The sequence below is a fragment of the Streptomyces azureus genome, assembly GCF_001270025.1.
GTDB classification, from domain to species: domain Bacteria; phylum Actinomycetota; class Actinomycetes; order Streptomycetales; family Streptomycetaceae; genus Streptomyces; species Streptomyces azureus.
The window spans coordinates 1-48,431 of record NZ_DF968401.1; the positions used below are offsets into that span (position 1 = coordinate 1).

A 48,431-nucleotide genomic window follows, 5' to 3' on the forward strand; every position below is an offset into this window, starting at 1 on the left:
GGCCTGGGCCGGTACCGGTGCCTCGGCGGTCGTGTCGGGGGTCGCCTGGGCGGGTTCGGGGGCCTCTGCTGCGGAGTCGACGGACGCCTGGGCAGGCACGGGAACCTCTACTGCCGAGTCGGGTGCGGCCGTCTCGGTGGGCCGAGGAGGCGCCGTCGCGGCAGGGGGCTGGGTCGGTGCGGTTGTCTCCGGTGCTTCGGCGGGCGCCTCGGGGGCGGGTGCTTCGGCGGGCGCTGCGGCCTCGGCGGCCGGAGCGTCGGCTTCCGGGGCGACCGCCTCGGCAACCGGGGCGGGCTTTGCAGGGCCGGGCGCTTCGGGGGCGGCAGCAGCGGTCTGCGGTGCCGTCGTCTCGGGTTCCGGCGCGGCTGCCTCGGCGTCAGTTGCCTCGGGGGCCTGGGCGATCGGCTCGTCAGCTTGTGCTGGCGCGGCGGCCTCGTCGCCACTGGCCTCCGGCTCCTGCGCGACGGACTCGGTCGCGGGCGCGCCCGGTGCGGGAGCCTCGGGGCCAGCCTCCGCTGCCGGAGCCTGTGCAGCGGCGTCGGAGCCCACCGGGGCCGGCGGTTGGGCAACGGCAGGTTCCGCTGTGTCAGCTTCGGGCGGAACTAGGGCAGCATGCTCGGGCGCGGTGGCACCCTCCGGGAACGGGACCGCCTCCGGCGCCGGTGCGGCCTCCGGGACAGGAGCGGATGTCACGCCCTGCTCCGCAGCGGCCGCCGGGGTCTGCTCACCACCGTCGGCGGATCCGTCAGCGGCATCCGGCCCGGGTACCTCGGGAGAACCATCGGCAAGTGCCGGCTCACCGTCCTGACCAGAGCCGTCGACGACCGGCCCCGGCATCTCCCCCGGAACCGATCCCGCAGCGGACACGGCCGCGGCCGCGGCGGGAGTCACCTGACCGGCGTCCGGATCAACGGCCACGTCAGCGGGGTCACCCCCAACGCCCGGGTCCTGCGCGGAAGCGCCCTGCTCCGGCTCGGCGGCCGCCGCATGGTCAGCGGCGGGGTCAACACCCACGGCAGCCGGGTCGCCCTCAACCTCCGCGCCCAGCGCGGAAGCGCCCTGCTCCGGCTCGGCGGCGGCCACCGGCTCACCCTCCGGGCCGACGCCCGCACCAGCCGGTTCGACCGCGACTGCCGCGCCCTGCACGGACTCGGCCGCGGCCACCGGCTCACCCTCCGGACCGACGCCCGCACCAACCGGCTCACCAACAGCCCCGGGCTCGGCGGCGGCCACCTGCTCCCCCGCAGGGCCGACGCCCGCCCCAGCGGGGTCACCCGCGGTCACCGCACCCTGCGCTGGGGCGGTCTGCTCCGGCTCGCCGGTAGCCACCTGGTCACCGGCGGGCTCGCCCGGCGCCGCCGCACTCTGCGCGGGCTGCCCGTCGTGCGCCCGCTGCGCGGCCCCGGCCGGGGCCGTCGCTGCCGCGTGGGCCGGCTCCGGGGCGACGTGAGTTGCGACGGCCTGGGCCGTGCCCGTCGGTGCTGTTGACGGAACAACCGTTTCCGCAGGCGCCGCCCCGGCGCTCACCTGGGCCTGGTGCCCAACCTGCGCGCCCCAGGGCGCGGCGGCCGGCGCGGGCGCCTCCGGGGCGCGCGGGGCGTCGAGGTACTCGGGGCCCGGTGCCGACGCTGCGGCCTGTCGGGCCGGCGCTTCCGCGGGGCCGCGGTCGGCGAGCGAGCGGACCGGGCTGGCGGAGCTGTCGGGAAGGGGCGGGCCGAGGTGCAGCGGTCGGCGCGGGGTGATGGGCGGGATCGGCGGAGGGTCGGGCAGGCGGACGCCGCCGAGGTCGACCGAGCCGCTGTCGCGGCCGGAGAGCTCGTGCGGGCCCGGCTGGTGCACGGCCTCGACGACCGGCTCCGGCGCGGGCGGGGCGACCTCGTTGCCCCAGGCGCCATGGGAGCCCGGCAACAGCAGGTCTTCGTCCTCGGCGGTGTTCTCGGAGAGGTAGGCGTACGCACCGTGCGCGGGGGCGCCCGGCTGTTCCACCATGCCTGCGTTCTCCGGCAGTCCCTCGCCCGGGACCTGGCCGGTGTCGGTCATGCGTACCCCTCGCCCATCGGTTAGTGCTCCTACGACCAGCTCACCCGGAACGGCGCACCGACCGCCCCACAGTGAAGAACGAGCGTGCGTCCCCAGCGGCACGAACGGCCCGCCCGTAAAAGGCGACAAAGCCACTCACTGGCATTGTTGCGGCCGAACCACCGTCACGGCACGTTGATCCGCGACGGTTCCGCTGTGGACTGCGCCACGTTGCGCGTCCTCCGGTTCTGCCGTACCACACTCACCCCAAAACGGGCGGGCTTTCCGGACATTGACCGACGATCTGCCGGACGTCCGCGTGCGGTGCAGCGATCGGCCAGCCTACCGCGCGCGGTACGACAACCCGATCACGGGGACGGCGGCGGGATCAGGCGCTGCGCCGAGGGAGCACCCCGCTGAGCAGGAACGCGACGCTCCGTTCCGTCTCCGTCCAGGCCCGGGTGTCGAGTTCGACGGACTGGAGCAGGGCGCATTCGACGCCGTATCCGTGCTCCGTCAGGTCCCGGCCGACGAGTTCGGCTGCGTCCCGGGTGGCGGCGTGCGTGACGATGCGCTGCGGGCGGCGGTCTGCGACGGCCGAGACGACGGCCGCTCCCCCGCCGGCGACGCGGACGACATCGGGTTCGGGGAGGTTCTCCAGGACGTGCGGGGCGGTGCCGTGCACGATCTGGAGCTGGACGCCCAGGCGGCGGGCGGCCGCGTCGGTGCGGGCGCAGGCCGCCCGGTCGCTGTCGACGGCGATGACGGCGGCGCCGGCGCGCGCGGCCTCGATGGCGAAGGCACCGCTGCCGCAGCCGATGTCCCACACGAGGTCGCCGAGACGGGGTCCGAGGCGGGCGAGTTGGGAGGCGCGCAGCAGTTGGGACTCGCCCTCACCGAGATCACCGCCGTACGCCTCGGCGGGCAGGGACCAGCCGCGTGGTCCGGCGGACGGGTCGCGGCCGGCGATCCAGCCGCCGGTCTCCCCCGCGGTGCCGGCCGGGCCGCCGAGGACGATGACGACGTTGGGGTCGCGCCAGGTGTGGTCGGCGGCCTTTTCGGAGGTGACGACGCTGACCCGCTCGTGTGCGGTGCCGAGTTCCTCGCAGATGACGAAGGAGCGGTGGACTCCTTCGAGGAGCAGGCCGAGTTCGGCGGGGCCGGCGCCGGGTGAGGTGAGGACTGCCACCTTGGTATGGGCGCGGCATACATTCACCGCGCGGCGCAGGGTGCGGCGGTGTGCGACGACCACCTGTGCGTCGTCCCAGGGCATGCCGGCGCGGGCGAAGGCGGCGGCGACGGAGGAGACGGCGGGGACGACCTCCACTTCGAGGCCGAACTCGGGAGCGCGCAGGGTGCGGACGACGCCGAAGAAGCCGGGGTCGCCGTCGGCGAACACGACGGCCGTGCCGCGGTGGGCGGCGATGCGGCGGGCGGCGAGGGCGACGCTGCCGAGGCGGATGCGCTCGGCGCCGGCGGGTACCTCGGGGAGCGCCAGGTGGTGGGCTGCACCCGCCACGAGCGTGGCTGCACCCAGGGCGGCGCGTGCCGCGGCGGTCAGCGGCGAACCGTCCCAGCCGATCACCGTGACCCGGTCGGCCATCGTCGTCAGTCTCCAGGGTTTTCGCAGGTCGTCTGTGTGTCGTGTGATGAGGGGCCCGCAGGCGGGCTCCGTGAGACTACCCGGTGAAGCCGGCGGAGGGGGCGGCGGTGCCGTCGCGCACGGTGTCCGTTCCGGTCGGTTCCGGTCGCCGGAGTCAGTTCCAGTCGCCGAAGGACGTGAAGCCGCCGGGCAGCTGGTCGCCCACGCCTTCGAGGTCCTCGGGGAGCAGGCTCCAGACGATCAGGTCGGTGCGGACCTCGGTCCATTCGCCGTCGTCCGTCCGTGCCCGGGCTATCCAGGCGCCGCGCAGCACTCCCTCGCTGATGCAGCCGATCTTCTGGGCCACCTGCTGGGAGGCGGTGTTGTCGGCCGGGGTGCGCAGTTCCAGGCGCTCGAACTTCTGGTCGTTGAAGAGCCACTGCGCGGTGATGAGCGCCGCCTCGGAGGCGTAGCCCTCGCCGCGGGCCCAGGGGGCGATGACGTAGGAGATCTCGCTGGAGCGGAGCCGCCAGTCGGTGTTGCGGAGGTGGACGATGCCGACGAGGCGCTGGGTGAGGAACTCGGTGACGGCGAAGACGATGCCGCGGCCCTCGGCCCGTTCGGCGGGGGCCAGTTCGGTGATCCAGGAGCGGGCGTCGGCCTCGGTGTAGGGCTGCGGGACGGAGGTCCACGCGGTGACGAGCTCGTCGTTCATCATGTCGGCGAACGACTGGATGTCCGGCTCCTCGAAGGGACGCAGGACCAACCGCTCCGTGCTGATGGAGACGTTGGGAAAGGTGCTCGTCATGCGCCGCTCCGTTACCTTCGGTGAACCTTCAGGGCCTGCTGAACTGCCCAGCATGCAGCATGAAAGCACTGATCCGCACCACGGGGCCCTCCCCCACCGGGTGGGGGCGGGCCCCGTGCGTGACGGGTGCCGGACGTGGGCTCAGAACGAGGCGAGCACGGAGCCGGCGTACTTGTCCTGGATGAACTTCTTCACCTCGGGCGAGGTGAGGAGCTTCGCGAGCTTCTTCACGCGCGGGTCGTCCTCCTGGCCCTTCTTCACGGCGAGGAAGTTGCCGTACGGGTTGTTCTTCGGGGACTCCAGGACGAGGGCGTCCTTCGACGGCTTGAGGTCGGACTCGATGGCGTAGTTGCCGTTGACGACGGCGGCGTCCACGTCGTCGAGGGAGCGCGGCGTCTGGGCCGCCTCCAGCTCCTTGAACTTGAGGTTCTTGGGGTTCTTGGCGATGTCGGACGGGGTCGCCTCATTGCCGACGCCCGCCTTGAGGGTGATGAGCCCGTTGGCGGCGAGGAGCTTGAGGGCGCGGGCCTCGTTGACCGTGTCGTTGGGGACGGCGACGGTCGCACCGCTCTTCAGGTCGTCGGCCTTCTCGACCTTGTGGGAGTACAGGCCGAGCGGCTCCAGATGGACCGTGACGACGGGCACGATGTCGGTGCCGTTCTTCTTGTTGTAGTCGTCGAGATACGGCTTGTTCTGGAAGTAGTTGGCACCGACGGAACCGTCCTGCGTCGCGGGGTTCTGCGAGGTGTAGTCGGTGAACTCCTTGACCTCCAGGTCGAGGCCCTCCTTCTTCGCCAGGTTGTCCTTGACGTAGTTGAGGATCTCGGCGTGCGGGACGGGGCTCGCGGCGACGATCAGCGGTCCGGAGGTGTCGGAGGCGTCCTTGCCCGCTCCGCAGGCGCTGAGCCCGAGGGTGAGGGCTCCGGCGGCGAGGACGGCGGTGGTGATCTTGGCGGTGTTACGCACGAAAAGTGCCTTTCCTTATGGCCTTGCGGGTGGTGCGACCCCTGGAATCAAGGGGTGTCGGCGCGGAGCGCCGTCGTTGAGGGGTGGTGGTCGGGCGACGGGAGGGCGAACGGGGAGTTCAGGAGGCGGCCTTGAGCAGCCGCAGTTTCGGGGCCGGGCCCGAGTGGGCGCCGCGGCGGTGCAGGGAGCGGGCCGCGTAGTCGCCGGCGAACTGGATGACCGAGATGACGACGGCGAGGATCGCGACGGTGATCCACATCATCTGGGTCTCGAAGCGCTGGTAGCCGTAGCGGATGGCGATGTCGCCGAGGCCGCCGGCGCCGACGGTGCCCGCCATCGCGGAGTAGCCGATGAGGGCGACGACCGTGGTCGTGGTGCTGGAGATCAGCGACGGCATGGACTCGGGGACGAGGACCTTGCGGACGACGGTCCAGGTGTTGCCGCCCATGGCCTGCACGGCCTCGACGAGTCCGTGGTCCACTTCGCGGACGGCCGTCTCGACCAGGCGCGCGAAGAACGGGATGGCGCCGACGGCGAGCGGCACGATGGCGGCCTCGCGGCCGATGGTCGTGCCGGTGATCCAACGGGTGAAGGTCATCAGCGCGACCATCAGGATGATGAATGGCAGCGAGCGGGCGATGTTCACGATCTGCCCGATGACCTTGTTGGCGACGACGTTCTGGAGCAGCCCGCCACGGTCGGTCAGGACCAGCAGGATCCCGAGCGGCAGTCCGCCGACGACGGCGATGAGCGTGGACCAGCCGACCATGTAGAGCGTGTCCCAACACGCCTGCTCCAGCAGGGGCTGCATTTCGGACCAGGTCACTTGACACCCTCCTTCACCAGTACGGACTCGTGGCCCGGGATGTCGATCTGGAGGCCCTGTTCGCGCAGGAAGCCGATCGGCACGACGTTGTCCTCGTAACGGCCGGGCAGTTCAATGCGCATCCGGCCGACCTGGAGGCCGCCGACGGTGTCGATGGCCGCGCCGAGGATCGATATGTCGATGTTGTAGGTGCGGGCGAGCTGCGAGATGACGGGCTGGGTCGCGCTCTCGCCCTGGAAGGTGACGTCGACGACGGTGCGGTCCTCGCCGGAGGCCTCGCCGTCGAGCGGGAACAGCGCGGCGGCCAGTTCGGAGCCGGGGGTGGCGAGGAGTTCGCTGACGGTGCCCGACTCGACGATGCGCCCGTTCTCCATGAGCGCGGCCGAGTCGCAGACCGACTTCACGACGTCCATCTCGTGCGTGATGAGCAGGACGGTCAGGCCGAGCTGCCGGTTCAGGTCGCGCAGCAGCGCCAGGATCGAGCGGGTGGTCTCCGGGTCGAGGGCGCTGGTGGCCTCGTCGGACAGCAGGACCTTCGGGTCGCCGGCCAGGGCGCGGGCGATGCCGACGCGCTGCTTCTGGCCACCGGAGAGCTGTGCCGGGTAGGCGCCCGCCTTGTCGGCGAGGCCGACCAGGTCGAGCAACTCCAGCGCCTTGCGGGAGCGTTCCCCGCCGGACTTGCCGAGGATCTCCAGCGGCAGTTCGACGTTGTCCTGGACGGTCCGGGAGGACAGCAGGTTGAAGTGCTGGAAGACCATGCCGATACGGCTGCGCGCCTGCCGCAGTTCCCTTCCGGCGCGCGAGCCGCGGCCGGCCAGGGCGGTGAGGTCCTGTCCGGCGACCGTCACGGTGCCGGAGGTGGGGCGTTCCAGGAGGTTGACGCAGCGGATCAGCGAGGACTTGCCGGCACCGGACTGGCCGATGACGCCGTACACCTCGCCTTCGCGGACGTGCAGGTCGACGCCGTCCAGGGCGGTGACCTCGCGGCCGCGCGAACGGTAGACCTTGGTCAGGTCCGTTGTGGTGATCACGTGGGTTTCCGTCACTGTCGAGTGCGCGGGCGTGGGTGTGCCCGGGCACAGGTGCATTCGTTCAGGGACGCGACACGGTTCTCGCTGGGGCGGGGAACCGGAGAGAACATGTGCGCGGGCGGCTCGGTGTCACGCACGGCTCAGGGCGTGCGGACATGCCGCGGTCTCGCTTCGGGGCGCGAGCTCAGGGGGTGGTGCGGGGGCCCTCTAGAAGGCGCACATTCGACACATACAACGAGCACCGGGCGTCATGGTCGCCTCGGTCGCGGGGATGCGGTCGCTCGTCGTGGTCATGCCGTCAGTAAAACACGCGTACGGTCCTGACCGGCCGCCGCTGTCCGGATGCTGGACAGCGGTGGACAGGGTCCGGACACGACCGGCTCCCGTCAGCCTCGGAGGGAGATCTCCACACCCTGCCCGGTGACCAGTGCGGACAAGGCCGACAGGTTCTCGACCACCAGATCGGCCTGGAGCTCGTCGGCCTGGTGGGTTGTGGCCAACGCCACGGTGGTCATGCCGGCGGCCCGGCCGGCCGCCAGACCTGCGAGTGCGTCCTCGAAGACGACGCACCGGGCGGGGTCGACGCCGAGGGTGCGGGCGGCGAGCAGATAGGGCTCGGGGTCCGGCTTGCCGCGGGTGACGTCGTCGGCGGCGACGAGCGTTTTGGGCAGGATGCCGACGGCGTCGAGCCGGGCCTCGGCCAGCCGCCTGGTGGCGGAGGTGACGACGGCCCAGCGCTCGGCGGGCAGGGCGTCGAGGAAGGCGCGGGTCCCCGGCAGCAGGTGCACACCGCCGTTGGGCACGTCCTCCACCTCAAGGTCCTCGATCCGCGCGACGGCCTCCGGCACCACGTCCGCGGGCAGCAGGTCGGCGGCTATCTCGGCGGCCGGCCGGCCGTGCAGCTCGACCCGGGCGAACGCCTCGGCCGTGAGCCCGTACTCCGTGGCCCACCGCGTCCAACAGCGGTCCACCGAGGCGAGGGAGGAGACCAGGGTTCCGTCGTTGTCGAACAGCAGGGCGTGCGCGTGGATCTTCATGCCCTCGACCCTACGGTGCGGGCCAGGGCCGCAGGCATCGGGCCTTGTCGGCCGTAATAAGGTCGCAGCATGCTTGATGCCCTGACGCTGGTGACCGGCGTCGCCGCGCTGCTGCTCGCCGCCTGGTGCGGCTGGGCCGCCTACCGTGACCAGCCGACGAAGGACTGGCACTTCATCGGGATGGCCGTGGTCACGCTGCTGACGCTGATCCAGCTGGTGGCCGGGATCGTGCTGCTGGCGCGGGGCGAGAAGCCGGAGCAGGGCACGACGATCTTCGTGGCGTATCTGCTGGGGGCGTTCGCGTGCGTCCCGGCGGCGGGGTTCATGTCACTGGCGGAGCGCACCCGGTGGGGTTCGGTGACGGTCGCCGCAGGCGGTGTGGTGCTGGCTGTGCTGGAGGTGCGGCTCTATGACATCTGGGGAGGCTGAGGTGAGCCGGCGGCGGCTGATCAGCGGGCCGGGCACGCTGCTGGTGTGGCTGTACGGCGTGATGGTCGTGGGCGCGGTGTCGCGGTCCGCGTATCAGATCGCGACAGAGTTCGACCGGGCGCCGCTCGCGTACTCGCTGTCGGCCGTCGCGGGTGTGGTCTACGGCTTCATCACGTACTCGTTGGTGCGGGGTGGGGAGACGGCGCGTAAGGCTGCGCTGGCGTGCTGTGTCGCCGAGTTGGTGGGCGTGCTGACGGTGGGGACGTGGACGTTGATCGAGCCGTCGGCGTTTCCTGACGCGACCGTGTGGTCGGACTTCGGGATGGGGTATCTGTTCATCCCGATTCTGTTGCCGGTGTCGGCGATCTACTGGCTGCGGCGGTCGCGTGCGCGACAGGGGGCTGCCGGCTGAGGGGCGTGGGCGTGCGCGGGCCGCGTGTGGCTGGTCTCGCCCACGCGGCGGAGCCGCACATCGATACAGCCCCGCGCCCCTGAGGATCAAGCCGTCGCTGCGTACGTACCGGCCGGCTTCTCCAGGACGATCATCGGGATGCCGTCCGCGCCCTGGGAGGTGCCCACCGTTTCGTAGCCCACCTTGCGGTACAGGCGGAGGTGGCCCTCGCTGCGGTGGCCGGTGTGGAGGCGGAAGCGGGTCGCGCCGTGCTGGTCGGCGAGGGCCGATTCGGCGGCCCGGAGGAGGCGGGCGCCGATGCCGTGGCCCTGGAGGCGGGGGTGGACGCAGAGCTTGCCGATCGCGGCGGCGCCGTCCTCGGTGACCGAGCCGCGGACCGAGCCGACGACCTCCTCGCCGAGCCGGGCCACGAAGACGCAGTCGCGGGCGACCTCCTCGCGGACCGAGTCGAGGGTTTGGACGAGCGGGTCGATGCGGTAGTTGCCGTACAGCGCCGCCTCCGGCTGGAAGCACAGGTATTGCAGCCTGAAGATCTGCTCCGCGTCCTGCTCGGCCGCCGCAGAGATGGTCACGCTCATGCCCATGTGCGCACGCCTCCCGCTCATCTGATCACCTGTCGTTCCTCACTCCTATCCCCGCCCTCAGCGGGCCGCAACCTCCGGTGCGAGCAATCTGCGCAGACATCCCAGACATCTGGAACGTTCCGGGCCAAGACTCCCCTGTGAGATACCCAACTCCCCTGCGATTTCCCGGTATGTCAGGTCCTCAGGAGAGAGCAGGGCCTCCATCAGCCGGGGGCAGCGGCCCGGGAGGCGGCGTACGGCCGCGCGCAGGGCACGGCCGCGGGCTGCGGCGAGGGCGAGCTGTTCGGGGCCGCGGTCGCCGTCGTCGGCAGGTTCGACGCCGTACGGCCGTTCGAGGCGGCTCGTACGGCGGGTCCGGCGCGCTTCCGAGCGGACGGCCCGGCGGAGCCATTCCTGCGGGTCATGCGGCGGACCCTCGGCGTCGAGGCGCTCCAGCAGGCGGAGCCAGACCGCCTGCTCCAGGTCGCCCGGCTCGGCCCCGGCGGCATGTGCCTCCGCGGAGGCCTCGGCGGTGAGCAGCGGGCGCAGGGCGGCGACCAGGTCGTGCGTCATATGCGGAGCGACGCGGCCGCCCGGGCGGCGGGTTGCCCGGGCGGCCGAAGCTCACTCGACCGGGGGGTGTGAGCTCACATGTTGACGCTCAGTTGTCGACGAAGTCCTCCCGGGCCAGCACGCCCGTGTCGGGCTGGTCCGTGAAGACGCCGTCGATACCGGTCGCGAAGTAGGCCTTGTACGCGCCGAACACGTCACCGTAGGCGTCCGCGTCCGCGCCCTTGCGGAAGTTCGCGGGCAGGAAGGGGTTCTCGTTGCGCAGCGTCCACGGGTGCAGGATCAGGCCCACCTTGTGCGCGTCCGCGACGAGCGTCGTGGGCTGCGTGAGGTTGCCCTTGGCGTCACGCGGGACGATCAGGTCGAGGGTCGGGCCGATACCCTGCGCGTAAGAGGCGATCTCCCGCAGGCCGGCCGGCTTGACCAGGTCGGCGACCGTGCGGGGGTCACCCGACTCGACGAAGTCCCAGGGGCGGGTGTCCGCCGAGGACAGCAGGACGACCAAGGGGTTGTCGACGAGCTTGTTGAGGCGCTCGATGCTGGTCGGCTCGAAGGACTGGAGGATGACCGGGGAGGTCCGCCGGTCCTTGCGGTACTTGCGCAGCAGCTTGGCGACCCGCTCCTCCAGGGGGAGGCCCTGCTTGCGGAAGTAGGTGGGGTGCTTGAGCTCGGGATAGATCCACACCTGCTTGCCGCGCTTGCGGGTCTGCTCGTCCTGCCACTTCAGGACCTCTTCGAAGGTGGGGATCTCCCAGCGGCCGTTGTAGAGGGTGTTGTGCGGGCGGTTGGCCGGGATGCGCTCGATCGCCCGCAGGGTCTTCAGCTCCGCGAGCGTGAAGTCCTCGGTGAACCAGCCGGTGGTGGAGACGCCGTCGAGGAGCTTGGTCTTCTTGCGGTCGGCGAACTCGGGGTGGTCGGCGACGTCCGTGGTGCCGCCGATCTCCGGCTCGTGACGGCAGACGAGGTGACCGTCCTTCGTCGGCACCAGGTCGCCCGCCTCGACGATGTCGGCACCCATGTCGAGGGCCAGCTGGTACGAGCCGAACGTGTGCTCCGGGCGGTAGCCGCTGGCCCCGCGGTGGCCGACGATCGTCGGTTTGGGCAGACTCTTCAGCCCGCCCTGCCCGCCGCCATGCCGGGCACTGTCGGCTCTCGCCGTGCCGGTCACGCCGAGGACCGCTCCCCCGGCGCCGAGCACCGCCGCGCCGAGCAGGGCCCGCCGTCCGGTTCCGCTCGTTTCCTCGTTCGGCCTCTGCGTTCCCATGAGTGCCCTCCCTGCCGTCGGCTCGTCAGTGCGGGGCGATCGTACGGGCGCGCACATGACGCGTGGGAGACGCCGGGCGGAACACGCGGGTGACGACGGATGGCGTAGTGGCTGGTGGGCGCAGCGAACTGACGGCTCGTCGACGACTCGCCGAGTTCGTCGCGTCGTGGCGATTCGTTGCGGCGGTACTGGGAACGCGTCCGTTACGCCCGGGGAGCGACGTCCGTCACATATGGCGGCCGGATTACGCATCGTCCACAGCGGGTCACCGCAGGTAAACACGCGTCAACGACGCGTAAGACCTCGGTTAAGTCGCCGTGCCCGATGTGCATGACCCCCGGGACCCCGAGTATCGTCCTCACCTGCACAGACTCATACCGCATCCCCTGACACGGAGGGCCCGTTGTCCCGCTTCGCGCTCATCAAGGCAGTGCTCGGCCCGATCATGCGCCTGATGTTCCGCCCTCAGGTGGAAGGTGCGGAGCACATTCCCGGCGACGGTCCGGTCATCCTGGCCGGCAACCACCTGACGTTCATCGACTCGATGATCCTGCCGCTGGTCTGCGACCGCCAGGTCTTCTTCATCGGCAAGGACGAGTACGTGACCGGGAAGGGCTTCAAGGGCCGGCTGATGGCCTGGTTCTTCACCGGCGTCGGCATGATCCCCGTCGACCGTGACGGTGGCCGGGGCGGGGTCGCCGCGCTGATGACCGGGCGCCGGGTGCTGGAGGAGGGCCGCGTGTTCGGGATCTACCCGGAGGGGACGCGGTCGCCCGACGGGCGTCTGTACCGGGGGCGCACCGGGATCGCCCGGCTCACGCTGATGACGGGGGCGCCGGTGGTGCCGTTCGCGATGATCGGTACGGACAGGCTTCAGCCGGGTGGGGCGGGTCTTCCCCGGCCGGGGAAGGTCACCGTGCGGTTCGGTGAGGCGATGGAGTTCTCCCGGTACGAGGGCATGGACCGGGACCGGTACGTGCTGCGGGCTGTGACCGACTCGGTGATGAGTGAGGTCATGCGGTTGTCCGGGCAGGAGTATGTGGACATGTACGCGAGCAAGGCGAAGGAAGCCGCGTAGTTTTCTGGCTGCGAGTGTGTGAGGGCTCGGCGCTCACTCGGCGGAGCCGTATATGGGCAGAGCCCCGCGCCCCTCGAAAGAAGGCCGCTTCCCTGGAGGGGCGCTTCATTCGGCGGCCCCCGTTGTCCTGCCCGACGCCCGGAGCCGGGAAGGCGACGGCGTGGTGCGCGAACACCTCGTCGGTGGTCCGTTGGAGCGCGATCAGCCGCTCGGGGTGAGGACCCGGCCGGGCGGGGCGGGTCGACGCTCATCCGGTAGAGGATGGCGGGCTCCTCGGACTCGCTGGGCGCGGCGACCTCCACCCTGAGCAGGAAGCGGTCGCGCTGGGCCGCGGGGAGGTGGTAGACGCCCTCGGACTCGATCGGGTTCTGGGTGGCGAGGGCGAAGAAGGGTTCGGGGACGGGGAGCGTGGTGCGGCACCGCCCCGAGCGGCGGCGACCCCAGGCCACAGAACACACTCAAGACCTAGGGGTGTTCCGCCCCGCTCTCCAGCCGCTGCCCCCGCAGCAGGAACCACGCGGCCACCGCCGCCGCCAGCAGGACGGCCGCTCCGGCGCCCGCCGCGAGGGCCAGTCCGTCGACGAAGGACGTACGGGCCGCGTCCAGCATCACGGCGGAGGTGTGCGCGGGCATGCCCGCGGCCGCCTCCACGGCGCCGCCCAGCGACTCGCGCGCCGCGGCCGGAGTGCCCGCCGGGCCGGTGAAGTCGCGGTAGACGCCGGTCACGATGGAGCCGAGCACGGCGATGCCGAGGGCCGCGCCGAGTTCGTACGCCGTCTCGGACACGGCGGACGCGGAACCCGCCTGTTCCTGGGGCACGCTGGAGAGGATCACGTCGGCGGTCACCGTGAACGAGAAACCGGCTCCGACGCCGACCACCAGCAGCGCGGCACCGAGCAGCGGGTAGCCGGTGGACTGGCCGATCACCGTGAGCGCGGCCAGGGCGAGGCCGATCGCCGCGAGTCCCCCGGAGACGACGGCCCGCACCGAGAAACGCCGGGCCGCGCGCCCCGCGACCAGACCGGCCATCACCGCGCCGATCGCAGCGGGCAGTTCCGCCAGACCCGCCTCGAACGGGCGCCTGCCCTGGACGAGTTGCAGGTACTGGGAGAGGAAGAACACCAGCCCGGACAGACCGAGGATGGTCAGCAGGTCGGCCAGCACCGCGCCGCTGAAGCCGCGATTGCGGAACAGCCGCATGTCCAGCAGCGGGGCCGGAAGCGTGAGCTGGCGGCGTACGAATCGGTAGAGGGCGGCCACGCCCAGCAGGCCCGCGGCCAGAGTGCTCCACGCGAAGCCGTGCGTGGCGGCCTCCTTGATCGCGTACACGACACCGACCATGCCGACCAGCGACAACACGACGCTGACCATGTCCCAGGGGCCGGGGTTCGCGGTGCGCGACTCGGGCAGCAGCTTGACGCCGACGAGGACCAGGACAGCCATCACGGGCAGGTTGATCAGGAAGACCGAACCCCACCAGAAGTGCTCCAGCAGGAATCCGCCGACGATCGGGCCGAGGGCCGTGCCCGCGGAGGCGGTGGCGCCCCAGATGCCGACGGCGAGACTGCGTTCGCGCGGGTCGTGGAAGAGGTTGCGGATCAGGGCGAGCGTGGCCGGCATCAGGGTCGCGCCGGCGACGCCGAGCAGCGCCCGCGCCGCGATCAGCATCTCCGGTGTCGTGGCGTAGGCGTTGAACACGGATATCGCGCCGAACGCCGTGGCACCGACCAGCAGGATCCGCTTGCGGCCGATGCGGTCGCCGAGGCTGCCCATGGAGACGAGCAGACCGGCGATGACGAACGAGTAGACGTCGCCGATCCACAACAGCTGCGTGCCGGAGGGCTTCAGGTCCTCGCTGATGTAGGGGGTCGCGAGACCGAGGACGGTCGCGTCGACCGCCACCAGCAGCACGGCGAGGACGAGGACGCCGAGCGCGAGCCAGCGGCCCGGGCGCTTCACCGCCTCGGCCGTCTCAGCCGACTGCAAGGTGCTGGTCATGATTCCTCTCTCCGTAGCGCGCCGCCGAGCAGCAGCTCGACGATCATGTGCTGGAAGTCCTTGGGGGCGCCCTTGCCGCTCTGCACCATCCAGGCGCCGGAGGCCAGCAGGCCGTAGAGCGCCTCGGTGAGCCAGGCCGGCGTGAGGTCGATGCGGAACTCGCCGCTGAGCTGGCCGCGGCGGAACAGGGCGGAGATCCGGTCGTCGATCAGGGTCCAGCCGGGGTTCTGCTCCTCGCCCTCGAACAGCTGGTTCTCGGTGTAGAGGAATCCGAGCAGTCCGGCGGCGGGCTCGATGGCCCCGACCAGCCGGCGTACGGCCTCGCTCGCCGTGTCCTCGTCGAGCCGGGCGGCGTCCAGCGCGGCCTCGCACTCCGCGATGCCCAGCGACTCCAGCGCGCGGACGAGGGCCTCCCGCCCGGCGAAGTGGCGGTGCAGCGTGGCGCGGCTGATCCCGGCGGCCTTGGCGACCTCGTCCATGGTCGCGGTGGATTTGCGGGTCAGCAGGGCCGCGGCGGTGCGCAGCACATGGTCAGGATCGACAGCCATGAGACGACCATACTCCATATGAGACATGAACGTCTCACGCTGGGCATGCGTGACTCACGGCTGCCGGTTCACGGAGAGGAGGTGATCAGTGCCAGGGCAACTGTCCGCGCCGCTCCCAGTACGCCTGCGGTTCCTCGACCAGGGTGGCGAGACGGGTCAGCTGCTCGTCGTCGAGGTCGACGACCGCCGCGTGCAGATTGGAGGCGAGCTGGTTGGCGGTGACCGCGCCGGAGAGGACGACGCCGGCCCAGGGCTGCCGCAGGATCACCGCCAGGGCGACGGCGTCGCAGTCCAGCCCGGTCTCTTCGGCGATCTCCTTCAGGAGGTCCGGCGCGTGCGGCCCGGCGAGCCGGCCGTTGGCCATGCCCTCCTTGACGATCACGGTGAGCCCGGCGTCGTGCGCCTCGGCGAGGGCGGGCGCGGCGGACGTCTCCAGCGCGTTGTACGTCGACTGGACGGTGCGGAAGAGGGGTTCGCCGTCGATCGTCACGGCGAGGGCGGCGCGGATCGCGTCCGCCTGGGCGGGACCGCTGGTGGAGAAACCGATGGTGAGTCCCCGGGCGGCGGCTTCCGCCAGCTTCGCGTGCAGTTCCTTGTCGGTGAGGGCCGGGCTGTCCGGGGTCACCGAGTGGATCTGGTAGAGGTCGAGCCGGTCGCCGAGCAGGGCGTCGGTCTCGGCGCGCTGCCGTTCGTAGGTGGCGAGGGTGTGGTCCTTGACCTCGTGCGTCTCGGCGTCGGTGGACCAGTCGGCGGTGTAGGTGTAGCCCCACTTGCTGCCGACGACGATGTCCGCCAGGCCGGGCCTTGCCTCGAGCCAGTCGGCGAGGAACTCCTCCGAGCGGCCGTAGGAGCGGGCGGCGTCGAAGTAGCGGACGCCTTGGGCGTAGGCGGCGTCGAGGAGTTCGTGGGTGCGGTTGCGCAGCGTCTCGACGCTGCGGTCGTCTCCGAGGTCTTCGTCTCGGCCGAGGTTGATGTAGCCGGGGCGTCCGACGGCGGCGAGGCCGAGGCCGATGTGGCACGTGGGGGTTGTTGCTGTGGCCAGGCGGGCGAAGGGCATCGGGGCTCCGTTCGGTCGGCTGTTGACGACCAACGTAACTCGCGATGACCTTCGCCTCACGGCTCTGTCCTCGGGATGTTCTGGCGGGTGCGGGTTGCATGTGGCTTGTCGCGCCCACGCGGCGGAGCCGCAGAAAGATACAGCCCCGCGCCCCTGAGGCGTTCCCCTCAGCCCTGCTTCTTGGCCAGAGCCCACTCGTGCTGGACCGCCACGTCCGCCTTCACCTCGGCCAGCTGCACTGCGACCGCGCTCGGGGCCGTGCCGCCCCGGCCGTTGCGGGAGGCCAAGGCTCCGGGGACGTTGAGGACCGAGCGGACCTCCGGGGTGAGGTGGGACGAGATCTTCGCGAACTGCTCGTCCGTCAGCTCGTCCAGTTCCTTGCCCTCGGCCTCGGCGACCTTCACGCACTCACCGGCCACCTCGTGGGCCACGCGGAACGGTACGCCCTGCTTGACCAGCCACTCGGCGATGTCCGTGGCGAGGGAGAAGCCGGCGGGGGCCAGTTCCTCCATGCGCTCGCGGTGGACGGTGAGCGTGGCCATCATGCCGGTGAAGGCGGGGAGCAGGATCTCCAGCTGGTCGATGGAGTCGAAGACCGGCTCCTTGTCCTCCTGGAGGTCGCGGTTGTACGCGAGCGGGAGGGCCTTGAGCGTGGCCAGCAGGCCCGTCAGGTTGCCGATCAGGCGGCCGGACTTGCCGCGCGCCAGCTCGGCGATGTCCGGGTTCTTCTTCTGCGGCATGATCGACGAGCCGGTCGAGAACGCGTCGTGCAGGGTCACGAAGGAGAACTCCTTCGTGTTCCAGAGGATGACCTCCTCGGCGATCCGGGAGAGGTTGACGCCGATCATCGCCGTGATGAACGCGAACTCGGCGACGAAGTCGCGGGACGCCGTGCCGTCGATGGAGTTGCCGACGGAGCCGTGCTCGAACCCGAGGTCCTTCGCCACCGCCTCCGGGTCCAGGCCCAGGGAGGAGCCCGCCAGCGCGCCCGAGCCGTAGGGCGACACCGCCGTGCGCGCGTCCCACTGGCGCAGCCGCTCCGCGTCCCGGGACAGGGACTGGACGTGGGCGAGGACGTGGTGGGCGAAGAGGACCGGCTGGGCGTGTTGGAGGTGGGTGCGGCCGGGCATCGCCACGTCCGGGTGGGCCTCGGCCAGGCCGATCAGCGCGTCCTGGAGCTCGGCGATCAGGCCGCCGAGGACCCGGGCGTGGTCGCGCAGGTACATGCGGAACAGGGTCGCGACCTGGTCGTTGCGGGAGCGGCCCGCGCGCAGCTTGCCGCCGAGGTCGGGGCCGAGCCGCTCCAGCAGGCCGCGCTCCAGGGCGGTGTGCACGTCCTCGTCGGCGATGGTGCCCACGAAGGAGCCGTCGGCGACGTCCGCCTCCAGCTGGTCGAGACCGGCGATCATCCGGGTCAGCTCGTCCTCGGTGAGCAGGCCCGCCTTGTGCAGCACGCGCGCGTGCGCACGCGAACCGGCGATGTCGTACGGCGCGAGCCGCCAGTCGAAGTGGACGGACGCGGACAGCTTGGCCAGGGCCTCGGCGGGACCGTCGGCGAAACGGCCGCCCCAGAGCCGTACGTCACCGCTGTTGCTGCTCACTTGCGTTGCTCCTAGAGAGGTATGGATGTGACGCGGACCTTTATATGCCCACGCCGGGTTCCCGTCGGGTATGCGCCTCGCCGTTCCCGTCGGGCTACGCCCGCAGGTGACGCTGCGCCGCGATCTTCGACGACAGGCTGTAGATGTCGATGAAGCCCTTGGCGGCGGACTGGTCGAAGGTGTCGCCCGTGTCGTACGTCGCCAGGTTGAAGTCGTACAGCGACTGCTCGGAGCGCCGGCCGGTGACGACCGCGCGGCCGCCGTGCAGGGTCATGCGGATGTCGCCGGTGACATGCCGGTTGGCCTCGTCGACGAAGCCGTCCAGGGCGCGCTTGAGCGGGGAGAACCACAGGCCGTCGTAGACCAGCTCGCTCCAGCGCTGCTCGACGCCCCGCTTGTAGCGGGCGAGTTCGCGCTCGACGGTGACGTTCTCCAGCTCCTGGTGTGCGGTGATCAGGGCGATGGCGCCGGGGGCCTCGTAGACCTCGCGGGACTTGATGCCGACGAGGCGGTCCTCGACCATGTCGATCCGGCCGATGCCCTGGGCGCCGGCACGCTCGTTGAGCTGCTGGACGGCCTGCAGGACGGTGACGGGCTTGCCGTCGACGGCGACCGGGGCGCCCTCCTTGAAGGAGATGACCACCTCGTCGGGCTCGCGCGGGGTGGCCGGGTTCTGCGTGTACTCGTAGATGTCCTCGATCGGCGCGTTCCAGATGTCCTCGAGGAAGCCGGTCTCGATGGCGCGGCCGAAGACGTTCTGGTCGATGGAGTACGGGGACTTCTTGGTGGTCGCGATCGGCAGGCCCTTGTCCTCGCAGAAGGCGATGGCCTTGTCGCGGGTCATGGCGTAGTCGCGGACCGGGGCGATGCACCTCAGGTCGGGGGCGAGGGCGGCGATGCCGGCCTCGAAGCGGACCTGGTCGTTGCCCTTGCCGGTGCAGCCGTGGGCGACGGTCGTGGCGCCGTGCTTCCGGGCGGCGGCGACGAGGTGCTTGACGATCACCGGCCGGGACAGCGCGGAGACCAGCGGGTAGCGGTCCATGTAGAGGGCGTTGGCCTTGATCGCCGGGAGGCAGTACTCCTCGGCGAACTCTTCCCTGGCGTCGGCCACTTCGGCCTCCACCGCGCCGCACGCGAGGGCGCGCTTGCGGATGACGTCCAGATCCTCGCCGCCCTGGCCGACGTCCACCGCGACCGCGATGACCTCGGCGCCCGTCTCCTCGGCGATCCAGCCGATGGCGACGGAGGTGTCAAGACCGCCGGAGTAGGCGAGTACGACGCGCTCGGTCACGGGTTCTTCCCCTCATACTGCAATCACTGACATGCATGATTATGCAGACCTTCGCATGAATCGTCAATGCGCCTCGGATCGAGGGCCCGATTCTGGCCATGCCGAAACGACTTTGAAGATCCTTTGAACGCGTGAAACCGCTTACCCGTACCTCTCGCCGAACGCAGGCGCCGCGTTTCGACACCGACGACACCCCCGACCCCTAGTGAGGCATCCGCATGTCCAGGGCTCTTCCGAAGTACAACAAGCGTCGCGTCGGCTTCATCGGCGGCGCCGCCGCGGTGGCGCTGTCCGGCACGGTGATCGCCGGCTTCGCCCTCGCCGGGGAGACGCCCGACAGCGGCGGGACGAACGCCCGGACGCTGGCGGGTCCCGGCACCATCACGTGCCCGGACGTCACCGGCCAGCTGCCGGACATCCCCGCCTCGGCGCAAGCGGAGGTCGACCGCAACCTCGCCCAGCTGAACACCCAGATCCAGGAGGCCAACAAGCGCCTCGTCGACACCGTCGGCCAGGGCGGGCCCAACTTCGTCCAGAACGCCATCCTCGGCCCGCTGGAGGACAAGCGCGTCGCCGCCCTGAACCGCATCGAGACCGCCATCGGGCGTGCCGCCGAGAAGCCGGAGGGCCTGGAGGCCTTCGCCGCCTGCCAGCTCAACGCCGACGGCGGCGCCGGAGCGGGCGAGGCAGCGGGTGGAGAGGCGGGCGCCGGTGAGGAGGCCGGCGCGGGTGCCGAGGCCGGCGCGGGCGGCGAAGCGGGCGCGGGCGAGGCAGCCGGTACGGGCGCCGGAGAGGACGCGGGCGCGGGTGCGGGCGAGGCGGGGAACGCCGGCGCCGGCACGATCACCTGCCCGGACGTCGCCTCCCAGCTGCCGGCCATCCCGGCCTCCGCCCAGGCCGAGGTCGACCGCAATCTCGGACAGCTGAACACCCAGATCGAGGAGGCCAACAAGCGCCTCGTCGACACCGTCGGCCAGGGCGGACCGAACTTCGTCCAGAACGCCATCCTCGGCCCGCTGGAGGACAAGCGCGTCGCCGCGATCAACCGCATCGCCACCGCCATCGGCCGCACGGCCGAGCGTCCGGCGGGTCTTGACTCCCTGGCCGCCTGCACGCTCACCAAGTGAGGTGACAGGCGCTGTGGCCGCCCCGCGTGAGCGCCGGCCGGGGCGGCCACGGGCAGGCGCCCGGGGGCGGGGTCCGGCAGAGGTGACCGGATCCCGCAATTTCTTAGGCAACCGAAAGATCTTCGCCCATAATCTTTAGACATGGGAAAGACTTATGAACGCATAGAAGGCCGGCTCCGCTCGTTCATCGAGGCGCAGCCGGTCTTCTTCACTGCCACCGCCCCCTTGTCCGCCGACGGCACGGTCAACCTCTCCCCCAAGGGCCTCAAGGGCTCCTTCGCGGTGCTCGACGACCGCACCGTGGCCTACCTCGACTTCGCCGGCTCCACCGCCGAGACCATCGCCCATCTGCGGGAGAACGGGCGGATCACCCTGATGTGGTGCGCCTTCCAGGGCCCGCCGAACATCGTCCGTGTGCACGGCCGGGGAGAGCCGGTCTTCCGCGACGACCCCCGTTTCGGGGAACTCCTCGGCCACTTCCCGGACATCGACCCGGCACAGCACGGGCTGCGCGCGATCATCGTCGTCACGGCCGAACTCGTCCGCGACAGCTGCGGCTACGCCGTGCCCTTCATGGCGTACGAGGCGGACCGCGACCTGCACGGCAAGCGTTTCGCCCGCGAGGACGACGCGTCGCTCAGCGCCTACTTCACCAAGAAGGAGCACATCGCGACGAGCCTGGACGGACTACCCGGGCTGCCGTTGCCGCTGCCTCCCTCTACCGTCTGAGGCATGCGCCCCGGTGCCGTCGCCCTCGCCGTCTCCTCCCTCGTCGTGCTCGGCGCCGGGCCGCCCGCCCCCTCGCCTGCGCTGCCGGCCCGGATGACGGACACCGGCGGTGGCACCCAGCTGATCACTGCGGTCGCCCCGCGGACGGCCTCGACGACGGGCACGGTCACCTGGTGGGACCTCAGGGACGGGCGGTGGGTGAAGACGGGTTCCGCGCCCGCGCGCTTCGGAGCGAACGGGCTGGTCGAGGGCGCGTTGCGCAAGCAGGGCACGAACACGACACCCACGGGTCTGTACGGCCTGCCGTACGCCTTCGGCATCAAGGCGGCGCCGCGCGGGACGTCGTACAAGTACCGCCGGGTGCACCGGGGCTCCTGGTGGTGCCAGGACAACGACTCCCGCTCCTACAACCGCTGGACCGAGCCCCGCGCGGCCGACTGCCGGGCCGCCGAGTCCGAGCACCTGATCACCTACGGCGAGCGGTACGCACACGCGCTCGTCATCGGCTTCAACTACGAACGTCCCGTGCGGGGACGGGGCGCGGGCATCTTCCTGCATGTCAACGGGCGTGGGGCGACGGCCGGTTGCGTGTCCGTGCCGAAGCGCGCCATGCGGACGATCCTCCGCTGGGCCGACCCGGCGAAGCGCCCTCACATCGCCGTCGGGACGGCGAGCGGGACCACCGCCGTCACCCGCTACTAGGGCCGGGAGGCCGCCCCGGAACCTGTCCGGGTTACCGCCGGTCACTTCCGTACGCACACGACTCGGTGCACGGCTGAACACTCCCGTGCCCCGGCACGTATCTGTGGGCCAAGGGTCAAGTCCCCACGGAGGAACCGTGACCACCACGCTCGCAGGCGGCCGTGCCGCCCGCCGCCAGACGATGCGCCGCATCCGCCCGCGCCGCTCCCCGGCCGTCCCGCTGCTGATCGCCCTGTGGGCCGGTGCGGCGGCCGTGCTGTGGCTGTGGTGGGACAACACACCGTCCCTCGCGGACACCTCGGCCAAGATCCTGGCCGCGGGCCGGATCACCGGCCTGCTCGCCGGCTACCTCATGGCGCTGGTGGTGCTCCAGATGGCCCGGGTGCCCGCGCTGGAGCGGCGGGTGGGCACCGACCGGGTCGCCCGCTGGCACGCCATGACCGGCCGGTACACGCTCTGCCTGGTCCTCGCCCACGTCTTCCTCACCATGTGGGGCTACGCCCTCCAGGCGGGCAAGGGGCTCGGCGCGGTCGTCCAGCAGACGATCGACTCCGTCAACCAGCTGCCGGACATGGGCAAGGCCGCCATCGGCACGGGCCTGCTGTTCGTCATCGGGATCCTCTCGATCGGCGGCGTCCGCCGGCTGATCGGGTACGACACCTGGTACCACGTGCACCTGCTCACCTACGCGGCGGTGTACCTGACGTTCTGGCACCAGATCACGACCGGCAACGAGTTCGCCGTCGAGCCCGCCGCCAAGACCTTCTGGTACGGGCTGTACGGCGCGGTGACCGCGCTCGTCCTCTGGTACCGGATCCTCACCCCGGTCCGGCTGAACCTGCGGCACCGGATGCGGGTCGAGGCGGTCATCGAGGAGACCCCGGGCATCGTGTCCGTGCTGATCGGCGGGCGCAAGCTGCACCGGATGGGCGCGGAGGCGGGCCAGTTCTTCCGCTGGCGGTTCAAGGCGCCCGGCATGCGCTTCAGTTCGCACCCGTACTCCCTGTCGGCGGCGCCCCGCCCGGACATGCTGCGGATCACCGTCAAGGCGATCGGTGACCACACCTCCCGGCTGCGCGAGCTGAAGCCCGGCACCAAGGTGTGGGCGGAGGGCCCGTACGGCGCGATGACCGCGCAGCGCCGCAGCCGCGGCAAGGTACTGCTGGTCGCGGGCGGTGTCGGCATCACCCCGATGCGGGCTCTGTTCGAGACTCTGCCGGGCGCCTCCGGCGACATCACGCTGCTCTACCGGGCCAACAGCACCCAGGACCTGGCCCTGTGGAGCGAGCTCGCCAAGATCGCCGACGAGCGCGGGGCCAGGCTGATGTACGCGGTCAACAGCCCCGACGGGGAACGCCCCGACATCTCCGCGGAGTCACTCCAGCGGAAAATCCCGGACATCGGCGACCACGACGTCTTCATGTGCGGGCCACCCGGCTTCGCGCAGTCGGTGTACGAGGCACTGCGCGGCGCGGGAGTCCCCGCCCGCCGTATCCATCACGAGTCGTTCGAGATGTGAGCGACGGGACATCAACGGCCCTTCAGGAGCTTGAGAAACGATGAGGAAGTCTCACCCCGTCCGGCGTGCCGTGCTCGCCGGCGCAGCCACCGTCTCCGGGATCGTGCTGCTGCTGTCACTGAAGCCGGCCTCCGACCCGGGCTCCGCCCAGGCCGCGGGCGGTCAGTTCCCGCCCGCGGCCGCCGGGCAGGCCCCGCAGGGCGGTGTGAACGGCGCGGTCACCGGTGACGCGGCGCAGACGCAGTACGGCGCGGTGCAGGTGCGCCTGACCATGAGCGGCGGCAAGATCACTCAGGCCGAGGCCGTCCAGGCCCCCAAGGGCGGCCGCAGCGACCAGATCACCGCCAGCTCCGTGCCCCGCCTCAACCAGGCGGCGGTCGCCGCCCAGAGCGCGGACATCGACGCCGTGTCCGGGGCGACGTACACCAGCGCCGGCTACAAGAAGTCCCTCCAGTCCGCCCTGGACAAGGCCAAGGCCTCGGCCGGCGGCGCGCAGGGCTCGGGCAACGCCCAGACCGTGACCGGCGATGTCGCGCAGACGCAGTACGGCCCGGTCCAGGTCCGCATCACCGTCGCCGGCGGGAAGATCACCAAGGCCGAAGCCGTCCAGGCCCCCAAGGGCGGCCGCAGCGACCAGATCACCTCCGCCTCCGTCCCCCGCCTCAACCAGGCAGCCGTCGCGGCGGGGAGCGCGGAGATCGACGCGGTCTCGGGCGCCACCTACACCAGCGCCGGCTACAAAAAGTCCCTCCAGTCCGCCCTGGACAAGGCTCCGGCAGGGGGCGGTTCCTCCCAGGCCGCCGGCTCCGGGGGCGGCCAGGCCCAGACCCGGACGCTCACCGGCAGCGTGGCGCAGACGCAGTACGGCCCGGTCCAGGTCCGCATCACCGTCGCCGGCGGGAAGATCACCAAGGCCGAAGCCGTCCAGGCCCCCAAGGGCGGCCGCAGCGACCAGATCACCTCCGCCTCCGTCCCCCGCCTCAACCAGGCAGCGGTCGCGGCCGGAAACGCGCAGATCGACGCCGTCTCCGGGGCCACCTACACCAGCGCCGGCTACAAGCAGTCCCTCCAGTCGGCTCTGGACCAGGCCGGTGGCTGACACGGTGGCCGACTCCGCACCGGCTCCCGCCGCGGTACGTCATGCGGAGGAGACGATGGGGACCGTCTTCTCCTTCGACGTCCGCGGCGGGGAACCCGGCGCCGTGCGCGCGGCGGTGGACGAGGCCGTCGCCGGGCTGCACCGGGTCGACGAGGTGTTCAGCACCTACCGCGAGGACAGCCAGGTCTCCCGGCTGCAACGCGGTCGGCTGACGGTCGAGGAGTGCGATCCCGAGGTCGCCGAGGTCCTGGAGCTGGCGGCCGAGGCGGAGCGGCTGAGCGACGGCTGGTTCAGCACGTCGTACGGGGGCCGCCTCGATCCGACCGGCATCGTGAAGGGCTGGGCGGTCGAACGGGCGGCGCGGCAGCTGGCTGCGGTGCCCGGAGTGAGCGGGGTCAGCGTCAACGGCGGCGGTGATGTGCAGCTGCTCGGGGTTCCGGGGGCGCAGCGGCCGTGGCGGGTCGGGATCTCGGATCCCCTGCGGCCGGGGGGTCTCGCGGCGGTGATCTCCGCGGCCGGGGTGGACGAACTGGCCGTGGCCACGTCCGGGACCGCCGAGCGGGGCGCGCATATCGTCGACCCGCGTACGGGGCGTTCGGCCGTGACCGACCTGGTCGCCGTGACGGTGGTGGGGCCTCGGCTGACATGGGCGGACTGCTGGGCCACGGCGGCGTTCGCGATGGGGTCGCGGGAGGGGCTGGCGTGGTTGGAGTCGCTGCCGGGTGTTGAGGCGCTGTTGATTACGGCTGGCGATGAGGTGCGTTGTACTGGGGGGTTGGCTGCGCGGCTGGGGTGAGTGGGGGCGGAGGCCGGGACGTGCCGCTCACCCGCGCTGGCGGGGTGCCGCTGCGCCCACCCGTTCCGCCCTCAGCGGCACGATTGCCCGCAGCCAGTGCCCCGGCAGGCAATGTTCGCCCGTCAAGGAGCGGCGCCCGGTGCGTGCTCTGGGGGTACCCCCTGCTCGAAGAGCTTGGGGGAGTGCCGGCCGGAAGCCCTCGTACTGGATGTACTCGGGCTTTCGGCCGGTGCGGCGAGAGGACGTGCCGGGCCTCCGACGGGGCGAACGTCGCCTGCCGGGGCACTAGGCAGGGGCGCGGGGAACTGCGCGACCAGCCACAGCTCACCCGCGCACGACCACCCCCGGCCACCTCTACGGCGCTCAGTGCCCGTTCTGCGCCAGCCTCAGCAAATGGTCGGCCAGCGCCTGCCCCCCGTCAGGATTCCGGCTGATCAACAGCAGCGTGTCGTCACCGGCGATCGTCCCCAGAATGTCGTGCAGCTCGGCCTGATCGATCGCCGACGCCAGGAACTGTGCGGCCCCCGGAGGAGTCCGCAGGACCACGAGGTTCGCCGAGGCCTCCGCGGAGATCAGCAGCTCCTGCGAGAGCCGCCGCATCCGCTCCTCCTTGGCCGACCCGCCCAGCGGAGCGCGCGGCGTGCGGAAACCGCCCTCGCTCGGCACCGCGTAGATCAGGTCGCCGTCGGAGTTGCGGATCTTCACCGCGTTCAGCTCGTCCAGGTCCCGGGAGAGCGTCGCCTGCGTGACGCTCAGCCCGTCGTCGGCGAGCAGCTTCGCCAGCTGGCTCTGCGACCGCACGGGCTGCCGGTTGAGGATGTCCACGATCCGGCGGTGGCGTGCGGTGCGGGTCTGCGGCACGGCGGGCCCGTTCGCCCCCGGCTGCTCGTGGTCCTGCGCCTGGCTCATCGTCGTCTCATTCCCCGGATCGTCCGTCCCCGTCGGCTGCTGCGTCGAGGACGCCGGGCAGTACCCGGAGGAAGGCGTCCACCTCGTCGTCGCCGATGTTCAGCGGCGGCATGAGCCGTACGACATCGGGAGCGGGCGCGTTCACCAGGAGGCCGGCGTCCTGAGCCGCCTGCTGCACCTGGGGCGCGAGCGGCTCGGTGAGCACGATACCCAGGAGGAGACCCGCGCCCCGGACGAAATCGATCAACTCGTGACCGAGGCCCTCGATCCCGTCCCGCAACTTCTCGCTCTGCCGCTTGACGTTCTGCAGCAACCCCTCGTTCTCGATGGTGTCGAGGACGGCGAGCCCGGCGGCGCAGGCGACGGGGTTGCCGCCGAAGGTCGTGCCGTGGTGGCCGGGCTGGAGCAGCTCGGCGGCGCGTCCGAAGGCGACGGTCGCGCCGAGCGGCAGTCCGCCGCCGAGGCCCTTGGCGAGGGTGACGACGTCGGGGAGCACGCCTTCGTGAGCCTGGTACTCGAACCAGTGGCCGGTCCGGCCGACGCCGGTCTGCACCTCGTCGAGGACGAGCAGCGCGCCGGTGGCGGCGGTGATGGCCCGGGCCGCCTTGAGGTAGCCGGCGGGCGGGACCACGACTCCGTTCTCGCCCTGGACCGGCTCGATCACGACGAGGGCCGTCTCGTCCGTCACCGCGGCGGCCAGCGCCTGCGCGTCGCCGTACGGGACGTGCGTGACGTCGCCGGGCAGGGGCAGGAAGGGTTCCCGCTTGCCGGGCTGGCCGGTGAGCGCGAGGGCGCCCATGGTGCGGCCGTGGAAGCCGCCCTGGGTCGCGACCATGTGGGTCCGCCCGGTGAGCCGGCCGATCTTGAAAGCGCCCTCGTTCGCCTCGGCGCCGGAGTTGCAGAAGTAGACCTTGCCGTCGCGGCCGAAGAGCTGGAGCAGCCGTTCGGCGAGCACGACCGGCGGCTCGGCGACGAACAGGTTGGAGACATGGCCGAGGGAGGCGATCTGCCGGCTCACGGCCTCGACGACGGCCGGGTGGGCGTGGCCGAGCGCGTTGACCGCGATGCCGCCGACGAAGTCGAGGTACTGCTTGCCGTCGGCGTCCCAGAGCTTGGTGCCCTCACCGCGGACGAGCGGGAGCCTCGGGGTGCCGTAGTTGTTCATGAGCGCGCCCTGCCACCGCGCGGTCAGTTCCTGGTTGCTCACGACTCCCCCTGTCCGCCCGGTCCCTCGGGCTTCTCGTCGGCCACGACCATCGTGCCGATCCCCTCGTCGGTGAAGATCTCCAGCAGGATCGAGTGCTGGACCCGGCCGTCGATGACCCGGGCGGTGGTGACGCCGCCCCGTACGGCGTGCAGGCAGCCCTCCATCTTCGGCACCATGCCGGAGGACAGGTCCGGCAGCAGCCGCTCCAGCTCCGAGGCGGTGAGGCGGCTGATCACCTCGTCGCTGTTCGGCCAGTCCTCGTAGAGTCCCTCGACGTCCGTGAGAACCATGAGGGTTTCGGCGCCCAGTGCAGCAGCGAGTGCCGCAGCCGCCGTATCAGCATTGACGTTGTAGACATGTCCGTCGTCCTGGGAGCGGGCGATCGAGGAGACGACCGGGATGCGGCCGTCGGCGAGCAGGGCCTCGATCGCGCCGGTGTCGATGGCGGTGATCTCGCCGACCCGCCCGATGTCGACCAGTTCGCCGTCGATCTCGGGCTGGTGCTTGGTGGCGGTGATGGTGTGCGCGTCCTCGCCCGTCAGGCCGACGGCGAGGGGGCCGTGCTGGTTGAGCAGCCCGACCAGCTCGCGCTGCACCTGGCCGGCCAGCACCATCCGTACGACGTCCATGGCGTCCTCGGTGGTCACCCTGAGGCCGGCCTTGAACTCGCTGACGATGCCGTGCTGGTCGAGGGCGGCGCTGATCTGCGGGCCGCCGCCGTGCACGACGACGGGCTTGAGGCCGGCGTGGTGCAGGAACACCACGTCCTGGGCGAAGGCGGCCTTGAGGTCCTCGTCGACCATGGCGTTGCCGCCGAACTTGATGACGACCGTCTTGCCGTTGTGGCGGACCAGCCACGGCAGCGCCTCGATGAGGATCTGGGCCTTGGGCAGCGCGGTGTGTTTGCGGGTGGTGCTCATGACGAATACGCGCTGTTCTCGTGGACGTAGTCCGCGGTGAGGTCGTTGGTCCAGATGGTGGCGGTCTCGGACCCGGCGGCGAGGTCGGCCACGATGTGCACCTCGCGGTAGCGCATGTCGACCTTGTCGCGGTCCTCGCCGACACCGCCGTTCTTGCAGACCCAGACGCCGTTGATGGCGACGTTCAGCTGGTCGGGCTCGAAGGCGGCCTTCGTCGTGCCGATCGCGGAGAGCACGCGGCCCCAGTTGGGGTCCTCACCGTGGATCGCGCACTTGAGGAGGTTGTTGCGGGCGATGGAGCGGCCCACCTCGACGGCGTCGTCCTCGGTCGCGGCGTTGATCACCTCGACCCTGATGTCCTTGCTGGCTCCCTCGGCGTCCCGGATCAGCTGCTGCCCGAGGTCGTCGCAGACCTGCCGGACGGCCTCGGCGAACTCGTCGTACTCCGGGGTGACTTCGGCCGAGCCGGAGGCGAGCAGCAGCACGGTGTCGTTGGTGGACATGCAGCCGTCGGAGTCGACCCGGTCGAAGGTCGTACGGGTGGCCGCCCGCAGGGCCTTGTCGAGTACGTCGTTGTCCAGGGCCGCGTCGGTGGTGAGGACGACGAGCATGGTGGCGAGGCCGGGAGCGAGCATGCCCGCGCCCTTGGCCATGCCGCCGACGGTCCAGCCGTCCTTGGTCACGACGGACGTCTTGTGGACGGTGTCGGTGGTCTTGATGGCGATGGCGGCCTTCTCACCGCCGTGCTCGGAGAGCTGGGCGGCGGCCGTCTCGACGCCCGGCAGCAGCTTGTCCATCGGCAGGAGCACGCCGATGAGGCCGGTCGAGCAGACGGCGACCTCGATGGCGCCCCGCCCGAGGACCTCGGCGACCTTCTCGGCCGTCGCGTGGGTGTCCTGGAAGCCCTTCGGACCCGTGCAGGCGTTGGCACCGCCGGAGTTGAGGACGACGGCGGAGACCTGACCGCTCTTGAGCACCTGCTCGGACCACAGGACCGGGGCGGCCTTCACACGGTTGGAGGTGAAGACGCCGGCGGCGGCGCGGCGGGGCCCGGTGTTGACCACGAGGGCCAGGTCGGGGTTGCCGTTCTCCTTGATCCCGGCGGCGATACCCGCCGCCGTGAATCCCTTCGCTGCCGTCACACTCACGGCGCAACTCCGATCGTCGTCAGTCCGGTGGTCTCGTCGAGCCCCAGGGCGATGTTCATGCTCTGGACGGCACCGCCGGCGGTGCCCTTGGTGAGGTTGTCGATGGCGCTGATCACGATGATCCGTCCGGCGGACGCGTCGTACGCGACCTGCACCTGAACGGCGTTCGAACCGTAGACGGACGCCGTGGCGGGCCACTGTCCCTCGGGCAGCAGGTGCACGAAGGGCTCGTCGGCGAAGGCCTTCTCGTAGGCGGCGCGCAGGGACTCGGCGGTGACGCCGTCCGTCGCCTTCGCGCTGCACGTGGCGAGGATGCCGCGGGGCATCGGCGCGAGGGTCGGCGTGAAGGAGACGGAGACCGGCTCGCCGGCGGCCGCGCTGAGGTTCTGGGTGATCTCGGGGGTGTGCCGGTGCCCGCCGCCGACGCCGTACGGGGACATCGAGCCCATGACCTCGCTGCCCAGCAGGTGCGGCTTGGGCGCCTTGCCCGCGCCGGAGGTGCCGGACGCGGCGACGATCACGGCCTCGGGCTGGGCGAGCCCGGCGGCGTAGGCCGGGACGAGCGCCAGCGACACGGCCGTGGGGTAGCAGCCGGGCACCGCGACGCGCTTGGACCCCTCCAGCGCGGCGCGGGCGCCCGGCAGTTCGGGAAGGCCGTAGGGCCAGGTTCCGGCGTGCGCGGAGCCGTAGAACTTCTCCCAGGCGGCGGCGTCCGTCAGCCGGAAGTCGGCGCCCATGTCGATCACCAGCACGTCCGGCCCGAGCCGCTCGGCGACGGCGGCGGACTGCCCGTGGGGCAGTGCGAGAAACACGACGTCGTGGCCGTCGAGGACCTCGGGGGTGGTCTCCTGGAGCACTCGTCCGGCCAGGGGCAGCAGGTGCGGCTGGAGCGCACCGAGCTTCTGCCCCGCGTTGGAGTTGCCGGTCAGGGCGCCGATCTCGACCTCGGGATGCGCCAGGAGCAGACGCAGCAGTTCCCCGCCCGCGTATCCACTCGCTCCGGCCACCGCCGCACGTACCGCCATGGAACCTCCTCCTTAGAGGGCATGACTATACGTTTCACCGCAGGTTTATGCAATCTCATCCTCGAGCGGGCCTGGCGCGCCCCCAGGAAACCGGCTTTGTCCGGAACATGATCACAGGTTAGGGTCCCCCGTCGCGTATACAGGGGATCACAGCAGGTGGGGGACATGGCCGAAGAAGTCGGCGGGCACGTCAAAGGTCCGAACGCATGGAGACAGGCCTTCGCGGCCATAGCGCTGGCCGGGGCACTCGGTGGCGCTCTGTGGGCGTCCGAGGAGCTGTCCGGAAACGGTAGTGGCCCGCCGCCCGCCACCTGCTCCGACGAGGACGCCGGGAAGGCCGCGGGGCGAGTGACCGGGAAGCAGCTGTGCGAGGCACTGCACCGCCCCGACCTCGCCGCTCTGCTCGGCACGCCGACGGAGATCGCGAAGGCCGCCAGCGGCGGCGACAGCTCGTTCAAGCCCGCCGGTGGCAAGGAGATCGCCACACCCTCGGCGCAGGTCGAGTTCGACACCTACACCGTGACGCTGTCGGCGACCTACGACGGTCTCCCGGTCGCCGGGTCCCACACGTTGCTGGGGGACGGCGCCGAGCAGCGGAAGGTGCTGGACCGGCCGGCCGTCCTCTACTCGGACCGCACCATCAGCATCAGGTTCCGCCTCGACGGGAGCGACAGCGAGACCGGCCCCGGTGTCCCGGCCCGGGTCCTCACCGTGGCGCAGGACGCGAAGGACAGCGGCGGTTCGCTCGATGTGACGCTGTGGCGCGCGGACGGAGCGGTGCCGGACGACGCCGTCCTGCTGCGCGTCGCGGAGAAGGTGCTGCCGACGGTCCCGGGATGGACCGCCGGCCGGTGACGGCCGTGGGCCGCCGTCCCGGGGACGACGGCCCACGAGGGACCCGCTACCTCTGCTTGATCCGCAGGAAGGTGACGGAGTTCGCCGGGAAGGTGTAGGTGAACTTTCCGGCCACGCCACGGAAGGTGGACGTCACCGGCGTCACCGGCGTGTCCGTCTCCGTGTTGACGGCGTCCTCCTCGGCGGCCAGCGTGGTCACGCGGGCCGTGGAGGCGACCTTCGCGCCACCCAGGTCGACGGCCGTGCGAGCCTCGGCGGACTGGGCGTTGACGACCTTGACGATCAGGTCACCGGTCTTGGCATCCTTGGTGACGACCTGGCGGAACGGCTCGGCCGGCTTGTCGTCCTTGAAGCTGCCCCACTCCTTGCCGTCCAGGAACAGGGTGACCTGGCGGCCGCGCACCTTGATGTCGATGTCGTAGGCGCGGCCCGTCTCGATCGACCCGGCCTTCGTCATCAGCGTGCCCTTGCCGCCGTCGACAGCCTGCTCGATCGCGGACTGGGTGTTGTTCCAGCCGCCCAGGTTCCACCAGTAGTAGTTGCCGGTGTCCTTGACGCCGAAGGCGACGAGGAAGCCCTCCTTGCCGGACTTCTTGGTGGCCTTCACATGCAGGTCGTAGTCCTTCCAGGCCGGGTCGCCCGCCGTGACCAAGGTGTTCTCGGTGGCGGTGTCGGTCTGGACGTACTGCCCGTCCTGGATGCTCCAGCTGCCACGGCCGCTGGTGGTCCACTTCGAGGCGTCACCGGAGAAGTCGTCGCTCATCAGGGTCGAGCCGTCAGCGGCGGTGACCTTGACGTCGTCGTACGCGGCGCTGGTCGCCCACGTGGACAGGCCGACGGCACCCGTGATCGGGCCGCTGACGTCCGGCGTGCCGGTCGCCTTCGACGGAACCACGCGGTCGCCGACGTTGGTCATGAACAGCTTCTGGACCTCGTAGTTGGCCGAGTTCCAGGAGGCCCGGTTGTTGAACCAGATCATGTCCGGCCGCCACTGGACGTAGTCCTCGTTGGCGAGCAGGGGGGCGTAGGAGGCCAGCTTGACGATGTCCGCGTTGCGCTCCAGACCGGTCATGAAGGCGGCCTCGGACAGGCCGTTCTTCCAGGCGTTGCCCTGGGAGGCGTACTCGCCGAGGAAGACCTTGGGGCCCTTGCGGTCGTAGGAGTCGTAGCGGTCGTTGTTCTGCAGGAACCAGTTCGGGCTGTTGTAGTAGTGCTCGTCGACCATGTCGACCTTGCCCTCGCGGTTGAGCTGCCAGGCCGTGTCGAAGGTCGTGCCGGCGTCGTCCGGGCCCGAGTTGGAGATGACGGTGATGTCCGGGTACTTGGCCTTGATGGCCGCCCGGAACTGCTCGAAGCGGGCGAAGAACTCCTTGGGGAGGTTCTCCTCGTTGCCGACCCCGAGGTGGGTCAGGTGGAAGGGCTTGGGGTGGCCCATCTGCGCCCGCACCTTGCCCCACTTGGAGGTCGCCGGGCCGTTGGCGAACTCGATGAGGTCGAGGGTGTCCTGGATGTGCCGCTTGAGCAGGGCGTCGTCGTCGGTGGCCTTGTTCTGGCCGCAGCCGGTCACCAGGGCCGGGACGACGGGCAGCGGCATGGCGCCGATGTCCTCGGAGAAGCGGAAGTACTCGTAGTAGCCGAGGCCGTAGCTCTGGTTGTAGCCCCAGAAGTTGGCGTTGGTGGCGCGCTCCTCTACGGGCCCGATGGTGTCCTTCCACTGGTAGCTGCGCTTGCGCTGCCAGTTCGAGGCCTCGCTGTAGTCCTCCATGGAGCCGGTGTTGACCAGGCAGCCGCCGGGGAAGCGGACGAAGCCGGGCTTCAGGGCGGCGATCTTCTCGGCGAGGTCCTTGCGCAGGCCGTTCGGCTGGTTCTTGTAGGTGTCGCGCGGGAAGAGCGATATCTCGTCGAGCGCGGCGGCGTTCACCGAGGCGACGGCGAGACGGCCGCGGTTGCTGGTGCGGGTCGCGGTGAAGGTGGCCTTGTACTTGGCCCAGCCGCCCTTGACGGCCACCTGCCGGGCGGTCGCCAGCGTGCCCGCCGTGTCCTTGAGGGAGACGGTGAGCGTGCTGCCGCCCTCGGCGCGGGCCCACACGGAGAAGTCGTACTTCTTGCCCTGCTCGACCCGGATGCCGGTGTTGTAGCCGGCGTTCGTCACGGAGGAACCGGCGCCCAGGGAGAGGTAGTTGCGGTTGCGCTCGTTGAGGCGGCCCGAGTCGTTCACGACCTCGGCCGTGCCGCCGACCGCCCACGAGGTCAGGGGCGTGTAGGAGCCGTTGTCGGCGGTGGAGTACTCGAAGGAGCGGTTCTGCACGAGCTCGGCGTACAGACCGCCGTCGGCGGCCCGGTTGATGTCCTCGAAGAAGACGCCGTACATCGTGTCGTCGATCGCCGCGCCCTTGGCGGACGGGTCGACGGTGATCGCGTAGTCGGGGACGTCCTCGGCGTGCGCGGGGGCCGGTACGAGGGCTGCTGCCGTCAGGAGCGCGGTGGTCGTGAGACCGACTCTCCATCGGGTGCGGGCGGTGCGTGGCATGGATACTCCGCGGCTCTCTTGTAGAGGAGTGTTCGAAATATCAGACATTGATCAGCACTTCGAACGGCAAGATAGGGAGGGGGCGGATGCGCGTCAATGGGTCGCGCAGCAACGGCTGGGACGGAGAGCGGTACGGGATGGGCGAGTTCCGGCCAGTGCCGGACGTACTGGGGTATCTGGCCGGGCGCTGGCGCGTGGCCCGGTCGGTGCGGGAGCTCGCGAGCGGTGAGCGGGGGGAGTTCTCCGGGACCACCGTGTTCGCCGCGGAGGAGGACCGCGGGCTGCTGCACCACGAGTCCGGCACCTTCGTCTGGCAGGGCGTCGCCCGGCCCGCCGAGCGGACGCTGCGGTTCCTGCCGGGCCCGGGCGGCACGGCGGACGTGCGGTTCGCGGACGGGCGGCCGTTCCACGACCTGGACCTGACGTCCGGACGGCACGTCGCCGACCACCGCTGCGCGGCGGACCTCTACCGCGGCGAGTTCACCGTCCGCGACGCGGACCACTGGCGGACGGTGTGGCACGTACGCGGCCCGGCCAAGGACCTCGTCCTGCGCACCGACTACACCCGCGAGGTCTGAAACCGGCTACGCCCGCCAAGTCCGAGCCGGCTACGCGCGTGACGACTGAGCCGACACCCCGTCGAAGCGCAGGTTCCAGCGCCCCGCCCGGCCCGTCACGGAGGTCGTCGACAGCGGGCGGACGTCGATGTTCCAGTACGTCGAGAGCGGTGCCTTCAGGGCGTACACCAGGGCGGCGCGGATCACGGACGGCTCGGCGACCGCCACGACCCGGCAGCCGTCCTCGACGGGCCGGGTGTCGAGCCAGCCGCCGACGCGGGTGATGAAGTCCACCAGCGGCTCACCGCCGTGCGGTGTGGCGCGCGGGTCGGCGAGCCAGGCGTCCACCGCCTCCGGCTCCCGGGCCATCGCCTCGCCCAGGGTCAGCCCGCGCCACCGGCCCATGTCGCAGTCCCGCAGGCCTAGTTGCACGAGCGGCGCGTACCCGAGCCCCTCCCCCGTCGCACGGCTGCGCGGGGTCGGCGAGCAGTAGCGCAGCTCGGCCGCGGCGAGCGGCAGCAGTTCGTGGGCGACGCGCTCCACCTCACCCCAGCCGGCCTGGTCCAGCGGCCGGTCGTCCTCGAAGCGCTCGGCGAGCAGCGGGGAGCTGCGCGCGGCGGCGACGAACGTGACCCGAAGTGGCATGCGGCGATGGTGGGTGCCGCAAGTGCGCAGGTCAAGAGGTGTTACCCAGGAGTTACCCAGGGTGCACCGACCCTCACTGGCCGAAGATGAGAGCCATCCAGTGCTCGGGCCGCTCCAGCGCCGCGAACCCGAGCTTCTCGTAGACCCCGTGCGCGTCGTGCGTGGCGAGCAGGACCCGCCGCACCCCGTACTCCCGCAGCTCGTCCCGTACGGCCGCGACGAGCGCGCTGCCGACACCTTTGCCGCGCACCGACGGGTCGACGTACACGTCGCACAGCCACCCGAAGGTCGCCCGGTCCGTGATGACCCGGGCGTATGCCACCTGCTCGCCCGACACCGTCTCGTACACGCCGAAGTTGAGCGAACCCTCGATCGCCCGGTCCTGCTTCTCGCGCGGGCGGCCCAGCGCCCAGTACGCGTCGGTGGACAGCCAGTGGTGGACCCGCTCGGCGTCGACGCGGGCGGGGTCGGTGGAGATCTCGTAGCCCTCGGGCAGGCTCGGCGTGTCGGTCATGACGGGATGCTTGCAGGTCGGCGCCCACGCGTCGAACGCTTAACCCAGCACCTCGTCACAGGCCGCGCGCAGCCGCCGTACCCCCTCCGCGATTTCGCCGGTCTCGGCGACCGCCGCGAAGCTCAGCCGGATGTGCGGGGCCGGCGGCTCGGCGCTGAAGTAAGGGCGGCCGGGGGTGATGGCGACGCCCGCGCGCAGGGCGGCGGAGGTAAGGGCCGCTTCTCCCCCAGAGCCGAAAGCCTGGGCGGTGCCCCCAGTGCCATCCGGCAGGCGCGGCCACAGGTGGTAGCCGCCGGACGGCACGTGCGGCAGGGCGAGTTCCGGCAGGTGCAGCGCGAGCGCGGCGGTCATCGTGTCCCGGCGCGTCCTCAACTCGGCGGACACCGCTCGCAGATGGCGCGGCCAGGCGGGCGAGCCGACGAGCTCGAGTGCCGCCTCCTGAAGGGGCCGGGGCACGAAGAAGGTGTCGACGACCTGGATCGCGCGCAGCCGCTCCAGAACCGGGCCGCGCGCGGCCAGGGCGCTGACCCGGAAGCTCGGCGAGGTCGCCTTGGTCAGCGAGCAGACATGGACGACGACACCGTCGGGGTCGTCGGCGGCCAGCGGGCGCGGCAGCGGCCCCGCGTCCTCGTGCACGAGCCGCCGCACGAAGTCGTCCTCGACGACGAACGCGCCCGCCGCGCGGGCGATGCCCAGCACCTCGCGGCGCCGCTCGGGCGCGAGCACGGCACCGGTGGGGTTCTGGAAGAGCGGCTGGCAGACGAAGGCCGGAGCGCCGGTGGCCCGGAACGCGTCGGCGAGCAGTGCCGGTTTCACCCCGTCCGCGTCCACCGGGACGGGCACCGGGCGCATGCCCGCGGCACGGGCGATGGCGAGCATGCCGGGATAGGTCGGCGACTCGACGAGGACGGGGGCGCCGGGCGGGGCGAGGGCGCGCAGGGCGGTGGTGAGCGCGGACTGCCCGCCCGCGGTGACCAGCACTTCGGCGGCCGTGAAGGACCCGCCGATGCCCCGCGCGAACCACTCCCGCAGCTCCGGCAGCCCCTCGACCGGCGGGCGCCCCCAGGCGCCGGGACGACGCCCGGCGCGTGACAGGGCGGCGGCCATCGCGCGCTCCGGCTGCAACGACGGGTGCAGATAGCCGCCGTTGAACTCGATCACGCCGGGCGGCGGGGCGGCCAGCGAGACCAGCACCCCGGAGGCGTCCACCGAGCGCGGTACGAGGTCGGCGGCACCGTCCGCGCTGAGCGCGACCTCCTGCCAGGAGGTGTCCCCGGCGGGGGCCGGTGCCGTGCGGGCCTGCGCGCGGAACGCGCCCGCGCCGGGCCGGGTGACCACCAGCCCCTCCGCGGCGAGCTGCGCCAGCGCCCGCGACACGGTCACGGGGCTCACCCGGAACCGCTCGACCAGGGCCCGACTCGACGGCAGCTTTCCACCTGGCGAGTAGCGGTTGAGTTCCCGCCGCAGCTGTTCTGCCAGTTCATCGACGCTGCTACGCTCTTGCATGAGAGTGAAGAGTAGCGCTACTACCGCATCCCGGATAGCAGTCGCCACGGAGGGGGGCCGGGCCGGTCTCGGCACCCTCCAGGCCGCCCTGGGCGTCATCGCCTTCTCCCTCACCTTCCCCGCCACGGCCTGGGGTCTGGAGGGCTTCGGGCCCTGGTCGCTGGTCGCCGTACGGAGTGTCCTGGCCGCGGTGATCGCGGGCGGTGCACTGCTCGCCCTTCGCGTCCCGCTGCCCGACCGCCGCCACTGGTTCGGTCTCGCGGTCGTCGCGGCCGGTGTCGTCCTCGGTTTCCCGCTGCTCACCACGCTGGCGCTGGAAACCTCGACCACCGCGCACGCCGCCGTCGTGGTCGGACTGCTCCCCCTGACCACCGCTCTCTTGTCCGCCCTGCGCGTCGGCACCCGGCCCTCGCGCACCTTCTGGGCGGCGGCCCTCGCCGGCGCGGCGGCGGTGCTGGCCTTCACCGTGCAGCAGAGCGGCGGCGCGCTGAGCACGGCCGACCTGTACCTCTTCGCGGCACTGCTGGTGTGCGCGGCCGGCTACACCGAGGGCGGCCGGCTGGCCCGGGTCATGCCGGGCTGGCACGTCATCGGCTGGGCGCTGGTGCTGTGCCTGCCGCTGACCGTGCCCGTCGCCGCGCTCGCGCTGACGCAGGAACCCGTGCACCTCACCGCGCACAGCGTCACCGGGCTGCTGTGGGTCGCAGCGGGCTCGCAGTTCCTCGGGCTGGTCGTCTGGTACCGGGGCATGGCCGCCGTCGGCATCCCGAAGGCCAGCCAGTTGCAGCTCGCTCAGCCCCTGCTCACACTGGTGTGGTCGGTGCTGCTGCTGGGCGAGCACCTGACGGTGGCCGCCCCGCTGACAGCCGCGGCGGTGCTGGTCTGCATCGCCGTCACGCAACGGGCACGCGGCTGAGCGGGGCACGCCCGGCCCCCTGCCGAGCGGCGCCCCCGGCCGTAGACTCAAAGGCCACGGACCGCTGCTCCACACATCGTGAGGAGGCCCCAGATGCGCGCAACCGTGGGCGACCAGCTTGTCCAGCACGGCAGGGTGGTCGGTCAGCACGACAAGGTCGGCGAGATCGTCGAAGTGCTGGGCCAGGAGGGCAGCCCCCCGTACCGCGTCCGGTTCGAGGACGGGCACGAGGGCGTGTGCTCGCCGGGACCCGACACCGAGATCCGGCACCGGGAGACCACCACCGGGCCGTGATTCAGTGCGGCGGCGGCGCCGGCTGCCCGTAGTGGTCGGCGACCACCCTCGCCATCGCCCCGATCCGATCGGTCGCCATGTCCTTGGCGGCGAAGAAGACGTGCCCGCGCACCTGTGCGTGCTCCCTGGCCAGCGTCAGGTGCCGGGACAGTTCGGCCGGGTCCTGCCAGGCCGCGGGCTGCGCCGGGTCACCGGCCTTGTACAGCGCCTCCCCCACGTAGAGCCGCGTCGAGGTGCCGCGCGCGACCTCCGCCCACCAGGGCACCAGTTTCGCGTAGTCGGCGGCGGCGAAGCCGATGTTCCAGTACAGCTGCGGGACGATGTAGTCGATCCAGCTCTCGCGCACCCACTTGCGTGTGTCCGCGTGCAGGTCGTCGTAGGTCTGCACGCCCGCCCGGGTGTCCGAGCCGCGCGGGTCGGCGGCGGCGTTGCGCCACACGCCGAAGGGGCTGATGCCGAAGGGGGTGCCGGGCCGGACCTGCTTGATGCGGTCCGCCGTCTCCCGGACCAGCTTGTCGATGTTGTCCCGCCGCCACGCGGCCCGGTCCGGGAAGCCGGCGCCGTACTCGTCGTAGGCCGAGTCGTCGTCGAAGGTCTGGCCCGCCACCGGGTACGGGTAGAAGTAGTCGTCGAAGTGGACGCCGTCCACGGGGTACTTCTCCACCGCGTCGAGCATCGCGTCCTGCACGAAGCCCCGGACCTCGGGCAGCCCCGGGTTGTAGTAGAGCTTCCCGCCGTACGTCACCACCCAGTGCGGGTTCCTGCGGGCGGGGTGGCCGGCGGCCAGCCGGGTCGGGTCGGCGTGAGCGGCGACCCGGTACGGGTTGAACCAGGCGTGCAGCTTCAGACCGCGGGCGTGGGCCTCCTCCACGGCCGTGCCCAGCGGGTCCCAGCCGGGGTCCTGGCCCTGGGTGCCGGTGAGGTACTGCGACCACGGCTCGTACGGCGAGGGCCACAGGGCGTCAGCCGTGGGCCGGACCTGGAAGATCACGGTGTTGAGCCGGCTGCGGACCGCCCTGTCGAGGTGGGTGATCAGCTCGGCCCGCTGCTGCGCGGCGGTCAGCCCCGGCTTCGACGGCCAGTCGCGGCCCGCCACGGTGGCGAGCCACACACCCCGCATCTCGGCGGCCGCCCTGTCGTCGCCGCTGCCGCCCCGCTTGGGCGCGGCCGACGCCGGAGGCACCATCGTGAAAGCCGACAGCGCCGCCACCGCGAACGCCCTGCGTGACACTCGTCCCATCCGCATGCCCCAAAAAGCCGCGGATCCGCCCGGTCGCGGATCGCTCCGCGCCCAGCATGCCCGAACCGGACCCGACCCCCGCGATCGATCATCGATACTTGGGAGTAACGTGCACGAACGGAGCAGGCACCGGAATCCGGAGCACCTGCCCAGAAGTGGATCAGCGGCGAAAGGGACGATGTGACGGACACCCCAGCGGGAGACATTGCACGCGTCGGAGTCGTGGGCTGCGGTCAGATGGGCGCGGGGATCGCCGAGGTGTGCGCCCGGTCCGGTCTGGACGTCATGGTCGCCGAGACCACCGGCGAGGCCCTGGAGATCGGCCGGACCCGGCTGTTCAACTCCCTGGCCAAGGCGGCCGAGCGCGGCAAGATCACCGAGGAGGAGCTGGAGGCCACCCAGGCCCGCCTGAGCTTCACCACGGACCTCGGCGAGTTCGCCGACCGCGACCTGGTGATCGAGGCCGTCGTCGAGAACGAGCAGGTCAAGACCGAGATCTTCCAGGTGCTCGACCAGGTCGTGACCCGGCCCGACGCCATCCTGGCCTCCAACACCTCCTCCATCCCGCTGGTGAAGCTGGCGGTGGCGACCTCGCGGCCCGACCAGGTCATCGGCATCCACTTCTTCAACCCGGCCCCGGTGCAGAAGCTCGTCGAGCTGATCCCGGCCCTCACCACGTCCGAGGGCACGCTGAGCCGGGCCCAGCTGTTCACCGAGAAGCTGCTGGGCAAGCACGCGATCCGCGCCCAGGACCGCTCCGGCTTCGTGGTGAACGCGCTGCTGATCCCGTACCTGCTCTCCGCGATCCGGATGTTCGAGACGGGCATCGCCAGCCGCGAGGACATCGACAACGGCATGGAGATGGGCTGCGCCCACCCGATGGGCCCGCTGAAGCTCTCCGACCTCATCGGCCTGGACACGGTCGCCTCGGTGGCCCAGTCGATGTACGAGGAGTACAAGGAGCCCCTGTACGCCGCTCCCCCGCTCCTCCAGCGCATGGTCGACGCGGGCCGGCTGGGCCGCAAGACGGGGTCCGGCTTCTACACGTACGACTGACCGCCCGGCCGGGGCCGCCACCTCAACGCCGCCGTTCCTCCGGCCACGGCCGGAACCGGCGGCGTCCCCATTCGGCGGCCTGCTCGTTGAGGCGGCTGCGCAGCCAGCCCATCCAGAGGGCGAGCGGAGGGGGCACGAGAGCGAGCAGCAGCGCCGTCCCCCACCCCTGCCCGCCGGAGGAGTACCGGAGCACCACGACCGACAGCGCGTAGAGCGCCAGCGCGTACGCCGCGTTCTTCTGCCACTTCGTCATGCGCTCCGGGTACCCCGAGGCTGATTACTGACGGTCAGAATTCGGCCAAGTCACGGGCCCAGCACCTGAATTGGTGCCGGGCCCGTGGCATTCACACACCGTGTGCGCGCCGGGCTCGCATATGCCCGTCGCACACTCTCCCCAGGCGTCCACCAGGCGAGTTGACTCCCAGTGCGCATGCAAGGGATGTGCAATGACTACGGAAAGGAGCGGACTCGTGGCCGTCGATCCCGAGCATCCGGTCGTCCATGGAGAACTCGCAGAGTTACGACGCCGCCTCGACGTGGCGTACGCCCGTGTCGAGGGCGGGCTGGCTCTGCTCAGCCACCGCACCGAGGAGACCGCCAAGGAACTCGACGAGCTCAACACCCGGATCAACTCACTGGAACACGCGCGCTGGCCGCTGCCCGCGGTCGCCGCCCTCACCGCCGTGGGTGCCCTCGTCGTGGCGATCTGGCAGGCACTGGGACGTTAGCTCAGGGCAACGTGTCCTGACCGAGCCTGAGATGGTGCAGCAGCAGTAACGCGGCCGCCATGTTGGCGGCCGGGACCTCCCCGCGGGCGACCATGTCGGGGACGAGCTTGAGCGGAACCCATTCCCGGCGATCCGACTCGAAGTCGTCCACGGGGTGCCCGACGTACTCGCCCTCGTCGGCCCAGTACACGTGGTGCCGGGCGTCGGTGAGCCCGTTGGACGGCTCCACGCTCATGAGGTGGTGCAGCGGTCCCGGCCGCCAGCCGGTCTCCTCCTCCAGCTCCCTGGCGGCCGCGCGGGCGATGTCCTCGCCGTCCTCGACGACGCCCGCCGCGAGTTCCCACCCCCAACTGTCGGTGATGAAGCGGTGCCGCCAGAGGAGCAGCACCTCGTTGGCCTCGTTCACGACCGTGGCCACGGCAACGGGCCGCAGCCGTATGAGGAAGTGGTCGAGGTGCCGGCCGTCCGGCAGTTCGACATCCGCGAGATTGACGCTGAACCAGCGGTTTGAGTACACAGTTTGTTCGTTGCGTTTCGTCCACTGCACGGTTCTGCCACCTTCCGTCGAGTAAGTGGCAATATCGCAGCAGGGATGGAGGGACAGCAGGCGCACGGGAAGTCGCTCGGGTTGACGCGGGCGCCCGTAGCCCGGGTCTACAACGGTACGCGCAGTGCCCCGTCGATGAGTTCCGCGGCCTCGGCCGTGCCCGAGCAACCGCTGCGCACCAGGTGCTCCCGCACCGCGCGCAACCGGTCGCGCAGCCGCTGGGACTCCATGCCGCGGGCCTGCTCGGCCATCTGCACGGCGATGGCCACGGCCTTGTCCGCGTTACCCTGCCGCAGCTCGATCGTGCTGAGCATGGCCAGCCGGTGCACCCGGCCGCGGTCGTGCGCCGGGTTGTCGACCGCGGCCGCGGCATGCTCCCCGGCGGCCGCGATCTCCCCGAGACTCAGCAGCGCCTCCGCCACCTGGACGTTGACCAGCCCAGGCTGGACATAGCCGGTCTCGTCGGGCTCGTAGCCGCGCCGGATGCGGGCAGCGGCCTGCTCGGCCCGCCGGATGCAGGACAGGGCGCTCGTGCCGTCGCCGAGATGCGCGTACGCCTTGGCCTGCATCGCGTACAGGTCGGAGGCGAGCGCCGGGGTGATGTGCTTGCCGGCGGCCCGCAGCGCGGCCTCCGCGAAGGCGACGGCCTGCCGGTACTCCCGCATGAACAGCGACTGGTTGACCAGCAGCGCGATGATGTAGGCGCCGAGCCCCCGGTCACCACTGGCCTTGGCGAGCCGCAGGGCCTGGTGGAAGTAGCGCTGCGCGAGGCCGTGCGCGTCGGAGTCGTAGGCGCAGATCCCGGCGACGGCCACCAACCCGCCCGTGGCCCGGTGCAGTTGGCGCCCCGTCTCATCGGTGTAGCTGCCGCGCAGCAGCGGCGCCGCCTCGGCGTTGAGGAAGCCGACGATGCGCGCCCGTGTCGCGATGCCCCCGGCCTTGCGGTACATCTGCTCGTAGTGCGTACGGGCGGCCCGCAGCATCTCCAGGTCGCCTGGGGTGACCCGGTGTCTGCCGCCGCGGGAGACGTCCACGTCCTCGGGCGGGTTCTCCCACTCCCACACCGGCATGACGGCGGGCGTGCCGGTGACGGCGGGCGCGCCCAGGATGTGCGGGCGCTGCTGCTGGTCGGAGCGCCACAGGGCGGTGGCCCGCTCGACGAAGCCGGACAGCGAGCCGGTGTGCGGAGCGGACGGCTCACCGGGCACACCCAGGCCGATGTCGTCCAGGGTCACCTGCCGCCGCAACCGGGCGGCCAGCACCTCGCAGATCAGGTCGGGCACCTGGCCCCGGGGACGCTGCCCCTTCAACCACCGGGCGACGGCGGTGTGTTCGTACCTCAGGGACAGGCCGCGCGCCCGTCCCGCCTGGTTGACGTGTGCGGCCAGCCCCGCGTGCGAGATCCCGGCCTCGTCCAGGATCGCGTCGAGCAGAGTGTTGGGCTGCATGTGGGCCCCCCGGTGGCTCGGTGCGGCCAGATTAGTGGCTCCGCCTTCACACGGGGTGTGAACGGAGTGCTCGAATCCGCACCGTGTGCGCACTGTCGCTCTCAGTCGCCGACCGGTTGACTGAAATGCCTCGAAAGAGGCCGGCCGGGCCGCCGGCTCCCCCTCGTACAGTACGGCGGCCCGCTTCCGCCGTCCGCCCAGCCGCCTGCCCGACACTCCGTGGCGGGGCGGACGGCATCGCCGGCCACACCTTTCAGGGGCGCGGGGAACTGTGCAACCAGCCACAACCACCCGCAGCCGGCAACAGCACAGTCCCCCACGGCGCTAACTCCGCAACTCAGCCCCTACGCGTTCACCCGCAAGGGCAACCGCCGCATCCCGAGCCGCCGACGCCTCATCCACCGTCAGCGTCCGATCAGCCGCCCGGAACCGCAACGCGTACGCGAGCGACTTCCGCCCCTCGCCCAACTGCTCGACGTTCTCGTACACATCGAACAACCGGATGGACTCCAGCAGCTCCCCGGCACCAGCACGCAGGGCCTCCTCGACCTCCGCCGCCGGAACAACCGCGTCGACGACCAGGGCGACATCCTGCGTGGCGACCGGGAACGTGGAGATTCGCGGCGCCTTCACCGTGGCCTCACCGGCCGACTCCACCGCGTCCAGGTCGATCTCCATCGCACAGGTACGCGCCGGCAGCCCCAGTGCCTTCACCACGCGCGGGTGCAGCTCCCCCGCGTGGCCCACGACCCGCTCGGCACCGTCCACGGTGATCGCCAGCTCGGCGCACCGCCCGGGGTGCCACGGCCCGTACTGCCCCTTGCGAATGATCAGCTCGGCGCCCGCCTCCTGGGCGACGGAACGCGCCGCCTCGACCGCGTCGGCCCAGTCCGCTGGACGGCCCTTGCCCCACCAGCCGGCCTGCTCGCGGGCACCGGCGAGGACGACGGCGGCGTGCTGCGGCTGCTCGGGCAGCGCGGCGTTCAGCTCGGCGAGCTCCTCGCCGGTCGGGCGGCGGTCGACGGGCAGCACCGCGGCGATCCGCTGCTCCTCGCGCGGCTTGAAGACCAGTCCGGTCTCGAACAGCGCGAGGTCGTGCGAGCCCCGGCCGTCGTTGCGCCGTAGGGCGGCCAGCAGGCCCGGGAGCAGCGTCGTGCGCAGCGCGGGCTCCTCGTCGCTCAGCGGGTTGCTGAGCTTGACGACGCGGCGGGCCGGGTCGTCCGCGTCAAGGCCGAGCTGGTCGAAGACCTGCTCGCCGATGAACGGGTAGTTCAGCGCCTCGACGTACCCGGCACCGGCCAGGGCCCGGCCCACGCGGCGGTGCAGCCGCTGCCGGTTCGTCAGGCCACGGCCGGCCGGCGGCTTGGGCAGCGTGGAGGGCAGGTTCTCGTAGCCCTCCAGGCGGATGACCTCTTCGGCCAGGTCGTTCGGGTCGGTGAGGTCGGGGCGCCAGGACGGCACGGTGACGATCAGCTCGTCCTGCCCGTACACGTCACAGCCGATCTCCTGGAGCCGTCGTACGACGGTCTCCCGGCCGTACGCGACACCCGCGACCTTGTCCGGGTGGTCCGCCGGGATGGTGATGGTGCGCGGTGCGGTCGGCGCGAGGACCTCGGTGACGCCGGCCTCGGCGGTACCGCCCGCGAGGAGGACCAGCAGGTCGACCGTGCGCTGCGCGGCGGCAGCGGCGGCCTGCGGGTCGACGCCGCGCTCGAAGCGCCGGGACGCCTCGGAGGACAGCTTGTGCCGGCGGGCCGCGCGCGCGATCGACACCGCGTCGAAGTGCGCGGCCTCGATGACGACGTCCGCCGTGGCGTTCTCCACGTTGTCGTGGTCGGCGATCTCCGTGTTGGCGCCGCCCATGACGCCGGCGAGCCCGATGGGACCGCGGTCGTCGGTGATCACCAGGTCCTCGGCGTCCAGCGTGCGCTCGACGCCGTCGAGGGTGGTGAGCTTCTCGCCCGGCTCGGCCCGGCGCACGCCGATCGTGCCCTGGACCAGGCTCCGGTCGTAGGCGTGCAGCGGCTGGCCGAGCTCCATCATCACGTAGTTGGTGACGTCGACGGCGAGCGAGATCGGGCGCATGCCGACCTTCTGCAGCCGGCGCTGGAGCCAGATCGGCGAGCGGGCCTCGGCGCTCAGCCCCGTCACCGTGCGGGCCGTGAAGCGGTCGCAGCCCGTGGGGTCGGAGATCCGCACCGGGTAGCCGTAGGCGTTCGGGCCGGGGACGTCGAGCAGCGCCGGGTCGCGCAACGGCAGGCCGTAGGCGATGGCGGTCTCGCGGGCGACGCCGCGCATCGACAGGCAGTAGCCGCGGTCGGGCGTGACGGCGATGTCGAGGACCTCGTCGACCAGCTCCAGCAGTTCGACCGCGTCCTTGCCGACCTCGGTCTCCGGCGGCAGGACGATGATGCCCTTGGTGCCGTCGTCGCCCATGTTCAGCTCGTCGCTGGAGCAGATCATGCCCCGGGACATCCTGCCGTAGGTCTTGCGCTCGGCGATCTGGAAGTCACCGGGCAGGACGGCGCCGGGCAGGGCCACGACGACCTTGTCGCCGACGGCGAAGTTACGGGCGCCGCAGACGATCTCCTGGGGCTCGCCGGTGCCTCCCCCAGTGCCGAAAGCCTGGGAGGTGCCCCCAGCCTGGCCGACGTCGACGGTGCAGAAGCGGATCGGCTTCTTGAACTCCGTCAGCTCCTCGATGGTCGCCACCTGGCCGACCACCAGGGGGCCCTTGAGGTCGGCGCCGAGCTGCTCGACGGTCTCGACCTCCAGACCGGCCGAAATGAGCTTGGCCTGGACGTCGCGGCCGGTCTCGGTGGCCGGCAGGTCGACGTACTCCCGCAGCCAAGAAAGCGGGACCCGCATCAGATCTCCATCCCGAACGGCCGGGTGAACCGGACGTCACCCTCGACCATGTCTCGCATGTCCTCGACGTTGTGGCGGAACATCAGCATCCGCTCGATGCCGAACCCGAAGGCGAATCCGCTGTACTTCTCGGGGTCGACGCCGCAGGCGGTGAGCACCCGCGGGTTGACCATGCCGCAGCCGCCGAGCTCGATCCAGCCCTCGGACGAGCAGGTGCGGCAGGGCCGGTCGGGGTTGCCGATGGACTCGCCCTTGCAGACATAGCAGAGCATGTCCATCTCGGCGCTCGGCTCGGTGAAGGGGAAGTAGTTCGGCCGCAGCCGGGTCTTCATGTCCGCGCCGAACAGGGACTGGACCATGTGGTCCAGGGTGCCCTTGAGGTCCGCCATCGTCAGGCCCTCGTCGATCGCGAGCAGCTCGATCTGGTGGAAGACGGGCGTGTGCGTGGCGTCCAGCTCGTCGGTGCGGAACACCCGGCCGGGGCAGACGATGTAGACCGGCAGCTCACGGTCGAGCAGGGCGCGCGCCTGCACCGGCGAGGTGTGCGTGCGCAGGACGACGCCGGACCCGGACTCCTCGGTGCCCTTCGGGCCCTGCACGAAGAACGTGTCCTGCATCTGCCGGGCCGGGTGGTCGGGCAGGAAGTTGAGGGCGTCGAAGTTGAACCACTCCGCCTCGGCCTCCGGTCCTTCGGCGATCTCGTAGCCCATGGCCACGAAGACGTCCGCGACCCGCTCCATCATCGTGGTGAGCGGGTGCCGGGCGCCGGCCGGTACGCGGTCGTAGGGCAGCGTGACGTCCACCGCCTCCTCGACCAGCACACGGGCGTCCCGCTCGGCCTCGAGTTCGGCCTGGCGGGCGGCGAGGCCCTTGTTCACGGCGCCGCGGGCCTGCCCGACGCGCTTGCCGGCGTCGGCCTTGGCGTGCGGGGGCAGGGCGCCGATCTCGCGGTTGGCGAGGGCCAGCGGAGAGGCGGGGCCGGTGTGGGCGACCTTGGCCTCGTGGAGCGCGTCGAGGGAGTCCGCGGCGGCGAAGGCGGCGAGCGCCTCGTCCCGCATGCGCTCGATCTCTTCCGGTTTCAACGCCTCGACCTCTACAGGGTCGTACGACTTATTCGGTGCCGACATCTCTTCCCGTGCTTCCGATTGGCTGGCTGAAGGTCCCCGTCACCGACTCCGATGGCCGTCTGCGGGACACAAAGGTGCCAATGGCCGAGTCTAACGGGGTGGAGGTGTACGAATGCGCCCGCGGGCTGCTCAGGCGAGATAGGCCGGAGCGCTCACGGGCAACGTAAATCGGAACTCGGCACCGGCGCCGGGGGCGCGGCCGACCGTGATGGTGCCGCCGTGGGCTTCGACGATGCCCTTGACGATGTAGAGCCCGAGACCCGTGCCGCCGCGCTTGCTGCCCCGCCAGAAGCGGGTGAAGACGCGGTTCATGGACTCCTCCGGGATGCCGGGCCCCTCGTCGCTCACCGTGACCGACGTGGCTGCGTGCTCGGCGTTCTCGCCCTCGCGGGGGGACGCCGTGGCCGTGACGTCGATGGTGACAGTTCCCTCGCCGTGCCGCACGGCGTTTTCCAGGAGGTTGCTGAGCACCTGGTCGATCTTGTCGGGGTCGGCCCACAGATCGGGCAGCGGCTGCTGGACGCGCAGCAGGAACCGGTCGGCGGGCTGCCCGGCGGCGACGTAGGCCTGGATGTGCCGTCCGACGGCGGCGCCGATGTCGACGGGCTGGCGCCGCACCTCCAGCCGGCCGGAGTCGATCCGGGAGATGTCGAGCAGCTCGGCGATGAGCCGGGTGACCCGGTCGGCGTCGGCGTCGACGGTCTCCAGCATCAGCCGCTTCTGGTCGTCGGTGAAGCGTTCCCACTTGGCGAGCAGGGTGGCGGTGAAGCCCTTGACGGAGGTGAGCGGGGAGCGCAGCTCGTGGGCGACAGTGGCGATCAGCTCGGCGTGGCTGCGCTCGGTGCGGCGACGGGCCTCGGTGTCGCGCAGGGTGACGATGAGACGCCGGAGGGGACCGGTGGGCCGGGTGCGGACGTAGCGCGCGGAGACCAGCACCTCACGGCCGCCGGGCAGGAGGAGGTTGCGCTCGGGCTGTCCGACCCGGATCGCGAGACCGCCGTACGGGTCGGTCAGCTGCCACCAGCGTCGCCCCTCCAGATCCTCTAATGGCAGGGCCTTCTCCAGGCGCTGCCCGAGGGCGTCCCGGGCGCGGACGGCGGTGATGCGCTCGGCGGCGGCGTTGAAGCAGACGACCCGGCCCTGCTCGTCGGCGACGACGAGTCCGTCGGGCAGCATGTCGGGGTCGATGCCGAGGCCGGCGAGATCACCGGGTGGCCGGGACGCGGCGGGCGGGCTCCCGGCGTCCTGGGCCCCCGGTGTGCTGCTCGTGCCGACGCTCATCCCCGTACCCCACCTCCAAGGCTCCACAGAGGGGTCCCTGAGCTGGTCACCCTACTAG

At 71.4% G+C, this 48,431-nt stretch carries 45 protein-coding genes and 2 pseudogenes; 15 read left to right on the forward strand and 32 right to left on the reverse strand.

Annotation, left to right across the window (positions count from 1 at the left end):
• The 7 genes and pseudogenes from AOQ53_RS45000 to AOQ53_RS32940 form a co-directional block, all read right to left on the reverse strand.
• Positions 1-2,040: pseudogene (locus tag AOQ53_RS45000) on the reverse strand (nicotinate-nucleotide--dimethylbenzimidazole phosphoribosyltransferase); the annotation flags it as partial.
• Positions 2,041-2,407: 367 nt separating this feature from the next.
• On the reverse strand, positions 2,408-3,622 hold the full coding sequence (gene cbiE / locus AOQ53_RS32915) for a precorrin-6y C5,15-methyltransferase (decarboxylating) subunit CbiE (protein WP_059422840.1): 1,215 nt from the start codon (positions 3,620-3,622) through the stop codon (positions 2,408-2,410).
• A 154-nt stretch (positions 3,623-3,776) separates the two neighbouring features.
• Positions 3,777-4,409 carry a GNAT family N-acetyltransferase gene (locus AOQ53_RS32920; RefSeq protein ID WP_059422841.1) on the reverse strand — a complete coding sequence of 211 codons (633 nt, stop codon included), beginning with the start codon at positions 4,407-4,409 and terminating at the stop codon, positions 3,777-3,779.
• Positions 4,410-4,550: 141 nt separating this feature from the next.
• Positions 4,551-5,375, reverse strand: coding sequence for a MetQ/NlpA family ABC transporter substrate-binding protein (locus AOQ53_RS32925; RefSeq protein WP_059422842.1), 825 nt, complete (start codon positions 5,373-5,375; stop codon positions 4,551-4,553).
• A 118-nt stretch (positions 5,376-5,493) separates the two neighbouring features.
• The gene (locus tag AOQ53_RS32930; RefSeq protein WP_059422846.1) at positions 5,494-6,201 is read right to left on the reverse strand and encodes a methionine ABC transporter permease; all 708 of its coding nucleotides are present in this window, start codon (positions 6,199-6,201) and stop codon (positions 5,494-5,496) included.
• A complete protein-coding gene (locus tag AOQ53_RS32935; RefSeq protein WP_059422847.1) occupies positions 6,198-7,232 on the reverse strand; it encodes a methionine ABC transporter ATP-binding protein in 1,035 nt (344 codons plus the stop codon). The genes AOQ53_RS32930 and AOQ53_RS32935 overlap by 4 nt, the downstream gene beginning before the upstream one ends.
• Before the next feature lie 386 nt (positions 7,233-7,618).
• Positions 7,619-8,269, reverse strand: a complete 651-nt coding sequence (locus AOQ53_RS32940) for an HAD-IA family hydrolase (RefSeq protein ID WP_059422848.1) — start codon at positions 8,267-8,269, stop codon at positions 7,619-7,621.
• 69 nt (positions 8,270-8,338) lie between these two features.
• Between AOQ53_RS32940 and AOQ53_RS32945 the strand changes: the two genes are divergently transcribed.
• Positions 8,339-8,698, forward strand: coding sequence for a hypothetical protein (locus AOQ53_RS32945; RefSeq protein ID WP_059422850.1), 360 nt, complete (start codon positions 8,339-8,341; stop codon positions 8,696-8,698).
• The gene (locus AOQ53_RS32950; protein ID WP_059422852.1) at positions 8,679-9,110 is read left to right on the forward strand and encodes a hypothetical protein; all 432 of its coding nucleotides are present in this window, start codon (positions 8,679-8,681) and stop codon (positions 9,108-9,110) included. Before AOQ53_RS32945 ends, AOQ53_RS32950 begins: the two co-directional genes overlap by 20 nt.
• A gap of 86 nt (positions 9,111-9,196) precedes the next feature.
• Here the strand turns inward: AOQ53_RS32950 and AOQ53_RS32955 are convergent, their stop codons facing one another.
• From AOQ53_RS32955 to AOQ53_RS32965, 3 genes are all read right to left on the reverse strand, one after another.
• Positions 9,197-9,694 carry a GNAT family N-acetyltransferase gene (locus tag AOQ53_RS32955; protein WP_059422853.1) on the reverse strand — a complete coding sequence of 166 codons (498 nt, stop codon included), beginning with the start codon at positions 9,692-9,694 and terminating at the stop codon, positions 9,197-9,199.
• 57 nt (positions 9,695-9,751) lie between these two features.
• Positions 9,752-10,246: an RNA polymerase sigma factor gene (locus AOQ53_RS32960; protein WP_059422855.1), complete on the reverse strand. Its 495-nt coding sequence runs from the start codon at positions 10,244-10,246 to the stop codon at positions 9,752-9,754.
• Between the two features lie 88 nt (positions 10,247-10,334).
• Entirely contained in the window at positions 10,335-11,507 is a 1,173-nt protein-coding gene (locus tag AOQ53_RS32965; protein WP_059422856.1) for a glycerophosphodiester phosphodiesterase, read from the reverse strand.
• A 403-nt stretch (positions 11,508-11,910) separates the two neighbouring features.
• Here AOQ53_RS32965 and AOQ53_RS32970 point away from each other — a divergent pair, with 403 nt between their 5' ends.
• Complete coding sequence (locus AOQ53_RS32970; protein ID WP_059422858.1) at positions 11,911-12,585, forward strand: lysophospholipid acyltransferase family protein; 675 nt, start codon at positions 11,911-11,913, stop codon at positions 12,583-12,585.
• Positions 12,586-12,941: 356 nt separating this feature from the next.
• On the opposite strand, the pseudogene AOQ53_RS48215 reads toward AOQ53_RS32970, so the two are convergent.
• The 6 genes and pseudogenes from AOQ53_RS48215 to AOQ53_RS32995 form a co-directional block, all read right to left on the reverse strand.
• A pseudogene (locus tag AOQ53_RS48215) lies at positions 12,942-13,043 on the reverse strand (hypothetical protein); the annotation flags it as partial.
• A 7-nt stretch (positions 13,044-13,050) separates the two neighbouring features.
• Entirely contained in the window at positions 13,051-14,583 is a 1,533-nt protein-coding gene (locus tag AOQ53_RS32975; RefSeq protein ID WP_059422860.1) for an MFS transporter, read from the reverse strand.
• A complete protein-coding gene (locus AOQ53_RS32980; RefSeq protein ID WP_059422861.1) occupies positions 14,580-15,131 on the reverse strand; it encodes a TetR/AcrR family transcriptional regulator in 552 nt (183 codons plus the stop codon). Before AOQ53_RS32980 ends, AOQ53_RS32975 begins: the two co-directional genes overlap by 4 nt.
• Before the next feature lie 85 nt (positions 15,132-15,216).
• Entirely contained in the window at positions 15,217-16,188 is a 972-nt protein-coding gene (locus tag AOQ53_RS32985) for an aldo/keto reductase (RefSeq protein WP_059422862.1), read from the reverse strand.
• 167 nt (positions 16,189-16,355) lie between these two features.
• Entirely contained in the window at positions 16,356-17,789 is a 1,434-nt protein-coding gene (gene argH / locus AOQ53_RS32990) for an argininosuccinate lyase (RefSeq protein WP_059422863.1), read from the reverse strand.
• A 94-nt stretch (positions 17,790-17,883) separates the two neighbouring features.
• Positions 17,884-19,080, reverse strand: a complete 1,197-nt coding sequence (locus tag AOQ53_RS32995; RefSeq protein WP_059422864.1) for an argininosuccinate synthase — start codon at positions 19,078-19,080, stop codon at positions 17,884-17,886.
• 218 nt (positions 19,081-19,298) lie between these two features.
• On the opposite strand from AOQ53_RS32995, the gene AOQ53_RS33000 reads away from it, so the two are divergent.
• The 6 genes from AOQ53_RS33000 to AOQ53_RS33025 all read left to right on the forward strand — a co-directional run bounded on the left by AOQ53_RS33000 (position 19,299) and on the right by AOQ53_RS33025 (position 25,052).
• On the forward strand, positions 19,299-20,207 hold the full coding sequence (locus AOQ53_RS33000; protein ID WP_059422866.1) for a hypothetical protein: 909 nt from the start codon (positions 19,299-19,301) through the stop codon (positions 20,205-20,207).
• A gap of 141 nt (positions 20,208-20,348) precedes the next feature.
• Entirely contained in the window at positions 20,349-20,936 is a 588-nt protein-coding gene (locus AOQ53_RS33005) for a pyridoxamine 5'-phosphate oxidase family protein (protein ID WP_059422868.1), read from the forward strand.
• A gap of 3 nt (positions 20,937-20,939) precedes the next feature.
• On the forward strand, positions 20,940-21,638 hold the full coding sequence (locus tag AOQ53_RS33010; protein WP_059422869.1) for a L,D-transpeptidase family protein: 699 nt from the start codon (positions 20,940-20,942) through the stop codon (positions 21,636-21,638).
• A gap of 136 nt (positions 21,639-21,774) precedes the next feature.
• Positions 21,775-23,157: a ferredoxin reductase family protein gene (locus tag AOQ53_RS33015; RefSeq protein WP_059422871.1), complete on the forward strand. Its 1,383-nt coding sequence runs from the start codon at positions 21,775-21,777 to the stop codon at positions 23,155-23,157.
• Between the two features lie 40 nt (positions 23,158-23,197).
• Positions 23,198-24,256 (forward strand): FMN-binding protein, encoded by a 1,059-nt coding sequence (locus AOQ53_RS33020; RefSeq protein ID WP_059422874.1) that lies wholly within the window; start codon positions 23,198-23,200, stop codon positions 24,254-24,256.
• The gene (locus AOQ53_RS33025) at positions 24,249-25,052 is read left to right on the forward strand and encodes an FAD:protein FMN transferase (RefSeq protein WP_236711902.1); all 804 of its coding nucleotides are present in this window, start codon (positions 24,249-24,251) and stop codon (positions 25,050-25,052) included. The genes AOQ53_RS33020 and AOQ53_RS33025 overlap by 8 nt, the downstream gene beginning before the upstream one ends.
• 363 nt (positions 25,053-25,415) lie before the next feature.
• On the opposite strand, the gene AOQ53_RS33030 is transcribed toward AOQ53_RS33025, so the two are convergent.
• Genes AOQ53_RS33030 through argC form a run of 5 tightly spaced genes read right to left on the reverse strand, consistent with a single transcriptional unit; the run spans position 25,416 to position 30,261 of the window.
• Positions 25,416-25,961, reverse strand: a complete 546-nt coding sequence (locus tag AOQ53_RS33030; protein ID WP_059422875.1) for an arginine repressor — start codon at positions 25,959-25,961, stop codon at positions 25,416-25,418.
• Positions 25,962-25,968: 7 nt separating this feature from the next.
• A complete protein-coding gene (locus tag AOQ53_RS33035) occupies positions 25,969-27,168 on the reverse strand; it encodes an acetylornithine transaminase (RefSeq protein WP_059422877.1) in 1,200 nt (399 codons plus the stop codon).
• On the reverse strand, positions 27,165-28,088 hold the full coding sequence (argB, locus tag AOQ53_RS33040; RefSeq protein WP_059422881.1) for an acetylglutamate kinase: 924 nt from the start codon (positions 28,086-28,088) through the stop codon (positions 27,165-27,167). Before argB ends, AOQ53_RS33035 begins: the two co-directional genes overlap by 4 nt.
• Positions 28,085-29,236, reverse strand: a complete 1,152-nt coding sequence (gene argJ, locus AOQ53_RS33045) for a bifunctional glutamate N-acetyltransferase/amino-acid acetyltransferase ArgJ (RefSeq protein ID WP_059422883.1) — start codon at positions 29,234-29,236, stop codon at positions 28,085-28,087. Before argJ ends, argB begins: the two co-directional genes overlap by 4 nt.
• Entirely contained in the window at positions 29,233-30,261 is a 1,029-nt protein-coding gene (argC, locus tag AOQ53_RS33050; RefSeq protein ID WP_059422885.1) for an N-acetyl-gamma-glutamyl-phosphate reductase, read from the reverse strand. The genes argJ and argC overlap by 4 nt, the downstream gene beginning before the upstream one ends.
• 165 nt (positions 30,262-30,426) lie before the next feature.
• Here argC and AOQ53_RS33055 point away from each other — a divergent pair, with 165 nt between their 5' ends.
• Positions 30,427-31,116, forward strand: a complete 690-nt coding sequence (locus AOQ53_RS33055; protein WP_059422887.1) for a DUF6215 domain-containing protein — start codon at positions 30,427-30,429, stop codon at positions 31,114-31,116.
• Between the two features lie 46 nt (positions 31,117-31,162).
• Here AOQ53_RS33055 and AOQ53_RS33060 read toward each other — a convergent pair whose 3' ends face one another.
• Positions 31,163-33,646, reverse strand: a complete 2,484-nt coding sequence (locus AOQ53_RS33060; protein ID WP_059422889.1) for an alpha-L-arabinofuranosidase C-terminal domain-containing protein — start codon at positions 33,644-33,646, stop codon at positions 31,163-31,165.
• A gap of 137 nt (positions 33,647-33,783) precedes the next feature.
• Between AOQ53_RS33060 and AOQ53_RS33065 the strand changes: the two genes are divergently transcribed.
• On the forward strand, positions 33,784-34,224 hold the full coding sequence (locus AOQ53_RS33065) for a DUF6314 family protein (RefSeq protein WP_059422890.1): 441 nt from the start codon (positions 33,784-33,786) through the stop codon (positions 34,222-34,224).
• A gap of 30 nt (positions 34,225-34,254) precedes the next feature.
• Here AOQ53_RS33065 and AOQ53_RS33070 read toward each other — a convergent pair whose 3' ends face one another.
• The 3 genes from AOQ53_RS33070 to AOQ53_RS33080 form a co-directional block, all read right to left on the reverse strand.
• On the reverse strand, positions 34,255-34,848 hold the full coding sequence (locus tag AOQ53_RS33070; protein ID WP_059422892.1) for a histidine phosphatase family protein: 594 nt from the start codon (positions 34,846-34,848) through the stop codon (positions 34,255-34,257).
• Between the two features lie 73 nt (positions 34,849-34,921).
• Positions 34,922-35,362 carry a GNAT family N-acetyltransferase gene (locus tag AOQ53_RS33075; protein ID WP_059422894.1) on the reverse strand — a complete coding sequence of 147 codons (441 nt, stop codon included), beginning with the start codon at positions 35,360-35,362 and terminating at the stop codon, positions 34,922-34,924.
• Between the two features lie 39 nt (positions 35,363-35,401).
• Positions 35,402-36,868: an aminotransferase-like domain-containing protein gene (locus tag AOQ53_RS33080; protein ID WP_059422896.1), complete on the reverse strand. Its 1,467-nt coding sequence runs from the start codon at positions 36,866-36,868 to the stop codon at positions 35,402-35,404.
• On the opposite strand from AOQ53_RS33080, the gene AOQ53_RS33085 reads away from it, so the two are divergent.
• Both AOQ53_RS33085 and AOQ53_RS33090 read left to right on the forward strand, forming a co-directional pair.
• Complete coding sequence (locus AOQ53_RS33085) at positions 36,867-37,784, forward strand: DMT family transporter (RefSeq protein WP_059422897.1); 918 nt, start codon at positions 36,867-36,869, stop codon at positions 37,782-37,784. The two genes, AOQ53_RS33080 and AOQ53_RS33085, sit on opposite strands and share 2 nt — an antisense overlap.
• Before the next feature lie 93 nt (positions 37,785-37,877).
• Entirely contained in the window at positions 37,878-38,078 is a 201-nt protein-coding gene (locus AOQ53_RS33090) for a DUF1918 domain-containing protein (RefSeq protein WP_059422898.1), read from the forward strand.
• Position 38,079: 1 nt separating this feature from the next.
• Here the strand turns inward: AOQ53_RS33090 and AOQ53_RS33095 are convergent, their stop codons facing one another.
• Positions 38,080-39,318, reverse strand: a complete 1,239-nt coding sequence (locus AOQ53_RS33095; protein WP_059422913.1) for a glycoside hydrolase family 10 protein — start codon at positions 39,316-39,318, stop codon at positions 38,080-38,082.
• 180 nt (positions 39,319-39,498) lie between these two features.
• Between AOQ53_RS33095 and AOQ53_RS33100 the strand changes: the two genes are divergently transcribed.
• Positions 39,499-40,374 (forward strand): 3-hydroxybutyryl-CoA dehydrogenase, encoded by an 876-nt coding sequence (locus AOQ53_RS33100; RefSeq protein ID WP_078945615.1) that lies wholly within the window; start codon positions 39,499-39,501, stop codon positions 40,372-40,374.
• Positions 40,375-40,396: 22 nt separating this feature from the next.
• Here the strand turns inward: AOQ53_RS33100 and AOQ53_RS33105 are convergent, their stop codons facing one another.
• Positions 40,397-40,627: a hypothetical protein gene (locus tag AOQ53_RS33105; RefSeq protein WP_059422901.1), complete on the reverse strand. Its 231-nt coding sequence runs from the start codon at positions 40,625-40,627 to the stop codon at positions 40,397-40,399.
• A gap of 217 nt (positions 40,628-40,844) precedes the next feature.
• Here AOQ53_RS33105 and AOQ53_RS33110 point away from each other — a divergent pair, with 217 nt between their 5' ends.
• Positions 40,845-41,102 carry a hypothetical protein gene (locus tag AOQ53_RS33110; RefSeq protein ID WP_099054745.1) on the forward strand — a complete coding sequence of 86 codons (258 nt, stop codon included), beginning with the start codon at positions 40,845-40,847 and terminating at the stop codon, positions 41,100-41,102.
• Between the two features lies 1 nt (position 41,103).
• Here the strand turns inward: AOQ53_RS33110 and AOQ53_RS33115 are convergent, their stop codons facing one another.
• The 5 genes from AOQ53_RS33115 to AOQ53_RS33135 form a co-directional block, all read right to left on the reverse strand.
• A complete protein-coding gene (locus AOQ53_RS33115; protein ID WP_059422904.1) occupies positions 41,104-41,649 on the reverse strand; it encodes an NUDIX hydrolase in 546 nt (181 codons plus the stop codon).
• Between the two features lie 107 nt (positions 41,650-41,756).
• Entirely contained in the window at positions 41,757-43,097 is a 1,341-nt protein-coding gene (locus AOQ53_RS33120; protein ID WP_059422906.1) for a hypothetical protein, read from the reverse strand.
• 324 nt (positions 43,098-43,421) lie between these two features.
• Positions 43,422-45,965: a phenylalanine--tRNA ligase subunit beta gene (pheT, locus tag AOQ53_RS33125; RefSeq protein ID WP_059422908.1), complete on the reverse strand. Its 2,544-nt coding sequence runs from the start codon at positions 45,963-45,965 to the stop codon at positions 43,422-43,424.
• On the reverse strand, positions 45,965-47,092 hold the full coding sequence (gene pheS / locus AOQ53_RS33130) for a phenylalanine--tRNA ligase subunit alpha (protein ID WP_059422909.1): 1,128 nt from the start codon (positions 47,090-47,092) through the stop codon (positions 45,965-45,967). The genes pheT and pheS overlap by 1 nt, the downstream gene beginning before the upstream one ends.
• A 129-nt stretch (positions 47,093-47,221) precedes the next feature.
• Complete coding sequence (locus AOQ53_RS33135; RefSeq protein WP_059422910.1) at positions 47,222-48,373, reverse strand: sensor histidine kinase; 1,152 nt, start codon at positions 48,371-48,373, stop codon at positions 47,222-47,224.
• Positions 48,374-48,431: the final 58 nt, after the last annotated feature.

Bases quoted from the DNA above. Each gene is read 5' to 3' on its own strand.
- AOQ53_RS33000 (WP_059422866.1), top strand. From the start codon at position 19,299: ATGTCCAGGGCTCTTCCGAAGTACAACAAGCGTCGCGTCGGCTTCATC.
- AOQ53_RS33090 (WP_059422898.1), top strand. From the start codon at position 37,878: ATGCGCGCAACCGTGGGCGACCAGCTTGTCCAGCACGGCAGGGTGGTC.
- AOQ53_RS32985 (WP_059422862.1), bottom strand. From the start codon at position 16,188: ATGCCCTTCGCCCGCCTGGCCACAGCAACAACCCCCACGTGCCACATC.
- AOQ53_RS32950 (WP_059422852.1), top strand. From the start codon at position 8,679: ATGACATCTGGGGAGGCTGAGGTGAGCCGGCGGCGGCTGATCAGCGGG.
- AOQ53_RS33075 (WP_059422894.1), bottom strand. From the start codon at position 35,362: ATGACCGACACGCCGAGCCTGCCCGAGGGCTACGAGATCTCCACCGAC.
- AOQ53_RS32940 (WP_059422848.1), bottom strand. From the start codon at position 8,269: ATGAAGATCCACGCGCACGCCCTGCTGTTCGACAACGACGGAACCCTG.
- AOQ53_RS33020 (WP_059422874.1), top strand. From the start codon at position 23,198: ATGAGGAAGTCTCACCCCGTCCGGCGTGCCGTGCTCGCCGGCGCAGCC.
- pheT (WP_059422908.1), bottom strand. From the start codon at position 45,965: ATGCGGGTCCCGCTTTCTTGGCTGCGGGAGTACGTCGACCTGCCGGCC.
- AOQ53_RS32965 (WP_059422856.1), bottom strand. From the start codon at position 11,507: ATGGGAACGCAGAGGCCGAACGAGGAAACGAGCGGAACCGGACGGCGG.
- AOQ53_RS32920 (WP_059422841.1), bottom strand. From the start codon at position 4,409: ATGACGAGCACCTTTCCCAACGTCTCCATCAGCACGGAGCGGTTGGTC.
- AOQ53_RS33085 (WP_059422897.1), top strand. From the start codon at position 36,867: ATGAGAGTGAAGAGTAGCGCTACTACCGCATCCCGGATAGCAGTCGCC.
- cbiE (WP_059422840.1), bottom strand. From the start codon at position 3,622: ATGGCCGACCGGGTCACGGTGATCGGCTGGGACGGTTCGCCGCTGACC.
- AOQ53_RS33120 (WP_059422906.1), bottom strand. From the start codon at position 43,097: ATGCAGCCCAACACTCTGCTCGACGCGATCCTGGACGAGGCCGGGATC.
- pheS (WP_059422909.1), bottom strand. From the start codon at position 47,092: ATGTCGGCACCGAATAAGTCGTACGACCCTGTAGAGGTCGAGGCGTTG.
- argC (WP_059422885.1), bottom strand. From the start codon at position 30,261: ATGGCGGTACGTGCGGCGGTGGCCGGAGCGAGTGGATACGCGGGCGGG.
- AOQ53_RS33065 (WP_059422890.1), top strand. From the start codon at position 33,784: ATGGGCGAGTTCCGGCCAGTGCCGGACGTACTGGGGTATCTGGCCGGG.
- AOQ53_RS33070 (WP_059422892.1), bottom strand. From the start codon at position 34,848: ATGCCACTTCGGGTCACGTTCGTCGCCGCCGCGCGCAGCTCCCCGCTG.
- AOQ53_RS33135 (WP_059422910.1), bottom strand. From the start codon at position 48,373: ATGAGCGTCGGCACGAGCAGCACACCGGGGGCCCAGGACGCCGGGAGC.
- argB (WP_059422881.1), bottom strand. From the start codon at position 28,088: ATGAGCACCACCCGCAAACACACCGCGCTGCCCAAGGCCCAGATCCTC.
- AOQ53_RS33060 (WP_059422889.1), bottom strand. From the start codon at position 33,646: ATGCCACGCACCGCCCGCACCCGATGGAGAGTCGGTCTCACGACCACC.
- AOQ53_RS32980 (WP_059422861.1), bottom strand. From the start codon at position 15,131: ATGGCTGTCGATCCTGACCATGTGCTGCGCACCGCCGCGGCCCTGCTG.
- AOQ53_RS33030 (WP_059422875.1), bottom strand. From the start codon at position 25,961: ATGAGCCAGGCGCAGGACCACGAGCAGCCGGGGGCGAACGGGCCCGCC.
- AOQ53_RS33055 (WP_059422887.1), top strand. From the start codon at position 30,427: ATGGCCGAAGAAGTCGGCGGGCACGTCAAAGGTCCGAACGCATGGAGA.
- AOQ53_RS32960 (WP_059422855.1), bottom strand. From the start codon at position 10,246: ATGACGCACGACCTGGTCGCCGCCCTGCGCCCGCTGCTCACCGCCGAG.
- AOQ53_RS32975 (WP_059422860.1), bottom strand. From the start codon at position 14,583: ATGACCAGCACCTTGCAGTCGGCTGAGACGGCCGAGGCGGTGAAGCGC.
- AOQ53_RS33010 (WP_059422869.1), top strand. From the start codon at position 20,940: ATGCGCCCCGGTGCCGTCGCCCTCGCCGTCTCCTCCCTCGTCGTGCTC.
- AOQ53_RS33095 (WP_059422913.1), bottom strand. From the start codon at position 39,318: ATGGGACGAGTGTCACGCAGGGCGTTCGCGGTGGCGGCGCTGTCGGCT.
- AOQ53_RS33005 (WP_059422868.1), top strand. From the start codon at position 20,349: ATGGGAAAGACTTATGAACGCATAGAAGGCCGGCTCCGCTCGTTCATC.
- AOQ53_RS33080 (WP_059422896.1), bottom strand. From the start codon at position 36,868: ATGCAAGAGCGTAGCAGCGTCGATGAACTGGCAGAACAGCTGCGGCGG.
- AOQ53_RS33105 (WP_059422901.1), bottom strand. From the start codon at position 40,627: ATGACGAAGTGGCAGAAGAACGCGGCGTACGCGCTGGCGCTCTACGCG.
- AOQ53_RS32955 (WP_059422853.1), bottom strand. From the start codon at position 9,694: ATGGGCATGAGCGTGACCATCTCTGCGGCGGCCGAGCAGGACGCGGAG.
- AOQ53_RS32945 (WP_059422850.1), top strand. From the start codon at position 8,339: ATGCTTGATGCCCTGACGCTGGTGACCGGCGTCGCCGCGCTGCTGCTC.